The sequence below is a fragment of the Shewanella atlantica genome, assembly GCF_003966265.1.
Classification (GTDB): Bacteria; Pseudomonadota; Gammaproteobacteria; order Enterobacterales; family Shewanellaceae; genus Shewanella; species Shewanella atlantica.
Genome location: NZ_RXNV01000001.1, coordinates 865071 through 922741 on the forward strand (window position 1 = coordinate 865071; position 57671 = coordinate 922741).

The window sequence follows — 57671 nt, forward strand, 5'->3', positions numbered from 1 at the left end:
ATATGAGTAACCTGGCTCGAGACCTCATCTATCTGTGCAACCATGGCGTTGATCGAAGCCAGCGCCTCCTCAGTTTGAGCCACGGCCTGCTGGGCTTTTACTGCACCACTGTCTATCACATCGGAGGCACTGCTGACCTCCATCTGCAGCGAACTAATCAACTGAGTAATATCGTCTGTCGATGTCTGAGTCTTCGACGCTAACGCTCTCACCTCGTCGGCGACTACCGCGAAGCCCCGTCCCTGTTCGCCGGCTCTGGCGGCCTCGATGGCAGCATTGAGGGCGAGCAAGTTTGTCTGATCGGCGATGGAGCGGATAACCTCAACGATTGAGCTGATATTATCACTGCTTGTCGAGACCCTGCCTACCGCTTCTTTAGCCTGTAAAGACTCATCAGACATAGTGGTCACATAGTCCATAGCCGTCATCAGGCTATGCTCACTCTGTTTCACATTCCGGGACATAGCATCGGTTTCCGTCGCCGTCTGCTCCGAGGCTTTAGCCACTTCCAGTGCCGTAGCACTCATCTGGTTAACCGCTGTCACCACACTTTCAATCTCACCGTATTGACCATTAACACTGTCCCGGGTTTGCTGGGCAATGTTAGCCACGGTTAGGCTTTCCTGTTGTGATTGACTTGCCAGCTGTTTGAGCTCGACGATTAACAACCTGAGTTTAGTCAGAAATGCATTAAACCCTTTACCTAAGGCTATCAATTCCGCATGTGACTCGACTTCGATAGATTGGGTCAGATCCCCCTCCGCACTAGCCAGGTTTTCGACTCTGGATTGGATCATCCTTAGCGGTGAGATAATGCTGCGGATCACCAGCCAGATACTGAAAACGGCGATGACCGACACGATTGCACCTAATGTGAGCTGTAGACTACCCAGTGATTGGGCCATCGCCTGCATCTGGTCATTGAGTGCCATGGCAGTCTTAAATGCTTCCTCTCTGGGTACCTCAATCACCAGCGACCAGGTACTGCCAGACAGCGGAATGTCTATGGGATAGGCGACCGCGATCTCAACATCATTTTCGAAATATTTATCTCCCTTATGAAGGTTCTGCAATTTAGCGGCAAGATCGGCTCCCATCGCCTCCTTAACAGGTCTGGCCATCTTGTCATAATGACTCGCCGCAACGATTAACCCCTTGCTACTCAGTAGCGTCACCTTAGCCTTGCCCTGATACAGCTCGCCCGAGAGCTTTTTTATCAATTTTTGAAATATCGGCAGATTAAGATCGACACCCACTAACCCGGTAAATTGACCACTTTTCAGAACCGGTACCGTCAGTGAAGTCATTAAGGCGTTATGGCCCGGTGTCACTTCATACAGATAGGGCTCCATTAAACAGGGGCGCTTGCTGTCCTTGGCACACAGATACCATTCGGCTTCACGAATACCGAACTCATTCACTGTCGTTACATACTTCTCAGCGGCATCATCGACCGCTTCCTGAGAGACACTGCCATCGTCGTTACGCACGAAATACAGCTCTAAACTCCCAGCCCCCACCACACTATGACTCGTTCCCGAAAGGTATTGTTCGTCTTTGCCATCGAAGCCATCGGCTTCAAATTGTGCATACATGGATGACAGCTGACTGTTCTTACTTAACACAGCAGCGACACTGACCTCTAAGCCTTCGCGCGTCATATGCTCCGTACCCGAAGATTGCTCAATCGTTGCCGCAAACGAATAAGGGATGCGGTACGCTTCATTAATAAAACCCGCAATCATCTCACCATATTCACCGGCTCTGGCTTCCAGTTTCGCTCGGGTCTCCTGATGGAGCACCGTCTGTACCTCATCGGCTATCTCAGCGTTCTTGCTACTCAAGGCCCACCACAAGGTGACAGATAAAATAGTCACAATCGCCAAAAAAAGCGCAGAGGTGATCCAGAGTAACTTGGTACTGATGGGCAGGTGTTTCATTTTTTTCTCCAAAAGAGAGTTTTTTCAGACTAATAAACTTACGAATAGAAAGAGGAATGTCTTTGTGCCTGTATTAAAAATAGCAGGCTTGAGAACGAGTGCCATTGCTAATTGAATGAATTAGCAAGCTTTTGATTTATTTGATGGAAGGATTAGCCTCGACAGAAGGTCGAGGCTGATTGATTTTACCAAGTCGGAATATATCAGATCCCCAACTTATCCCTCATGGTGTAGTACCAGGCGCCTATGGCACTGAAGGGGATCTTGAACATATGTCCGCCGGGGAACGGATAATGAGGCAGACCGGCAAAGGCATCGAACCTCGTCGCCTGTCCATGTATCGCCTCGGCCAATATCTTGCCCGCCAGATGGGTATAGGTCACCCCATGTCCGCTGCAGCCCTGTGAATAGTAGACGTTATCGCCAATACGCCCAACCTGAGGCAAGCGTGACAGGGTTAGCAGGAAATTCCCCGTCCAGGTGTAATCTATCTTCACATCTTTTAGCTGAGGGAAGGTCTCCAACATCTTAGGGCGGATGATAGCTTCGATATTGGCTGGATCCCGCGCACCGTATACCACACCACCTCCGTAAATAAGACGCTTATCACCCGAAAGCCTGAAATAATCGAGTAGATAGTTACAATCTTCTACACAGTAGTCTTGAGGTAATAAGCTCGCCGCCAATTCATCACTGAGTGGCTCAGTGGTCACCACCTGTGTGCCACAAGGCATAGACTTAGCCTGCAGCTGTGGCATTAACCCATTGAGGTAGGCATTACCCGCTACCACGACAAACTTAGCCTTAACCGAACCTTTAGCTGTGTGAACGACCGGGCTATCACCCTGCTCGACCTTAATCACCGCCGAGTCTTCAAATATCTTGCCGCCCAATGACTCTACGGCATGAGCTTCACCCAAGGCGAGGTTGAGTGGATGAATATGTCCGCCACTCTTATCGAGCAGCCCACCGACATAACGTTCAGAGTCGACGACGGAACGGATCCCTTTACCATCGAGCAGCTCCAGATGCCCCATATGACCATGCTTCTCCCACAGCGCTTTTTGCGCCTCGAGATGGCCCATCTGTTTAGGGTTTATCGCGGCAAACACACCGCCATTTTTAAGATCGCACTGAATATTATATTTATGGATCAATTCCTTGATAATGCGCGAGCCTTCAAATGCCATCTCGCCAAACAACTTTCCGTTCTCTTTGCCTACGGTTTTTTCAATCGAGTCGATATCACGACTGAAGCTATTCACTATCTGACCGCCGTTACGGCCCGAAGCGCCCCAACCAATACGTGCGGCTTCGAGTACTGTGACACTAAAGCCGAGTTCTAACAGATGTATTGCCGTCGATAGCCCGGTATATCCGGCGCCTATGATGCAAATATCGGCCTCAACATTGTCTGCCAATTGAGAACGTTCAACTTTATCGTTTGCTGAAGCTGCATAATAGGATTCTGCGTGAGGTACACTGCTCATTTCTCTGCCCTACCTTGTTATCTGTTTGGCCATATAGTCTGCCTCTATCTTCTTACCTGAGGCTTTGCTATTGAGACCAAGTTATATGGATAAGTGTGCCGATCATTGACTGTTCATATGACGACACACTTCTTTTAAATCTTACTGAACCTTTCTCGCCTTCTTAACCACTTACATCGCTGGCGGAAGGCTCTTCTTGTCACTTCGACGAGCGAAGTACCAGGAGATAAATGCAATCAAGGAGACTGTTAAAATAATAAGTGTCGCCAAAGCATTAATCTTAGGTGAGACCCCCATACGTACTGAGGAGAACACCACCATAGGTAACGTCGTCGCACCCGGTCCCGATGTAAAACTGGCGATAACCAAGTCATCCAACGAGAGGCTGAACGACAGTAACCAACCCGCCATCAATGAGGGAGATATCATAGGAACCGTGATATAGAAAAAGGTCTTAAACGGGGTTGCACCCAGATCTTGAGCCGCCTCCTCTATGGATTGATCCAGCTCCCGAAGGCGCGCCGATACCACCACGGCCACATAGGCGGCGCAGAACGTCGAATGCGCAAGCCATACCGTAAACATCCCCCGCTCGGCTGGCCAACCGAAGGTGTCGGCCATATGCACAAACAGTAACAGCAGTGACAAACCCGTGATCACCTCAGGCATAACCAGTGGCGCAGTGATCATGCTCGACAGTGTCATCTTTCCCCATGAGCGGGAGAAGCGCGTCATCACAAATGCTGCCATAGTCCCGAGTATCACAGCCATCGATGAGGCAAAAAATGCCACTCGTAAACTGGTCCACACCGCATCTAATATCTGCTGATCACGAAACAGCTCGCCATACCATTTAGCGGAGAACCCGCCCCAGACCGTCACCAGTTTCGACTCGTTAAATGAGTAGAAGATTAAGATAAACATAGGGACGTAGAGGAAGAACATTCCAGCCCAAAGCATTATGGTAGAAAAACTTAACTTATCCTTTAGGCTACTCATGCGTCTTTCTCCATACTTCTGGACTGATAACGGTGAAACAGGGTTATCGGAATAATCAACAGACCCAACATCACGATGGCGAGCGCAGATGCGACGGGCCAGTCTCGGTTATTGAAGAACTCCTGCCACAACACCTTACCTATCATCAGAGAGTCCGGACCACCGAGCAGTTCAGGAATAACAAACTCGCCAACCACAGGAATAAAGACCAACATAGAACCGGCAATCACGCCCCCTTTAGACAGTGGAAGAGTGATCTTCCAAAAGGTATTCATGCTTCTGGAACCTAGATCCGATGCCGCCTCTAACAGGCTGCCATCGAGCTGAGAAAGCGTGGCATACAGGGGCAAGATCATAAACGGAAGATAGCTATAGATGATGCCGATATAGACCGCAAAGTTAGTGTTCAACATCTGAATAGGTTCGGAGATAACCCCAAGCCAGAGGAGTAGATTGTTGATCAAGCCGTTATTACTCAGTATTCCCATCCAGGCGTATACCCGAATAAGAAAAGAGGTCCAGGAGGGCAACATCACCAGCAGAATCAACAAGGTTTGCTGTTGTTTCGGCGCCCTGGCAATCGCATAAGCCATAGGGTAGCCAATCAAGAGGCAACCTAAGGTCGTTACACAGGCCATTTTCAATGAGCCCAGATAAGCATAGATATAGAGACTGTCATCGAAAATGAGCAGGTAATTACCTATGTTCAGCAGGATCTGCAGAGATTCATCGGCGTAATTGAACAGTGACTCATAGGGCGGAATGGAGATAGCGGCCGTAGAAAAACTAATTTTCAGAACGATAGCGAATGGCAGTGCAAAGAAGAGTAATAACCAGAAATAGGGAACTCCTATCGTCCAGCATTGGCCTTTTGGCAATCTAAACTTTAATGGTTTTTTCATGATATGCCCCCCTATGATCTGAGGACCACACCGCTGGTGGCCTCCCAACTGATGAAGACCTTATCTTTCCATGTGGGAGGATCGGAGCGTCTATCCCGGTTAGTCATCACAGACTGGATAACCTGATCGTTAGCGAGGCGAATATAATAGACAGAGATGCCGCCCAGATAGGCTATATCCTCAACCTCACCATGACACCAGTTATATTCATGTTGCGGCTGCTCACGACTGATGCGGGCTTTTTCGGGTCTCACGGCTAGCCAGACCTGCTTATCTTCCACGTTGGTCGATACACCGTGGCCAATATAGAATTTCTGCTCCAGCTTTGGGGACTCGATGATGGCGTGATCCGCTTCATCCTCAACGATCTCACCTTCGAACAAGTTCACCGAACCGATAAACTCGGCCACCATTCTTGATGACGGACTCTCATAGATATCCATCGGAGATCCGGTTTGGGCTATCCACCCCTCATTCATGATAGAGATGCGCTCGGCCATGGTCATCGCCTCCTCTTGATCGTGGGTCACCATTACGCAGGTCACACCCACCTCTTCAAGAATATCGACCACCTCCAGCTGCATCTGAGTTCGCAGCTTCTTATCCAATGCCCCCATCGGCTCATCGAGCAGCAGTAACTTAGGACGCTTCGCCAGTGAACGGGCTAAGGCGACACGTTGACGTTGACCACCGGAGAGCTGAGCAGGCCTACGCTTGGCATACTGCTCCATATGTACCAACTTAAGCATCTCTTTAACGCGGGAGGCGATCTCATCCTTAGGCAATTTATCCTGCTTCAAACCAAATGCGATATTTTGTTCCACCGACATATGGGGAAACAGAGCATAGGATTGAAACATCATGTTGATAGGACGTTCATGGGGAGGCATATCGGTAATATCTTCACCATCGAGATAGATACGGCCCTCTGTGGGCTTTTCAAAGCCAGCCAACATGCGCAGCAGTGTCGACTTACCGGAGCCGGAACCGCCTAATAGCGCGAAAATTTCCCCTTGATTGATGTTTAGTGAAACATCATCGACGGCACGAACTTCATCGAATAACTTACTGACCCGCTCAATCTTCAGCAGGACTTTTGCTTGCGTCTTTGTTGTTGGTTTGTTGGTGACGCCCGAGGTACTAGCCATATAACTTCTCCACAAAAGGCACCTCTCTACAGGTACCTACGGCAATTTAAACGTGTTGAAAGGTGAAACGGGGGCAAGCATGGCTTGCCCCTCGGGGAGTGTTAGTAACCTGACTTGACCTTAGTCCAGACTCGAGTCAGTGCACGCTGTGCCTTCATCGGGCGAACCTCACCCACGTAAAGACGCTTCAGAACCTCTTCAGTCGGATAGATACCCGGGTCGTTACGGATCTCATCATCAACTAAGTCTTGCGCCGCAGCGTTTGGATTGGCATAAGAGACATAGTTCGAGATAGGGGCTATCACCTCAGGACGAAGCAGATAGTTGATAAACGTATGCGCATTGCTCACGTTAGCGGCATCGGCGGGAATAGCCAACATATCGAACCAGAGGTTGGCACCCTCTTTTGGTATCGAGTAACCGATAACATGGCCGTTTTCAGCTTCTTCGGCGCGGGTAGCTGCCTGTAAGATATCGCCTGAATAACCGACCGCGACACAGAGATCGCCATTGGCAAGATCAGTGATGTAACGTGATGAATGGAAGTAGGTGATATGTGGACGAATGGCTTCTAACACTTCACCGGCACGCTTAAAGTCGGCCTTACTGCTGCTGTTCGGATCCAGGCCTAAGTAGATAAGCGCCATAGGCACCATCTCATCGGCCGAATCGAGGAACGACAGACCACACTTAGAGAGCTTCGATGCATACTTAGGGTTAAAGATAAGTTCTAAAGAGTCGACAGGTGCATCTTCGCCCAACACCTCTTTCACTTTCGCCTCGTTATAACCGATACCGTTTGTTCCCCAAAGATAAGGCACGGCATATTGGTTACCCGGATCGGCAGTTTGCAGCTGAGTCATCAGCTCTGTATTCAGGTTCTTATGATTAGGCAGCAGGTTTGAGTCCAGCTTCTGAAATGCGCCGGCTTTAATTTGCTTGGCCAGGAAGCTATTAGAGGGTACGACAATATCGTAGCCGGAACGGCCAGACAGTAACTTAGCTTCAACGACTTCATTACTATCGAACACATCATAAACCACACGAATGCCGGTCTCTTTTTCAAAATTAGCCAAGGTATCTTCGGCAATATAATCGGACCAGTTATAGACCCGAACTTCCTCTTGCGCCATCAGATTACTGCTTGCCAATACACCTGCACCCAGTAGTGCTATTGTCGTCATCTTCTTTAAAAGCTTCATGCTATCTCCTTGATTTAGCGTAGCAGCCGTGAGTCACATCACCGCTGTCTGTCATTGTGTTACCGGTAATATCCGGATTTAGTTTTAGTTTTTAACCAATGCTACACCTTAAAACCGCATCGGCAGTGTGCTACTGCTCTACAGCTAACGTACCCTTGTGCATTCCTGTTAATGGCAACAAGCATCCTGATACGAAATCTTAAATTCCTCCGATTATTTATCTGGCGATCCAACCCCAATTGGATCTTCAGTCACACTCTATTTAGTCACACTCTCTTGAGTCTTTAGCCTTCAATATGAGGGGGCACGACATTCGGGCTCCCTCAAAAAATCAGACGGTGAGTAACAGGAACTCTCGCTCCCACGAGCTGATAACGCGTTTATAGCTGGCAAGGTCGGCCTGCTTCACCGCGATATAACCCATGGTAAATGCTTCCCCCAAATACTCGCGACACGCCATGCTTTCAGACATAACGCCTAACGCTTCTTCTAATGTCAGGGGAAGACTTATGCTTTGGCGTGATTCATTGGCTCGCCCTTGAACGGGTGTCGAAGGTTTTACATCTTCAACCATACCGATATAGCCACATAACAGGCTCGCGGCTATCGACAGATAACTGTTCGAATCGGCACCGGCAATACGGTTTTCGACGCGCAGGTTCTGCGGTGAAGACTCTGGAATTCGCAGACCACAGGTGCGGTTCTCTTCACCCCACTCGAGATTAATCGGTGCAGATGTGCCAGGTAGGAAACGTCTGAAGGAGTTCACATTCGGGGCTAACAGAGGCAAGAGTTCTGGTATGAATTTCTGTAATCCACCGATATAACTGAAGAAAAGCGGGCTCTTAGTGCCATCTTTCATCGAGAAAATATTCAGCCCCGACTTAACATCTACAATACTCTGATGCAGGTGCATGGCACTGCCGGGCTCGTCTGCGACGGGCTTGGCCATAAAGGTGGCGCAGACACCATGCTTAAGTGCCGCTTCTTTGAGAGTGCGCTTAAATACGAAGACCTGATCCGCCATAGACAGAGCATCGCCATGGCTGAAGTTAATCTCCATCTGAGCAGTGCCCTCTTCATGGATAAGGGTATCGATATCCAATCCCTGTAATTCACACCAATCGTACATATCTTCAAACAGCGGATCATACTCATTGGCCGCATCAATCGAGAAAGATTGTCTGCCCGACTCTTGACGACCCGAGCGTCCAACAGGTGGGATAAGAGGCTGATCAGGATCTTCATTACGGCGAGTGAGGTAAAACTCCATCTCAGGTGCGACGACCGGCTTCCAGCCTTTATCATCATAGAGTTTCAGCACTTTCTTCAGCAGATTTCGAGGTGACAACTCGATAGGATTCCCCATCTTATCGTAAGTATCATGGATGACCTGAGCGGTCGCCTCTATGGTCCAGGGCAGCTTAAATACTGCACTCTCATCGGGAACACAGACAAAATCGATGTCTGCATTATCCAGCAGAGCATCATAGGGTTCATCTTCGACATAATCACCGGTCACCGTCTGCAATAGCACGCTTTCCGGCATACGCATCCCTTTCTCATCGATAAACTTGGCCACAGGGGCGATCTTACCCCTGGCAATCCCAGTCATATCGCTGATCACACATTCAACTTCGGTAATTTTTTGTTCGTTTAAATAAGCGGTTAACTTTTTCATTATTTTTATCTCACTCGGGTCTTTGCTCGACGCTCACAGGCATCACTAAACGCATTAAAAATGGAGGTGTAAAAAGGGTTATCGAGCACCTTCCATTCAGGGTGCCACTGCACGCCCAGAGCAAAGTTTTTTGCATCTTTAATAGAGAATGCCTCAACTAAACCGTCTGGTGCGTATGCTTCTGGCCGTAACCCGACTCCGAGACGATCTACGCCTTGAGTATGCACAGAGTTAACCTCTGCAGAGCTACGGCCCCATGCCTCGTGAAGCAGTCCTCCAGGTTCTATCTGTACCTCATGGGAGATCCCATATTGCACATCGACAGCCGCACTCTTATCTTCACGGTGTTCGATAAACCCGCCCACTTGATGCAACTTCTGATGCAAAGTGCCGCCATACACGACGTTCATCTCCTGAAATCCACGGCAGATAGCCAGAACAGGAATACCGGCATCTATTGCCGCCTTTAACAGAGGCAGCGTCGTCGCGTCTCGTTTGGGATCATGGTGAGTGTCAGCTTCGCTTGCCTCACCTTGAAAGTGATGTGGTTCGATATTTGAAGGAGAGCCGGTAAAGAGAATGCCGTCTAAGCGAGGCAAAATAAGCTCACTAGGGCAATGACCCAGCGAAGGAATAACCAAGGGCCAGGCCTTAGTTGCATCAGCAATAGCAAGAAGGTATTTCTCGCCCACAATATTAAAAGGATGTAAGCCTAACTTCTGATTGCACGCCGTCACCCCAATGACAGCAAGCCCTGCATCCGACATAAATCACCTATTTGGTTATATTTTTATAGTTTTTAATAAGAGTTTTTATATAAGTTTTTAATAAGAGTTTTTATATGAGTTCTTATTAGCGAACACCTCTTAACCCTCTGTTCACTTTTTCAAACACTACACTGAAAATTGAGCACAGGCAAGAGGAGATATGAATACAGTTCAAAATGACATCAACAACAAAATAACATCAATAAAATTCAACAAGATAGAGGCTCAAGCAAAATATAGGGATAAGAAGAATTTCAATTTATTCTTGACCAGCAGCGGGAAAGGCCTGAGTTCCACACCATGACAGGCATCACAAAAAACGGTTGATATTGACCAATATTATTTACAACAGAGGTTCCTGAAGTAGATCAAAATGTCGATTTTCTCAGTGAAAAATGAGCAGCTTTTGAGTGGATTCAGCATAAAATACTAAAATGAGGTGAGTAAATTTAAAGCCTGTTCGGGAAACAGCACAATCTAAAAATAATCGTCGGGGAGAATATCAGGAAAATAGATAAGCACAGAGAGAAAACAGTGAAGTGACGACAGGGGATATTCCCATCTACCGCCACTATCAAATTAAGTTTCCAGCTTTAGGCCGAGCTGTATTTTATGCTTTACAAGACTGCTAAATATGAAGGCCGCTCAGGGCTGTTAAAAGTTTGCCGGCGTGGTCGCACTAACGATACGGCAGTTTTCATCGAACGGGTTTCTGAATCTATGGGGCGTCTCGCTGTTGAAGTAATAGCTGTCTCCGGCTTCGAGAATAAACACCTCTTCACCTACGGTAAGTTCAAACTTACCTTCGATAACCATGGCAGCCTCTTCGCCTTCATGTTTGAGCATCTCTTCGCCTGTGTCGGAGCCTGGAGGATAGGTCTCGTTCATCACTGACATCGCCCGATTGGGGTAGTCTCTGCCCACCAGCTTATAATCTAAATTGCCATCACCGATATCGAGAAGTTCATCGCTGCGATACACCACCTTTTGCTCACTGCCACCGCTATCTTCCATAGAAAAAAAGTCCACCAGCGACATAGGCAGTCCCGATAGCACTTTTTTCAAAGAGCTGACAGACGGGCTCACACTGTTCTTCTCAATCATAGAGATAGTGCTATTGGTCACTCCGGCTCTTTTCGCAAGTTCGCGTTGCGAAAGGCCTTTTAGTTTACGGACAGCCTTCAGGCTAGCTCCAATATCCAAATGCATCTCTCCTGTTAACGTACAATATTGATTAAAGTGTTCAAATTATATTACATAGTAATTTGTATCAAACAAAAAAGCATGTTAAATATAATCAACACCCGTGAATTATATATGACTCAGACCAAAAGTATACCGTCTTAAGTCCCTTTAATTCTTAGGAATGAATACTCAATAACAACAATTATAATTTGGAGAGATGATGCAAGCTAAAAGTCCAGTGCACAGTGACATGTATCCGTCATCATACTATTTAAACACGGCAAAAGAGCTCTATGAACATCCGCAACTCAGGGAGCGAATCGATGTCGACGTCTGTGTCGTAGGTGGTGGTTTCAGCGGTATTAACACGGCTATCGAACTGGCGCAGAAAGGTTTTAATGTTGCACTACTGGAAGCGAAGCGTATCGGCTGGGGGGCATCAGGCAGAAATGGCGGCGAGCTTATCCGTGGCATTGGTCATAATATTGAACAGTTCAAAAACGTCATTGGCGATGAAGGTGTCAGCGCCATTAACCAAATGGGCTTCGAGGCGGTGGATATCGTCAGACAACGTGTCGCCGAACATAACATCGACTGTAACCTTCGCATGGGCTATTGCGATCTGGCCATGCGTCCACGGCATATGACCGAGTTAAAACAAGACTTTGAAGATCTTGTCTCTCAGGGGCGAGGTGAAGGCTTCACCCTGTTAGAGAAAAAGGATATGGGAAAGGTCATAGGCTCAAACCGTTATGAGGGGGCACTGGTCGATATGAATAGCGGTCACCTGCACCCGTTAAACTTAGCGTTGGGAGAGGCCCGCGTCGCCAGAGAGTTGGGCGTAAAGATGTTTGAATACAGCGCCGCGCAGAAGATCATCAAGGGTGATAAACCTAAAGTCATCACCGAGCATGGCGAGGTAAACTGTCAGTATCTGGTACTGGCGGGCAACGCCTACATCGGCCATAAGCTCGATGGCTATGTCGGCGGCAAGGTACTCCCGGCCGGCAGCTATCTGCTGGCCACCGAGCCCCTCACCGATGAACAGTGCAAAGATATCATCCCTCAGGATATGGCCTTTGCCGATATGCGTATCGATCTCGACTACTTCCACCTGTCGGAAGATAATCGCCTGCTATTCGGCGGCCTGTGTACCTACTCAGGCAAAGATCCCAAGGATATCGAGGCCGCATTGCGCCCTAACCTCGAGAAGGTCTTCCCGCAACTCAAGGGGGTCAAAATCGATTTCGAATGGGGAGGCATGATAGGCATAGGGGCTAACAGGCTGCCTCAAATCGGACGTCTGCCGGACTGCCCTAACATCATGTATGCCCAGGCCTATTCCGGCCATGGGGTAAACGCCACTCATATGGCAGCGAAACTTATCGCCGAAGCATTATCGGCTCAGGCAGGTCGTTTCGATATCTTCGATAAGATACAGCATATGACCTTCCCCGGAGGGCCAACATTCAGATCGCCCATGCTGGCAGCAGGGATGCTATATCATAGGTTTTTGGATATCTTTTGATATCCAGTTTTGGCCCACTTGTCGGATAACAAGTTTCAAGTATCTTTTATTGGTTCTTTGGGCTGATTGGGTACTTTGTAAATGTGGTATTTGGTAAGTGTGCTAACTACCAAAGCCTCATTGGTATGTATTGCTTGCTGCATGTGCTGTATAGGGATATACGAATGTCGTAATCACATGGATGTGAATGAACGACCTTTAGTACAAGCAATCTCTCGGTACGCTGTGAATATATCCCTATACGCTCTGCGGTTTCAAACAAACTCCCCGTTTAAAAGCCAGTTCGGCATCCATGCCTCTCGCTCGAAGAGTTTCACCTAGTGAAATCTCGCCTTGAAACCGAAGTCCACAGCCGCACCTACACCTGACTCAGGTTTCGAGAAAGTTATCTCTTCGATTTAGGAAGTTCTGTCTGTAGAACGGTTTTGGACAGAAACACGTTAGAGTTTAGCCTCTAACTGAAAGGACTTTGATTAGGGAAAGTATGACTACCCCAAATGTAGTTACGCCCTCGTTAACGGGCTAAATATAGTTGGCTAAAATTGGAACAAAGTGACAAAAGCCAACTGTATTTTATCCTTGTTTAACCGCCTGTTATATATCTTTGGCCAAAAAGTAAGTTGTGTGCCCTTTTGGTATATTTTCTAGTTCACCATAAACACGGTAACCTAACTTTTCGTAAAATGGCTTAGCTTGAAAATCTAGCGTTTCAGTACGAATTTGGTGAAGACCTTTTTCTTTTGCGAAATCTTCTAGTTGATGCATTAGTTTTGAGCCAACACCACTACCTCGCGTTTCTTCTGACAACCAGAGCAACTCAAGGACACAATAACTCCAAACTACACTTGCTTGAATCCCACCAACTATATCGCCACTGTCATTTCGCACAATGAGAGCAAAACGAAACCCCGAATCAAAAGCACTATCATTAGGCAAAAATTGCTCATTGAATGCTGCAATACCGTCACCGATTGCTTTCAACTCTTCTTCTGAAGGTGAAACTGATAATTTTACTTTCAATTGATACTCCATCACTAAAACTAGGGTGAGCTATAACGCTTCAAACAGCGGCGCGCTTTAGCGCGTCCAGCCACGAAGTGGCGCTGCTGTTTGACTTGTTAGAGTTCATTGGCACATAACCTCATCTCTAAATGTAAGTCTTGCATTGGTACACCACGAATTCTCTCGCATAGTTTATCGGGGTCTTCAATAAAGCCCAGTGATTTCCAAAAGGCCTCTGATGAAGTTGGCATACACTGAATTGATATTTTCTCCGCATTCACTTTTTTTGCTTCATCGATCAATGAGGTAGCGAGATGCCTGCCGATCCCTTTGCCTCTATATCGCGGTTCTACAGTTAAAATATCTATTTCGAAACATGAAGAAAACTGCCATTTCACAAGTAATGCAACTGCCCTTGAATCTAACTCAACGATATAGAGCTTATCTTCCGAGACGGAGTTCGCGATAATATTCCAGTTACAGAAGAACCCTTCGCCGGACTCAATTTCTTCATCCTTTAACCATTTATAAAGGTCTCTTAAATGCGCTTCTGTAGGATTTTTTACGATCTTCATTTTAAATCTCTAACAGCTTATTCAATAGCAGCACGATAACGTTCTTGGCTGCTCGACTATTTAGGTAAAACTATCATCTACAACCCTTTGCTGCAAAAGGATTATTTTCCATTTCATGAAGAAAAACATTCAGAACTGTTCGGTAAAAAGATGCGTGGGGGTTTACGAGGTCTGCATAACACTTCACAGGGTTTAGTAATAAGCTGATATTTAAAAGATAAAGTCAAATCGAAGATAGAAAACAACCCGGTGTAGATACGACAGAGGGTATCGAAAACAAGGATGTTTTCGCTAAGCGGCCATGGAAGGCTTCACAGCGTCCCGAAGGCGTATCTACACATTCCCTCGCTGGAAGCGATAAATACCTATGAAGGTACGACCTTCAATCACACCACCCAATACCAAACGAACCAAAGAAAAAAATGTAACCAGCTTCATTCCAAACTAAACTACACCTGATGTGAAACCAGCCTGAAAGCTAGTTCGGATGACTACTCATCTCACAAGTCTGTAACTCGCGATAAGAGCGGGTTTCAAGCTGGGATGAATCCAGCCCCAGAGTTGCTGCCAGCTCTAAAAGCTGCTCTCTGTACCCGGACAACCTATGCTCATCATCGGTCATGATGGCCAGCTCGGCAAAGTCCCCTATCCCTTCGAGGTGATCCACTGTGGCATGAAACTCCCCCAGAAAGTAGATACTGCGGGTCTTCTTCATCTCTAATACCCGTGTAAAGCCCATGGTTTGTAGCATGCTGCAGGCTTTCTCTACATCGGTAATATTCACCGCCTCGCATCGGTCAGCCTCGGGGCCTTTTACAATCCAGAGCTTGATCCCCGAAGGCTGCATATTGCGGATACAAACACTCTTGTTTTGACTCTTTAATTCGCCCCCCGGCAGGTCGAAATAACTATCATGCTCCAGATTATCTTCCAGCATGATCTCAGGGCGCATCGACTTAAGCCGCGACAGAAACTGCACTCTTGATGGTAGGCGATACTTAAACTCCACCTCATACCTGCCTTTAAAGTGCTCTGTCATGATCTGTTCCTACCTAAGTTTTTGGTTGAATAAAGTTGAGTAAATGAGCCGAATATTAACTGTGAGCTGCATTATAAACGCTATGATTCACTAACTTGGCAAACTTGAGTGTTTTTTGTGACACCTGATTGCGGGACATAATTACCTATAGGCTAACCTTAATATGGCTTTAATGACTCTTGTCTCACAAAAATAACAACTAGCGTAGGCGGGAGATTAATCTGTCGTGCTAACCTGCATCTTAGTCAAATGAAGGAGTATGACCATGACACGCCCAATTATTCTCGATTGTGATCCGGGACATGATGACGCAATAGCGCTCATTCTCGCCTTAAGCACCGATGCATTCACCCCACTTGCGGTAACGACCAGTGCCGGTAACCAAACACCGGATAAGACCCTGAATAACGCCTTAAGGGTATTGACGCTATTAGGTCGCAGCGATATTCCGGTCGCTGGCGGAGCCCAAAAGCCCTTAGCCAGAGAGTTGATCATCGCCGATAACGTTCACGGCGAAACCGGACTGGATGGCCCAGAGCTTCCAGATCCCGGCTTCGACCCTGTCTCTATTACCGCCATAGAGCTGATGGCGTTGAAACTCAGAGAGAGTCAGACTCCGGTAACCTTAGTACCGACAGGCCCACTCACCAATATCGCCATCCTGCTCACCAGTCATCCTGAGCTTCACGATAAAATAGAACGTATCGTGTTGATGGGCGGCGCCGCAGGCGTCGGTAACTGGACGCCGGCCGCAGAATTTAATATCTACGTCGATCCCGAAGCGGCAGATATCGTCTTCAAATCAGGCATTCCTATTACCATGTGCGGCCTGGATGTTACCCACGAAGCACAGATCATGGACGAAGACATAGAGCGGATCCGCGCAATCGATAATCCTATCGCAGTGTGTGTGGCAGAGTTGCTGGATTTCTTCATTCTGTACCACAGAGATCCTAAGTGGGGCTTTACCGGAGCACCGCTGCATGACCCTTGTACGATTGCCTGGCTGCTTAAGCCGGAACTGTTTCAGGCTCAGGATTGCTGGGTAGGCATTGAGACAAAAGGCGAGCATACTCAAGGGATGACCGTAGTCGACCGCCATCAACTCACGGGTAATGAAGCCAATGCCAAGGTGTTGTTTAATCTGGACAGACAAGGTTTTGTCGATCTGTTAGTTGAACGCCTGCAGGCATATAATTAATAACCGGACAATAATTAGTTTAGCGTAAACAGGCATACAGTAATTAGACAGACAAGGGTCTGTCTATCTGCCTGGTAGTTGAACGGTTACAAGCTTATAACTGATATTTAGCCAGATATCTGCCAATCGATTTGTAAAGCGATCGGCTGATTGAGTTAGATTGAGTACAGGATTTAGAAAGTAAGGGGAAGACCATGAGCAGACTCGTCATTTTAGGCAGCGCTAACGCCGACCATGTGATGTCATTCGAATATCTGCCAGCCCCCGGACAGACCCTGATGAGCAAGGATTATCGGCTCGAGCACGGCGGCAAAGGGGCAAATCAGGCCGTTGCCTGTGCCAGATTGCGCCAACCGGGAAACAGAGTCGATTTTATCTGCCACCTGGGTGCCGACGGCATTGCCGAACAGATGAGTCAGAGTTGGTGTGATGATGGTATTCACCCCGAAGGGATCACTAAAGTCGATGGACAAAGCACCGGCACGGCGATGATATTTGTTGGGGCTGATGGCGAGAACAGTATCGGGGTTTCACTGGGCGCCAACGCCAGCTTGACCACTGAGGCACTCGCGCAGCACCAGATGCTATTAGTAGATGCCGATTGGCTACTGGTGCAACTGGAAACACCGACAACAACCGTGGCTCAAGCGCTCAAATCGGCGAAAAAACATGGGGCTAATACCCTGCTTAATCCCGCTCCTGCGACCGTGCTCGGCACAGAGATCTACAAATGGGTCGATATTATCACCCCAAACGAGACTGAAGCGGAGACGATAACAGGAATAGAGGTCACCGACGAAAAGACAGCCAAGCTCGCGGCGCAAATGCTTCACCAACTGGGACCCGATACGGTGATCATCACCTTAGGCTCCCGAGGTGCATATTTAAGCTGCCAAGAATTCGAGGGCATAGTCGCTGGCGTCGATGTTAAACCTGTCGATACCGTCGCCGCAGGTGATACATTTAACGGGGCCTTGATGGTGGCGCTGAGTGAAAATCTGCCGATGCGCGATGCGGTAGAGTTTGCCAATCACGCTGCAGCCATAGCAGTAACCCGACGCGGAGCGCAGAGAAGTATCCCCTACCGCCGCGAGCTGTAAACGTCCTAAAAAATTGAGAAGCTGTCAGCTTGATTGCTTCTCAGTCTATCCAACTAATAGTCGTAACTCTCCATCCACCCGACTCAGCCCAAACTCTGAACTTTCCGACCCGCTCTTTTAACCGCTCAGATTAGCAGCAAAGAATAGAGATATCGAAATTCTTGCCACACATAGACGCTCAGAATTAACGATTAAACAAAATTACCGTGCATTTTTTACAGATAAATCAGTCATGACCGACTAATATTAAAGATCAATGTTTTTACCTCCTGGATAAGTGCTGTTTCACAGTGCCTGATACACTTGTGTGATAACTTTACGCCCCCTTCAAAAAAGCTTAACAGATCAGTTCAATAACGGAGCTAGCGTGGCAATTCGAGATAAAAAATTAATGCACAACATAGGTATTCAGGTGGTCATCGCCATGATAATTGGTGCATTAGTGGGCCTTTTCATGGGAGAAGGTGCCGCCATATTCGGGCCTCTGGGTACCATCTTTATTCATCTGATAAAGATGCTGGTCATCCCCTTGGTCGTGGTATCCATTATCGCCGGCGCAGCCAGCTTAGGTGACAGCCCCTCGGCGGGTAAAATAGGTGTCGGCACCTTTGCCTTCTTTATTATCACCTCGGGAGTTGCCGTCACACTCGCACTGGTCATGGGCAATATTTTCAAGCCCGGAGCCGGAGTAGACTTTAGTGCTCACGGTCAATCACTTACCCAGGTCACCGCAGAGCAAGGCGCACTTCCCGGCGCCATGGATACCCTGATTGGCATGATCCCAACCAATGTGTTCGAATCTATGACTTCGGGCAATATCCTGCAGATCTTGGTTTTTTGTATCTTCTTCGGTATCGCACTGAGTAAAGTGAAAGGCGATGGAGCCAAACCGATTATCAATGGTCTCAATACCATAGTTGAAGCCTTCGTATGGATGATCAACTGCGTGATGATCATCGCGCCAATCGGTGTCTTTGGCCTGATGGCAGAGTCTGTGGGGTCATTTGGCTTTCAGGCGCTTGAAGTGGTCTTGAAGTTATTCGTCGTATTTGTAGTTGCAATTCTTATCTATGCCTTCATCTTCTTCCCGCTGGTCGTGAAGTTTTTCTCAAACGTCCCGGCCATGAAGTTTGTCTCGGCGATGAAGAAACCTCAGGCGATGGCGCTTTCTACTGCATCATCTATGGCAACCCTGCCGGTCACCATGGAAACCTGTGAAGAGGAGCTCAATGTTTCAAAGGCGACCGCCGCCTTCGTACTGCCGCTGGGTGCGACCATCAATATGACGGGGAACGCTATCTACTATGGCCTGGTCGCCATGTTCTTCGCCCAGATGTATCACGTCGATCTGACCATGATGGCTTACGCCGCAATCATCTTTACCTCGACTTTAGGTGCTATCGGACAAGCCGGTGTACCGGGCCCATCCTTCCTGGTCGTTGCTGTACTGCTTGCTGCCGGGATCCCGATTGACGGGCTGCCACTGCTGTTCGCCCTGGACCGTATATTTGACATGATCCGTACCTCACTAAACATCACAGGCGACGCCGTCTGCGCCGTGGTGATGGATAGATTCAACCCGGAACATAAATAAACTAAGTTATGAGGTTCGAGGTTGTGAGGTTCTAGGACCTCGAACCTCGAACCTCGATTCTTCAGTCTAGTGCAATCCATGTTGCCTTGATCTCGGTGTACTTATCAAACGCATGCAGTGACTTGTCACGGCCGTTGCCCGACTGTTTATAACCGCCGAACGGTGCCGTCATGTCGCCGCCGTCATAGTGGTTAATCCAGACCATACCGCTACGCAACGCCTTAGCCGTCTTATGGGCCTTGCTGATATCCGATGTCCACACGCCGGCCGCCAGGCCATAGATACTGTCGTTACCTATCTCTATTGCCTGCTCCATGCCATCGAAGGTGATCACAGATAATACCGGACCAAAGATCTCCTCTTTAGCGATCGTCATCTGATTGTTTACTTCTGAGAAGATTGTAGGCTCGACATACACGCCACCACTCTCGGCCATCACCTGACCGCCGCCCTGAATAAGCTCAGCGCCCTCTTCGACACCGGCTCGAATATAGTTCAGTACATTGTCCAGCTGTTGCTTATCGACAACGGCGCCACAGGTCGTCTCTGGATCCAGTGGATGACCCGGTTGCCAGGCAAGCAGCTCTTTGGCAATTAATTCAAGCAGTTCATCTTTGACCCCAGCCTCGACCAGCAGGCGTGAACCAGCGGTACAGACCTCTCCCTGATTAAAGGCGATGGCGGACGCGGCGGCCTGCGCCGCTTTCTGCAGGTTCGGCGCATCGTTAAAGACAATATTAGGACTCTTGCCACCCGCCTCTAACCAAACCCGTTTCATGTTTGACTCGCCGGCGTAGACCATCAGCTGTTTAGCGATTTTAGTTGAGCCGGTAAATACCAGGGTATCCACATCCATATGCAGGGCCAATGCCTTGCCCACGGTATGACCAAAGCCCGGAAGCACGTTCAACACGCCCTTAGGGATCCCAGCCTCAACCGCTATCTGAGCCATGCGAATGGCCGTTAACGGTGACTTCTCAGAGGGTTTTAAGATGACACTGTTACCCGTCGCCAGCGCCGGGCCCAATTTCCAGCATGCCATCAGGATAGGGAAGTTCCACGGCACGATGGCCGCAACCACGCCAACAGGTTCGCGGGTGATCATGCCTATCTCATTGTGTGCCGTCGGGGCTATCTCATCATAAATCTTATCGATAGCCTCACCGGACCAACGAATAGCACGGGCAGCACCTGCCACATCGACACAGCCTGAATAGCGTATGGGTTTCCCCATGTCCAACGTTTCCAACAAGGAGAGCTCATCTTGATTCTGTTCGAGCAGTTCGGCGAAACGTATCATTATCTGCTTGCGCTTAACCGGTGGCAGAGCCGACCAACTCCCCTCATCGAATGCCTGCCTTGCACTTTTTACGGCAATATCGGCATCTTCCATCGAGCAGCTGGCAACGTGACAGAGTACCCGGCCATCTATGGGACTCACACACTCAAAGGTCTCACCCGATACCGATGGAAGGTATTCACCATCGATAAATGCAGAAGAGTTAATGCCCCCTTCGCTGATTAACTTATCGGCTAAGCTTTGCCATTGATTGCGATTTGTAGGTGTACTCATGATGACCTCTTAACGGGTAATTAATAACATTAGCTTCGCGTACGGATCCCTCTGATAGCGCTTTGCAGGTAAAGCATAAAGCCATTCTCGTTCGGAGAAACGCCTCAAACTCATTACCTATAAGTTCAAACTAAGCGCACAGTAAAGATTTGCAGATGACCAGATTACGCCTTTAGCGGGCCATTCTTCAATAGAAATTTCAATATATTTTACAAAATCGCACATTTTGCTATAAATAAATGAACAAAAAGCTTTCATGTTCATTATTTCTAACATAGCATGGAAAATATCAACCGCTCACAATAACAACGAATAATACTGAATCGGGGTATATGCTATGTCAGATAGTCAGACAAATATGCAAGGCGAAGCGCAATCACTTGAACACTACTGGATGCCGTTTACGGCAAACAGGCAGTTCAAATCGAAACCGAGACTGCTCGCCGAAGCACAAGGCATGTATTACAAAGATACCAAGGGCAGATCCGTACTCGATGGCACGGCAGGGCTATGGTGTTGTAATGCGGGTCATGGGCGCAAAGAGATCTCGCAGGCTGTCAGTAAACAGATCCATCAGATGGACTATGCTCCCTCATTTCAGATGGGGCATCCCCTTGCCTTCGAGCTGGCCGAGCGCCTGGCTCAGATAAGTCCTGAAGGGTTGAATAAGGTGTTCTTCACCAACTCCGGATCGGAGTCGGTCGACAGCGCTCTAAAAATTGCCATTAATTATCACAGAGCCAGAGGTGAATCGACCAGAACCCGTTTCATCGGTCGCGAGCTTGGCTATCACGGTGTCGGCTTCGGTGGAATATCTGTCGGCGGCATCGGCGGTAACCGTAAGACCTTCAGCCAGCAACTATTGCCGGGTGTCGACCATCTGCCCCATACATTAGATATGCAAGGCAACGCCTTCAGTCGTGGTATGCCTAAGACCGGAGCCGAAAAAGCGGACGTGTTGGAGCAGTTGGTTGCGCTTCACGGCGCTGAGAATATCGCCGCCGTGATTGTCGAACCTATGTCTGGTTCGGCCGGTGTGATTTTGCCACCGGAAGGCTACCTGCAAAGACTCAGAGAGATCACCAAAAAATATGGAATTTTGCTGATTTTTGATGAGGTGATCACCGGGTTTGGCCGCGTGGGCGATGCATTTGCCAGCCAGCGCTGGGGCGTCACGCCTGACATGATCACCACCGCTAAGGCGCTCAACAACGGGGCTATTCCCATGGGCGCCGTACTCATCGACGACGCCATCTATGATGCCAGCATGCAGGGCCCCGATGGTATCGAGCTGTTTCATGGCTATACCTATTCGGGTCACCCGGTCGCTGCGGCTGCGGCCATAGCAAGCTTAGATATCTACCAAAACGAGCAGCTTTTCGAGCGTAGCAGAGAGCTTGAAGGCTATTTCGAAGAGGCCGTTCATAGTCTCAAGGGACTGCCGAACATCATCGACATCCGCAACATAGGTTTAGTAGGTGGCATTCAATTCTCTCCCAGCGAAGAGGGGGTAGGAAAACGAGGCTTTGGTATTTTCGAACATTGCTTTGCTAATGGCACCTTAGTCAGAGCCACCGCAGATATTATCGCAATCTCCCCGCCATTAATCATCGATAAGCAGCAGATCGATCAGATAGTCAACACCTTAGGTGATGCTATCCGGGCTGTGGGTTAATAGCCAAATAATTTTAACGAACAGATATTTCAGGCGTGTAGAGCGCCTGGAATCGACACAAAATTATCATACCTGCAGTGCAGGAAATAAAGGATTAAGTAAGATGCAGACGATCACTCATTTCATCAACGGCAGCCATACTGAAACAAGCGAGCGCACGGCTCAGGTATTCGAGCCCGCCACCGGAGAGCAGAGCGCGACGGTATCTCTGGCCAGTGCGGTTGAGGTTGCCGGCGCGATTGAGTTGGCTAAGAGCGCACATAAGAGCTGGTCTCAGGTCTCACCGTTAAATCGTGCCAGAGTACTGTTTAAGTTCAAGGCATTGGTTGAAGACAATATCGATGAGTTAGCACAGCTCATCACCCGTGAACACGGCAAGGTATTAGACGATGCCAAGGGCGAGATAATTCGTGGCCTTGAGGTTGTCGAATTTGCCTGCGGCATTCCGCATCTGCTTAAAGGTGAGCACACCGAGCAGGTCGGTACCGGCGTCGATGCATGGCATGTGAATCAATCGCTCGGCGTCGTGGCCGGTATCGCTCCGTTCAACTTCCCGGTCATGGTCCCCATGTGGATGTTCCCTATCGCGATTGCCAGTGGTAACACCTTTATCATGAAGCCATCGGAAAAAGATCCGAGCTCAGTGATGCGCCTGGCCGAACTGCTTAGTGAAGCGGGTCTGCCCGATGGCGTGTTCAATGTCGTCAACGGTGATAAAGAGGCGGTCGATACCCTTCTGACTCATAGAGATATTCAAGCCGTCAGTTTTGTCGGCTCGACCCCCATCGCCGAGTACATCTATGAGACGGCGTCTAAACACGGTAAACGAGTACAGGCACTGGGTGGCGCGAAAAACCATATGTTACTCATGCCCGATGCCGATCTCGATCAAGCCGTCGGCGCTTTGATGGGCGCGGCCTACGGCTCAGCCGGAGAACGCTGTATGGCGATATCAGTGGTACTGGCGGTAGGCGACTCCGGCGATGCACTGGTTGAAAAACTGCTACCACAGATAAAAGCCCTGCGCGTGGGTAACGGAGTAACTCCGGAGATGGATATGGGACCTTTAATTTCCGCGCAGCATCTGGCCAAGGTCACCGACTATGTCGAAGCCGGTGTGGCAGAAGGTGCCACCCTGCTCGCCGATGGCCGGGAATTAACGGTTGCAGATCATGAGCAGGGATATTTCCTCGGTGGCTGCCTGTTCGATAACGTCACCCCCGAGATGACTATCTACAAGGAGGAGATCTTCGGTCCGGTACTCGCTATCGTCCGAGTCGACGATTACGCCGAGGCACTCGAACTCATTAACGAACATGAGTTTGGTAACGGCACCGCCATCTTTACCCAAAGTGGCGAGGCGGCAAGACATTTCTGCCATCACGTTCAGGTGGGTATGGTCGGCGTTAACGTGCCGATCCCCGTTCCTATGGCCTTCCATAGCTTCGGTGGCTGGAAGCGCTCACTGTTTGGTCCGCTACATATGCATGGACCCGATGGCGTTCGTTTCTATACCAAGCGCAAGGCTATTACTGCCCGCTGGCCAAAGCCTAAAAATGCTCAGGCAGAGTTTGTCATGCCAACCATGAAGTGATCATCACCAAGGTGCAGCTTGTCTGCGCCTTTACTATTTCCCCCTACTTGCTAACTCAGATGGAGATGACAGACCTTGAATATTGACTCAATCATTAATTTTTCGACCAGTCAGGCCGACATTGAAAATTTTAAACCGGAGCAGGAGAAGATCTTATCCGGCGAGCCACTACAACAGGTTGAAAACCACTACTCAAGCCCCTGCAAACAGTTTGATGCTGGCGTATGGAGTGGTGACAAAGGTGCCTGGAAGGTCAGTTACACCGAGCACGAATATTGCGAAATACTCGATGGCTCCAGCATCATCACAGATAGCAAGGGTAGCTCTATGCGGGTTAACCAGGGAGACAAGTTTGTTATCCCGGCCGGATTTAACGGCACATGGGAGGTTTTAGACACCTGTAAGAAAATCTATGTGGTCTTCCAACAGAAAAGCTGAAACACCACATAGTCTTAATAAATTGAAGTAGAGCTAGATTGAAACTTAAGTTTCATAACCGACACCATGAGGTACAGCAACTTAGCTGCTGTTTGGTACACATGATATGGACTCTTAGAAGTCATTTATGTCAATAAAGTAAAATGGAGAAACTACCGTGTATAAAAAATTCAATAAAAAACGGATTGCCCAGGTTACCGGCCTAACATTGGCTGCAGCGCTAATCTCACCTATGGTATCGGCAGAAGTATCGGGCGAAATTGGAGTCACCAGTGACTACCGTTTTCGCGGAGTATCACAAACAGCCGGTGACTTTGCCGTTCAGGGTGGCATCGACTACAGCGCCGATAATGGCTTTTTCGTAGGGGCGTGGGCCAGTAACGTTGATGATGAAAGTTATGATGCCGATGTAGAGATAGACATCTACGCCGGTTATTGGGGCGCTTTCGGGGAAGATGAAGAGTTCGAATACGATGTCACCCTGACCTACTACACCTACCCGGGGCAAGATGAGAGCACTAAATATTTAGAGGCAACGGTAGGATTTTACTTTGCGGGTTTCCACCTGGCACAGTGGTACACCAACGATTATGCCAACGCAGATGTAGACCTTCACTATACAGAGCTCAACTACTCCTATGAGTTTGTTGAAAACTGGAGTATCGATGCCCATGTGGGTTATAGCTATGGTGATGGAGCCGATCTTGATTGGGGCGAAGACTATATGGATTACTCCATTGGTGTCTCTACAGAGCTTGCAGGCGTAGGCTTGTCTCTGGCCTGGCTAGATACCAACCTTAGCGACGATAACATGATTGACTCCGGCGCATGGAAAAATGAAGGTACGGTATTAGCCACCGCCAGTTACGCATTCTAAAACGCCTTAATTCACATCATTATTTCAATAAAAAAACCGCCATCTGGCGGTTTTTTTATTGAGTCACAGCACTACTTTATATCATCGACTCGCGGCGTTTCGCCACGTATGACCTGCTGTTCCAGCCTTCGCCAGCACAGACCTAAATCGGTATGATTTTCACGACGTTCCGGGAAGGTTTTTGAGAGGCTTTCAATAAGCTCAGCCTGCCTGTGACATAGTTGAGCCCATTGCTCAGCATTAGATAGATGCATAGCGTTATCCTTAACTCTGATGAGAGAATAAAATAATCCTTATCTTCAATTGAGTCTAACAGAAACTCACCTAAACGTGATCAAATACCAACCATTATAAGAAAGTGATCTACTCAGAGTGACTTTTGGCAAACTAATTCAAGGCGAATGGATGAGACAATGGTGATCCCTTGTGAAATCATTCAACGCAGAAGTAGGCAGCCAAAAACACTCCTGAAAGGCGAGTTTTAGCGCATCCGATGCTGCGTTAACGAACTTAAACGTAGAATAACTATGCTTTTCACTCGTTGCCTTGCCTCAGAAGCGCTAAATTATCGCTGAGCGATCACATCTTTATATTGATTGGTATTATCTACTACCAAAACGTTAACGGCCGGAGTATCTTTAAGAAAACGAGTCTAAAAGGATGACTAAATGACCCCTACTGTATTAAAGATTATTTTTATCGCTATCGGGATTGTCCTCGCCTATAAATTGATATTCAGCGGTAAGAAGGGACTCACGATTTTTGAGATGCATTTTAAGGATGGCAGATTAGCCTCCCATAAAGGAAAGATCCCGGAGAAGTTTCAAAAAGAGTGCCGCGCTATCGCTAAGGCAGAGAAACTCACCTGTTCAGTAAAGTGTGAGAAAGCAGGCACTGTCAGACTACATGTATCGGCCAATGTCAGCGACGCTATCACCCAAAGGATCCGTAACCTGTTTCCATTCGAGTATTACGACAAGAAACAGGTCGACAACAGCCGTCAGGCGGGTTAAATAATAAGTGACTAGGCTCCAGGGTCTAGTCACTTATTAGCTAGTTTCTCTCCAGCCTTCCGTCCTGCCTGGCTTCATCTATGATACGTTCATTATTGCCCGCCATAGGATCCGCTTTAGAATCGAGTACGCCCGTATTATCCGGCTCTACATTGATATCTATAGGTTCAAAATCAAGAGTTGAGCAAGCCGAGATACTCATCAGTATAAGAACCAACAATCCCTTTTTCATATGCGCTTAATCCTCACGACCCATGTCGTTACGTGCGGCAAATTGCTCTAGGCCCCACACCAACAAGATCCCACATAAAAGTGCACCGACAGCCCAGGCAATATGCGCAGGTTGACCCGTTAGCTGTTCAAACTGCATAGGTGACAGATTCTGCTCCAGCAAGGGGACTTGCTCACCTTTGGAGTTACTGCGCCAGCTAAGCACCTCTTTCCATGGCCAAATTTTGCCCAGGGTACCTAACATCAACCCGGTCAGGAAGATAAGCGTCGCATCGTGGTACTTTCTCAGTAATGCCGACAACAGGTGGCTGAAAGTCAACAAGCCAAAGATGCAGCCTGACGCAAAAATAGCTAATATGGTGATATCAAAGTTTTTAGCGGCCGCCAATACCGAAGAATAAAGTCCTAACAGCAACAGGATAAAACTGCCTGATATGCCGGGTAACAACATGGCACAGATGGCTATGCTTCCCCCGATAAACACATTCAGGTAAGTCATCTCCATCGAGATGGGGTTTAGCATAGTTATTCCCCAAGCAAAAGCCACACCAATACCAAACAAGATCAGTCGAACAAACGAAAAGCCTTTTACCTGCTTCAGCATATGCACTACAGAGATAAGGATAAGCCCGAAAAAGAAGGACCATACAGGAATAGGATGAGTCACTAGCAGGTAAGTGATCAGCTTTGATAGGGTGAACACACTGGTTAAAATACCGCCGAAGACACATACCAGAAAAGGGCCATTAATATGCATAAAGGCGCCCTTAATTCCCAGCTTCTTAATCACCTTGATTAACGTCGGGTTGATACGGCGAATACTCTCAAGCAGGGTATCTAAAATACCTGTGATAAATGCAATCGTGCCACCGGAAACTCCGGGAACAACATCGGCGGCGCCCATCGCCATGCCTTTCAGATAAATAAGCAGGTATTTCAAGTTCTGTCCTTAATGTAGATTCGACTAAATGTGTATTCAACTAAATGTGTATTCAACTGAGCAAGAGGATTATACGTACCAAAGTGAGACAAGTGAAAATGAAGTTTGTTTCATTATTGAAAAAATGCCCTGTTTCAACCCATGATTGTTAATCATTTGTTATTCACCGGTTTTTCATTTAGTCTAAACTCATCCGACCAGAATAAGAATAACTCAGGAAGATACCGATGGCGCAACAGAAACCGACCAAAGTGATGAAGCTTTACAATAGAGTCACCCGTTTACCCTACGGCAATAAGATTTTCTCACTTATGGTGTCTCGCATGGCGCCCTACTTTGGCACCATAAGACCTTTGATCACTGAGCTCAGACCTCATTACTGCGAATGTTTAATCAAGAAACGACGCGCCGTACATAACCATATTAAAACCGTACATGTGATCGCCATCTGTAACGGACTCGAGATGGCTATGGGGGTCATGGCTGAAGCCTCTATTCCTAGTCACCTGAGATGGATACCTAAAGGAATGAGCTTAGACTACACCGCCAAGGCAGGCAGCGATATTCGTTGTGTGGCCGAGGTCAAACCGGAGCAGTGGGTCGAGGGCGATCTGCTGGTGCCTGTGACCGCCTATGATGACAATGATATCGTAGTCGTCCGTGGCCACATCAAGCTGTGGATCTCGGCAAAGCCCCCAAGATAGCGTTTCTTATAAATAACCTGATTTAATACTCAACTCTTTTCAAAGTGAGTCACGAGCTTAGCGACGACTTTCAATGTTGTCGCCAACTCCTGTTCGGTAATGCCTTCGAGCGCTGCGTCACTCCAGGCAGGAAGAAGCAAACTTAAGCGTTCAAACAACTGGGCGCCCTTTTCTGTATGTTCAATCAATTTAGCCGTCTTATGATCCGGGTTATCTTCAAATGAGACAATGGCCAATTTTTCCAACTCGTTGGCGATACGCTGCACACTCTGTCTGGTCTGGCCCATGGTTCTCGCAATTTGAGATACCGTTTGTGGTGCATGCTCAATCGCACCCAGCACTTTCCAGCGAGCGCTGGTGAGCCCCAATGGTTGGCTCAAGCTATCCCCTTCGGTGATCAATAATCCATTTAGCCTGAATACACTCAGTACCAGTTGCGTAAAACCTTCATGCTCTGTCATTTCAACTCCAATATTTCTGTGCATTAGTCCTCACCATTAATTGCCGCCATTGATTGTCGCTATTAGTGCTCACCATCAACAGAAGTTCAAGAATAGCTAAGTGACAACAGGCTGTCAAACTTGACAGCCTGTTGTCGCATATCCATAATGAACAACATTGACAGCACGCTGTCGAAACTAATTATTAATGTTAATTGAGTACCAATACCAACTGGCCAGCTAAATTCATGGAGCTAACGATGAAAACTAAAATACACCTGATTGCCGCCATCACGGCCACACTCTGTATCGCCACCTTCTTTAGCTTCAGCCTGTTGGGGGAGCTATTTGGCACACACACCTTTATCGCTCAGATAAAGAGCAACATCGTCTTCCCCGGCCTGTTTATCTTAATTCCGGCCATGGCAATCACGGGGATCACGGGTAAGGTGCTAACGAAGGGAAACAGAAGTAAGTTAATCAGGCAGAAACTGTTGAGAACCAAATTAGCCGCGGCCAACGGCGCCTTTATCTTACTCCCTGCCGCAATCGTCCTGAACAACTGGGCACAAGCCGGGCAGTTCGAACTCTCATTTTATCTTCTACAGGGAGTTGAGTTAATTGCAGGCGCGATGAACCTCTACCTGTTAATGAAGAATGCGACATCGGGCAGGCGGTTAACGGCAAACAAGAGACGCTATGCTTAGAGAGTCTGAACATTAACAATTGAGCACTAGCCGCCCGGGTAACACCCAAAGCAGTGGATGAACAAGCTCCTTTGTATCCGTTTGTATCAAACAGGTCAAAGCGGCTACAATTTGCCAAGGAAGTTAACACCCTTATTACATTAAGGTGATAACACTTCATTTGGTAAAGGGGATCCACCATGAAAAACGTATTGACTGTTTTGAGTCTCTGTATCGCGACGGCATTACCGCATGTAGCCGTTGCCGGGGCTCAGTCCGGGAGTCAGTTCAATGAATGGCAAAAACTTGCCAACAGAGACGATCTTAAACAGATAAATAGCCTGGCGCTTTCCAGTCAACAGCTGAGCACGAATATCGCCGCATTGAACCAGATACTGCTGGCAAGCCGCGACCCCGTTATTGTGACTCTACCTCTGCCCGATGGTAATTTTGCCGACTTTGAGCTGAAACCTTCAGCCATAGTGGAGCGAGGACTGGATGAAAAATATCCTAATATCAAAACTTTCAGCGGTCATGAGTTGGGTAATCCGGATAATCACGGCCGCTTCGATATTACCCCTCAGGGATTTCATGGCCTGTTCAGATACGGCAAGGAAACCGTGTTTATCGACCCTCAATACCGGGACAGTGATGCTCGCTACATCAGCTACTTTCGCAAAGATGCCATCCCGCTGGACCAGGCCAATATGCCCAAGCGATTACCGCCGAAGGTAAGGGACAAGCGCCAACAGGCATTAACCGACCATGCCCACAGAGATACGGCTATGGTTTCCCAGACTATGGCTTCCCAAGCTATGATTTCCCAAGCGATGGCTTCCCGAAATAAGGACGCACAGGCTCAGGCGACGCAACTGAAAACCTACCGGATAGCCATCTCGGCTACCGGGGAGTACACCCAGTTCCATGGCGGGACTAAGGAAAAGGGCCTTGCCGCTGTCATCACTATGCTCAACCGGGTTAACGATGTTTATCAGACCGATCTGGCGGTGAAGTTAGAGCTGGTAGCCAACAATGACTCGCTGATTTTTGTCGACCCTAACTCCGACCCCTTCGAAAACACTGATGCCGATGGCGAAGCCAACACAGGGATCATAGATAATGCGATAGGCAACACCAGTTACGATGTCGGCCATGTTGTCGGCACAGGTGGTGGCGGATTGGCGGCGCTTGGAGTCATCTGCGATGCTACAGCTAAAGGTGACGGTGTAACTGGTAGCCCAAGTCCCACAGGCGATGCATTTAATATCGACTACGTCGCCCATGAGTTAGGTCATCAGTTTGGCGCCGATCATACTTTCAATAGCTTGACCGACTCCTGCGATGGTAACCGAGCCGATACCAGTGCATATGAACCGGGAAGTGGTTCAACGGTCATGAGTTATGCGGGGATCTGTGGTCAACAAAACCTACAGGACAACTCTAATCCCTATTTCCATTCACACTCGATAGATGTCATACAGGCCCATATCACCACGGGCAGTGGCAGCAGCTGTGCACAAGTCAGTACGACGTCGAATACAAATCCAGAGGTCAACGCAGGAACCGACTATACCATCCCCGCACGCACACCGTTTATGTTGACGGGTAGCGCAACCGATGCCGACGGTGACACTCTATCCTATGATTGGCAGCAATATGACTTAGGGCCAGCCAGCGCCAGCGCTGCCGAGCAGGTCGATGACGGTAAACGCCCTCTGTTCAGGGTATGGAACCCGACAAGTCTTCCCAGCCGCACCTTCCCGAGACTCGAGGATGTTCTGCTCAATAAGCTCACCATAGGCGAAAGCTATCCAAAGACAACCCGTGAACTCAACTTTCGTTTGGTAGTGAGAGATGGTAACCAGGGCTTATCGAGAGATTCGATGAAAGTCAGCGTGATCGACACAAATCAAGCCTTCGCCGTTATCGAGCCCGCCGCTGGTACCGGCTGGGCCAATAGCAGTCAGGTAGTCACCTGGAATGTCGCCAATACCGCTTCGGCGCCGATATCATGCGCTAAGGTGAACATCCAGCTTTCAACCAACGGCGGCAACAGCTTCGATACCGACTTAGCGATGGGCGTCGATAACGACGGCAGTCATGAGGTAAGTCTGCCTCAAATCACCTCGAATAGCGCCCGTGTTAAACTCTCCTGTGCTGGTAATATCTTCTTTGCGGTCAATAACGGCAACTTCTCTGTTGCAGCGGGGACAAGCGAGCAGAGCATCAAGATCACCGGTCTTAAGGCTCCCCTCACCATGGAGGAGGATGGCGAGCTGACACTGTCGACCGATATGTACCAATATGAGGGACTCACGGCGACCAGCCTTACCCTGCAAGCCGGCAGTAACTACCAGATAGACGGTACAAGTGTTTCACCGACTGCCGACTTTAATGGTGAGTTATCTGTCCTTGTCATCGCTCACAGTGGCAACATTGCAAGTGAGGCTTTTCCGACACTTATCAGCGTCTCGGCCATTAACGATGCGCCCAAGGCGGTCAATGATACCGCTAGTGTAAACCAGGACTCATCGAACAATATTATCGACCCTTTAAGCAATGACAGTGATATTGATACAGGCGACCAACTCACCCTATTGAGCCTCAACTATACGGGTCAAGGAACGGCGAGCATCGTTAATAACAAGATAAGCTACACACCAGCGACTGGTTTCTCAGGCACAGAAACTATCGCTTACACCCTGCAGGACTCAAAGCAGGCCAGCGCCAGTGCAGTCATCACCATCACAGTCAATGCCACGGACACTGGAGGAGGAACCGGAGGCGGCAGTGGAGGTGAGACAAGTGGTTCATCCGGCGGTGCCTTAGGATTTTGGTTATTTATCTTACTTCCATTGCTTGGCGCAAGAAGCTTAAGGAGCAGAGACCTATGAACAGAGTCAGCGATTACTTACTCATTGCGTTAACCATATTGTTTATGTCGACCATGCTTAGCGGGTGTAACAATACTGACGGCTCTGACTCGAACATAGACCCGACAGAGGCTAAGGTCGCAGAAGCGGTAAAGGAGGCTCAACTCCTTGGCGACTTAAGGCTTTATGCCACCACGGGGCGAAGAGCGACCCTGCCGGGGATAGCTCAAGATGAGAGTGAACAGGCCAAGACCCTATGTGGAGTACAATACATGACAGGTACGGGGGATGCGATATCGACCACAGAGCAGAGAGAAAAACGTAAACATCTCATCGACTTTATGACATCTTATAATCGAGTTATATTTGAGATGTGTAAGAAGCGTGCGGACTAACCTAGACTGAGATGGGCCCCGTAGCGATACGGGGCTCCCCCGGAGAGATTAATGAAAGATAAATTATCCGTGCTACTTATCGATGATGATATCGAGTTATGTGAGCTTATCCGTGACTATCTGATCCAAAACGATTACCGGGTCAGTGTGCTTAACGATGGTCTCAACGCCGCGAAGGAGATCCTCAGTCAGGAGCCACACATAGTCATTCTCGATCTTATGCTCCCCCACGTCGATGGGCTCACCATATGCAAACAGGTCAGAGAGGAGTTCCACGGTTCGATAATCATGTTGACGGCACTCGATGATGATATCGATGAGGTCACCGGCCTCGAGGTCGGCGCCGATGACTATCTGGCAAAACCCGTTAAACCCAGAGTGTTACTCGCTCATATCAGGGCGCAACTCAGACACCTTGAGAAGCACAAGAAACGTCAGGAGCTGGAAAGCATACAATTTGGCAATCAATGCTTCGTGCTCAATCCGGCAAACAGAACGGTCAGCATCGACCACCAGCCAATCGAACTCACCGGCGCCGAGTACGATGTGCTGTTGCAATTAGCCATACACTGCGGTGAGATAGTCAGCCGGGACGCACTACATAAAACCATCTTCAATTTTGAATATGATGGTATTGAGCGCTCGATAGACCTGCGCATATCCAGGCTAAGAAATAAATTAAACCAACATGCCGAATCGGGGAATATTATCCAGACGGTCAGAAACAAAGGATACCTGCTTGCGAGATGATAATGACTAAACCGATTCGTGCGGCGCTGGCGTTATCAATCAGCTTCAGTATTGCAGCCTTGCTGAGTCAGGCTATCTTCTATGACACCATAGACAGACTCGCCATGAGTACCTTCAATGACAACCTGCTTGAGTACCAAACTCAAATCAAAGACCGCATTGAAAACTCCAAGCCAAATCTATGGCAACAACAGGCAGCGCGGCTCTCCGATGAGTTAAACACCCCCGTCTATCTCGATAAACGCGATCAGGACAACTTCACTCAGGATATCCTGGAACAGCTTGACTCAGAGATAGGTGTTAACGGTATCATCGACCCCGATATGGGACTCATCTACTACCCGATATCCCGAGAGTACGCGTTAACCGTCGGCCCGTTCGATGACGTGACCTTGGCCTATGCGGCAGAAATATTCACCTGGTTATTTGCCCTACTCACCGCAATCGCAACCTTTACCCTGTTAGATTATCAGGATCGAAAAGCGCTCAAGCGCCTCAGTGACTCGCTATCTATCGGAGATAAATCTTCTGCCACGCAACTAAGTATCTCCTCACTGCAGGCCCAGGCAGAGCTGATGTCGGACACGAATCGGCAAAAATCGACCGCGCTCGATCAATTACTCATCACACAGAGAGATCTTCTCCACGGGGTCGCTCATGAGTTCAGGAGTCCTCTGGCTCGTATGGAGTTCGCCATAGAGCTGCTCGAAGAGGCCGATGATGATAAGCGCTCACAGCTTAAGGGGCAGCTCGAGCGCTCGATTAAGGAGCTCGATGAACTGGTTAAACAGGTGTTGCGTTACTCTCGCCTTCAACACGATGGCGCGGAGCTGGAGTTGAGTTCAATAGCTACCCGAGAACTTATCGAACGCTCGGTTGAGAAAGTGCAACATTTCTATCCTAACATCCAATTTAACATCGATGATGAGACTCAGAGTCAGTTAAGATGCGACATTAAATTGATGGTGATAGCCCTGTCGAACATTTTAAGAAATGCGGGGCGCTTCGCTTACTCCAGATGCTTGATCTCGGTAGAAAACCACAATAACGCATTAACCATCAGCATTCAGGATGATGGATCCGGGCTCGCCCCCGGCAAGAAGAAGCAGATATTTGAGCCGTTTACCCGTCTCGATCCCAGTCGCTCCCGTGACTCCGGTGGCTATGGATTAGGCCTCGCGATAGTGCAGTCGATTGTCCATAAGCATGATGGCAGCATCACAGTAGAAGATGCACCGATAGGTGGGGCAAACTTTATCATCACACTTGGAAGCTCTATTTCACAATAACCAGACCCACAATACCTCTTCTAATCTTGATATAATCACAGCGCAGATGAGTGGCGACACTAACGAATACAGATAACAAAGAGAGCCGATGAAGAGATGAGCACAAAATTTTCCAAGCCACCAAGACACAGAGGCTCTCTTGGCTTGCTACTTATTTTAGCTTTCTCGATGCTTGTCGGCATCGGCCTGTTTCAAAAAATGTTGCCCTATCAGATAGCCCCCTTCTACCTTATCGTCAGCGGCTTCACCTTTATCGCTTATGGCCTGGATAAGTCCGCAGCACGCAAGGGAAACTGGCGCACCAAAGAGAGCACACTTCAGCTGATGGCGCTTATTGGTGGTTGGCCCGGAGCGCTGCTGGCTCAGAGATGGCTGAGGCATAAATCTCAGAAGGTGAGTTTTCGAATCACCCTCTGGCTAATGATAGCGATAAACATCTCAATATTAATGTGGATAGTTTCACCCGGCGGACAGGCGCTTATAAATAAACTCAATACCCTATGATATTTGAGAGCATAAAAGAAATGCCTAAAAGGACATAACAGCTTCCCTGATAGTTTATGGTTAAACCGAGTGTTAACTCATTAAACTATAATCGATTTAATATAAGAGTAAGATTTATTCTCCAAACAGCCTTAATTATTAATCGCAGCTAAGTGCCAATTTACCTCTCACAATGGATTGGTTATGATGTTGACTGAAATCTGACTAACCGAAAATTATAATGAAAATTCTACTCGCTATTGTCGTCATCGCCGGGGTTATTTTTTACTACTTCACCTCGATGAATAATCAAAAAGTCGCACAGGAAAATATCAAGATAGGTAATGCTTTCCTCAATGAGAACAAGCTCAAAGAGGGAGTGACTACAACCGATTCAGGACTTCAGTATCAGGTATTAGCGAAAGGAGATGGCAGCAACCATCCAAAAGCGACCGATACAGTAACTGTGCATTACCATGGCACCTTGATCGATGGCACCATCTTTGACAGTTCAGTAGAGCGAGGCGAGCCCATTGCCTTCCCGCTTAACCGAGTCATTAAGGGGTGGACCGAGGGCGTTCAGTTAATGGTTATAGGTGAGAAAACCCGCTTCTTCATTCCGAGCGAGCTGGCCTACGGAAACCGCAGTACAGGTAAAATTACCGGCGGCTCGGTACTTATCTTCGATGTCGAGTTAATCAGCATAGATTAATTCGCAGCTGAATGAATAAAGCCCCTGACAGATAACTGCCCGGGGCTTTTTTATACCTTAAGCTTCATACCCGAATGGGTCATCGATAGAGTGTGCCGGCTTGGTGAACCACACAGGGCCTTGCTCAGTCATATAGAAGTGATCTTCATGACGCACACCAAACTCACCCGGGACACAGAGCATAGGCTCATTGCTGAAACACATACCGGCAGCCAGCGGCGTCTCATCGCCTCGCACAAGATAGGGCCATTCATGAATATCCAGGCCAATGCCATGACCGGTACGATGCGGCAGACCCGGCACATTATAATCGGGGCCAAACCCCGCCGCTACAAGCACATCCCTCGCGGCCTTATCGACACTAGAACAAGGGGCACCTATTCTGGCGGCTTCGAATCCGGCGATCTGCGCATCTTGCTCATACTGCCAAAGCTGACGCTGACGAGCACTCGGCGTACCGAACACAAAGGTACGGGTAATATCCGAGTTATAACCCTGTAGCTGACACCCGGTATCGATAAGAACCGTGTCATTCAGCTCCAGAGCTTTAGGAGACTTCACACCATGAGGGTACGCGCTGTCTTCACCGAACAGAACGATACAGAAATAGGAGCCCGCAGGTATGCCTACCGCCTTATGGGCCTCATTAATAAAGGTCTCAACTTCTGCAACCGTGATCCCCTCACATAAAATACGCGCCGCCGCCTTATGCACCTCCAGCGTCATATCTTTCGCACGCTGAAGCAGGCTCAGTTCGGTGTCTGATTTGATCATACGGCAGGTCGCGGTAACGCTTTTAGCATTAACGTATTCGAAATTCGAGTTCGCCTGACGTACGCCGTCAAAGATAAAAAATGCAGCCGATTCATCGATACCGACGTTACCCGCCGTGATCCCCATCTTGTTCAAGACAGAGCCAAATAACTCATAAGGACTTTCATCCTCTTGCCAGGTGTTAACCTTACCCTCGATAACCATGAAGCCTTCGAGTGTATCGACCTCAAACGCCGGGGCGATATACTCAACCGCACCGCTGGCCGGGATAATGGCGCCGACCATACGCTCACTCGCGTACCAACGTGTGCCGGTAAAATAGTATAAGTTGGTACCGGCATTGACATAGATAGCCTCAATGCCTTGAGACTTCATCAGCTCCTGAGCCTTCTTAATACGAGCTTGATATTCGCCATGACTGATAGGCTGAGTGCCTTGTGTCATATCGGTCAGTTTCGCCAACTCTTGTTCGACGGTTGAACCGCCTACACCTAAGGTCATTTGATTACCCTTTCATTTTTGTACCTGGAAAGCCCCGGGCGGCTCCAGGCTCACACCTATTTTACTCAAGAGCGGATCCGCTTATGGAGCCGCTCATGAAATCAGAACTACTTTCTAGCATAAAATATACAAAGTATCAGTAGAAAAATATTCAAACGGATAGAGGATGGGTAATTTTAGGCCAGATAGGGAGTAAATGAGTCATTGGTTAATTCTGCTGTACCGGATATTGGTGCTCGGTAGCCAATAAAGAGAAAGGCTTAACGTCTTAGCTAGAAATGTGGAATATTATTGATATCGACTCCCGATATTAGGAGTCGATGATAGGTAGAAAAGATCAATCCCTGGTTTGTGAAAGTAGCTTATTCAGGCCTCGGCACACTAAAGTTTCCATATCATGAACACGGGATACCTTTGCATGAGATAAGGGCGCGGTGAGTGACATATCATTGAGTGCGCTGATACAACCTTTGTAATAGTCGTCGCTATTCATCATGCTACCGGCAAGCCATATGCGATTAGGATTAAGCAGGTTCACGGACCAGGCAATTCCCATCCCCAGATAACTTCCGGCGCGAAACAGCTCTTTGGGTGATTTAATTCCGCGCGTCCTAACCGAACCGCCACTGGCCAGTTGCTCGAGGCTAAACTCACCTGATTCAGTCATCACCCGGCAATGCCCCAACTCACCCGCCACCCCGGATGCCCCGGTAAAAGGCTTACCATTCATGGCAATTGACATCCCTATGCCACTGCCACTCATGATTAGCAGCTCACATTGATGTTTAGGGTCACATATCGCCTGCATTCCGGCATCGATATCATTAGAGATTAATATCTGTTTAGCCCGACTCTTAAGATCGAGCTGAGATAAGCCATTCAGGCTCGGCAGAGATTTACTCGAAAGCAAGCGGTTATCTTGAACCAGTCCGGGTAGGGCAATCGCCAGCCCATACTCGCTAAACCCATAATCTGACTCAAGCTCCCTTAGCTGCCTGTTCAGACTCTCAACATTAAACCCTTCGCCCGTTGCAATTTTATACTGCTCGACTCGACCATCAAGATGCATCTCAAATAATGCTGTGGTACCACCGATATCGACCGTTATTGTTTGCATTAACTGCTCCACAGCTCTCTTCATATTTTAAAGAGAAAAGCACACTAAATTGAAACAAAAATTCTAACATGAATTCACATTGGAAAGAGGGTCTTATTTGCTAACATCTGCTTCCAAGCGATTGCTTTGACTAAATTTCCACCAAGTCATCAACAAAAGCTGGAAGGCAATAAATGGAAGACAGATAATCAGTAATAACTCCCAGCCCAATTGATGAATGACCCATCCGGCACTCAATGAGGCGAGCGCTTGAGAACCAAAGACTAAACTGTCATTCAACGCCTGTACCTTAAATTCTTCTCCGTGAGCATAACAACGGGGTAGAAGCACGGTTCCTCCAACGAACAACAAGTTCCACCCCAAACCTAACAAGACTAATGCCAACCAATAGTTAAGAAGCTCGTTGCCCATCAAGGCAATAACTATGGTCACCAGATAGGCCATTAAACCCAGCAACATCATTTTAGATACGCCCCATCTTGCCACCAGCAACCCGGTGAACAGAGAGGGAAGGTACATGGCAATAATATGGCTCTGAATCACCCATTTAGTGTCGGCCAGAGAGTGATGTTCGATATGATGCATATGCAGAGGAGTGGCGGTCATCACGAAGCTCATCATGGCAAAACCTATGATGGCACCGGCAATCGCAACCCAGATTTGAGTGTGACTCAAAATGACCTTCAACGACCTTGGAGCGGCGTTAACCTCTTGTGTATGTATGGGGTTTAAGGTGGCGGACTCACGGTAAAACATCAGTGTAACTGCCGCCAGCAGGCAAACTAAGGTGAGAAACAGAAATGCGCCCACATAGGGTGTGGTCACCAACTCACTACCAAGCAGCGCCAGCTCCGGCCCGAGGAAAGCAGCGACCAAACCGCCGAGCAGGACTCGCGATGCCGCCTTGGCAGCTAAAGCGGGGGCTACCGCTTCCATGGCAGCGAAACGATACTGCTGCACGATAGCTCCGGCGGTGCCAAGCAACGCGCCGCTGATACAGAAGATAATAAAGTCACGCTCGCCTATCCCATAGGCCCCAATGAGGCCTGCCATTGCAGCCAAGAGCGAACCACCGATAAATACTTTTTTACGCCCGAAACGCTTCATCAGTTGAGTCACAGGTAATATGGATATCGCGACCCCCAACACCATGGAAGTGATAGGCAAAGTGGCTAAGGCCGGGCTAGGTGCCAGCTCGACTCCGATGATCCCGCCCAATAACATCATCATAGGCGCGGCGCTCATAGCAAACGCTTGTGCCAGTGTCAGCACCCAAACATTAAATGGCATTAATTAACTCCTGAAGTAAAAAATGATGCACACCTTAGCTATGAGGTAGATGACCTTAGCTAAGCGATGGATGCTTTTTCTATTACGTTAATCTAAGCGATCTGCACAGGAATGTAACAAGTTAAATGCTTCAAAGTTTACAGCTCGTCCCCTGTTCAGCTTCCCTCTCCTCCATTGAGCTGCGATAATCGGGCACATTTATCGCTCTCGACAATAACCATTACAATAAACACTGACAATGCATTCCTGAATAAATGGTCAGTGATAACCGGAGTATGTATGACACAAACTATTGCCGCTCGTCTGGACGCCGTTCGCATCGAAATGACCAAAGCCAATCTCGATGCGTTTATCATTCCCCGTGCAGACGAATACCTGGGAGAGTATGTTCCCGAGCGCAACGAGCGCATGCTCTGGATCAGTAATTTCACCGGCTCTGCGGGTATGGTTATCGTACTTAAAGAGAGCGCGGTTATTTTTGTCGATGGTCGATATACAGTCCAGGTTAAGCAACAGGTCGATGGCACACTATTTGAGTATCTTAGCCTGACAGACACACCACAAATTGAGTGGCTGACAGAAACCTTAAAGCGCGATGCCCGTGTAGGTTACGACTCTCGTCTCCATCCTCTTAGCTGGCAAAAGAGTGCTGAAAACAAATTGGCAAAGGCGCAGATAAGCTTAATCTCTGTCGATGAAAATCCTATCGATCTTCATTGGCAAAACAGACCTGCAGCCTCAACATCACCCGTCGTGCTCTTTGACGATAAGAGCGCGGGTAAGACCAGCTTGCAGAAGCGTAAGGAGATAGGCCTTGCCGTAGCCAAAGCCGGCGCAGATACCGCGCTCATCACTTCGCTCGACTCCTTCTGCTGGCTGCTGAACATTCGAGGCAGCGATGTTCCCTGCCTGCCCATCGTATTAGGCACGGCGCTACTCCATGCCAATGGTGACATGGTTCTGTTCACTGACATTAAAAAATTACCCGCTGGCATCAATGAGCATGTAGGACAAGGCGTCACCTTCTGCGACGAAGCGATGCTTAAATCAGCCCTCAATGAGTTAACGGGAACCAAACTCCTGGCAGACCCTAACTCCGCGAACGCCTGGTCACAGCTGACAGCCGAGCAGGCAGGCGCTAAATTAATTGCCGGCTTCGATCCGGTTTCACTGCCCAAGGCACAGAAAAATGAGTCAGAACTTGCCGGGATCCGAGCATGCCATATTCGCGATGGCGTCGCGGTCAGTCGCTTTCTGGCCTGGTTAGATAAGGAGGTCTTGGCCGGCAATTTCTATGATGAGGGCGTCCTGTCGGATAAGTTAGAAACCTTCCGTCTAGAAGACGAGCTCTATCGTGAGCCGAGTTTCGACACTATATCTGCGGTGGGCGGTAACGCCGCCATGTGTCACTACAACCACAATAATGGCACCCCTGCGACCATGACCAACAACAGTATCTATCTGGTCGATTCCGGCGCTCAATACCTCGATGGCACGACCGATGTCACCCGCACATTAGCCATAGGTCAGGTGAGTGATGAGCAGAAGAAGATGGTCACCTTAGTCCTTAAGGGTCATATCGCCTTAGATCAGGCGCGCTTTCCAAGGGGCACCACCGGGCAGCAACTCGATGCTTTCGCCAGACAATACCTTTGGCAACATGGCTTCGACTACGACCATGGCACCGGACACGGAGTCGGTCACTTCCTGAGTGTCCATGAAGGGCCACAGCGTGTGGCAAAAAACAGCAATGATGTCGCCCTGCTTCCCGGCATGGTTATCTCTAATGAGCCCGGCTACTATCGCGCCGATGAATTCGGCATACGCCTCGAGAACTTAGTGACGGTACGTCCCTGTGAAGCACTCGCTAACGCCGAACGTGAAATATTCGAGTTCGAGGCACTCACTATGATCCCCATGGATTCCCGACTCATAGATAAAGCATTGTTGAATGATGCAGAGATCAATTGGTTTAATGACTATCATAGCTTGGTATTCGATACCCTATCGCCATTAATGAAGGGTGAAGAGCTAGCCTGGCTGACAAACGCAACTAAAGCGATTTAATAGCAGAAAGCTATTTCGTAACAAAGGCTATTTCTTAACAGAAAGCAGTCTGGTAGCAGAAGCTACCAAAGTAAAAGCAAGACGATGGGCAGTGACGACGCCCTTCGTCCTGTCGCTTTTTGCAGTTCGACATCTCGTAAGCAAGGCTAAGAAACATACATCAAAACCAATCAAGATATTCCCGTATAGCTAAACCAGCCCGCAACCCACCTTTTCGTGCGCCTTCAACCAACGCATGATCTCGCTAAAAGGTTTTGGACGACAGATTAAGTATCCTTGCAGGCGCAGATCATCGATCTTCTCCAGATAATTGAGATCTCGTATATCTTCGACGCCCTCGGCGACCAGATCCACTCCCAATCCCTGACTGATATCCTGCAGAGATTTCAAAATGGTTTGTGCCAGCGGATCTAAGTGGATCCCCTTGACCAGACTCATATCGAGTTTGACCTCACTGATCGGCAACTTACACAACTGAGACAGGTTGGTATAACCAGTGCCGAAATCATCGATAGCAACACCAAAGTTATGCAACCGGAGTCGACTGATACTCGAGTGCTGACTCTGCTTATCAAGCACCTGATTCTCTGTGATCTCTATGGTCACCTTTGAAGGTTCGAGCTGTTTGTCTTCACAGTAGCGCATCAAGCGGTTGGGCCAGCTTCGCTGTGCTAACTGGTTGGGGGTGAGGTTTATCGAGATACTGCTACCCAAACAGGCACTCACCCGGCTTATCTCTCTCCACTCATCCATAGCCCTGGTGATGAGTTTATCGGTTAAGGTATTGAGCAAGTTATTTTCTTCGGCCAGATCGATAAAGCGGCTCGGTGAGATCAGTTGTAATTGGTCTCCCTGTTGAATGCGGCATAACACCTCGAAGCCCTTTATCTCACCGGTTTTAACATCCATCTGAGCCTGATAATAGGGAATAACCTTGTCGCAGTTAATCGCTTCCTGCAACTCCTTCACCTCCATCATCGGCTTATTAGGCACCAGCTGAACATCCATCATATACAAGCGCTCGATACATATTTTAAGCTGGGAGGCGCAGACGGGCTTCATCAGGGCACCTAACAGCCTTAATCTGGAGTTCACGACAACCTGAGAGGCGGCTTCGATTATCCGGCTTTCCATGCCCGACGCTATGATAACCCCGCCCTTGAAACCAATCTTACTCAGCCTGATTAACAGCTCTATGCCATCCATTTTAGGCATATGAAGATCGACCACGATCACCTGATAATCACCTTTATATTTGGTCAATGTCCGTAACGCCGTCTGGCCATCGCTACAGTACTCGATGCGATCCACGTTTAACTGCATAAAGTGTTTACTCAACACACGGCAAGAGCTAAGGGAATCGTCGATGATCAAGACATTAATTGTCATAACACACCCTCAACTGAGGGAAAAAAGGAAGTGAGCTAGAGTAAAAGCCATCGAGAAAATCAGGCGCTTCCGTTTGAAAACACAATAACTGTGTCATATTGCCTCCATGCAATCCAAGCTGTAAGAGTTATAAAGCCTAGACTACGAACCAAAACTGTCAAACAACTTGCACCTATAAACAACCATATCGCGAGGTTCTTAGGTTAATAAGAGCAGAATTAAACAATACCAGGATATACCTGATAGTATTTGCTGTTAAAATCGACGCAAATTTGCTATATTCCGCCGCCGTCATTTTTTGACGGCTATTGTTTATGGTAACACTGGCCTGCATGTTCGCAGGGCATTTGAATTGGTTAATACAGGAAACCCAAGATGAGATTTGAATCTTTTAGTTTTGCTCCCGAGATTTTACGTGCTATCTCAGAATGTGGTTATCAGAAAATGACGCCAGTTCAACAAGAAGCCATACCTGCGATCCGCAGAGGCATGGATGTATTAGCCAGTGCGCAAACGGGCACAGGTAAAACCGCCGCCTTCGCACTGCCTATCCTGCAGAAGATGTACGACAACCCGGCTGAGACTCAGAGATCGAATACCCGCGCCCTGATCCTGACACCGACCCGTGAACTGGCCAGCCAAATAGCCGACAATATCAATGATTACAGCAAGTACATGGAGGTTTCTGTATTAACCATCTATGGTGGTGTAAAGCTGGAGAGTCAGGCACAGAAGCTCAAACGTGGTGCAGACATCATAGTCGCCACTCCAGGCCGTTTACTCGAGCACCTTCAGGCCTGTAACTTAAACCTGTCGAATGTCGACTTTATGGTATTAGACGAAGCGGACCGTATGCTGGATATGGGCTTTGTCTCTGATATCCAGAAGATACTTCAGGCGGTAAATAAGAACCGTCAAAACTTACTCTTCTCTGCCACTTTCTCAAGCGCAGTGAAAAACCTTGCCAACGATATGTTGGTCAAGCCAAAACTTATCAGTGTCGATAGCCAAAACAGCACCGCCGACACAGTGAGTCAAGTGGTCTACCCGGTCGAGCAGCGCCGTAAGCGTGAGCTACTGTCTGAACTTATCGGCAAGAAAAACTGGCAACAAGTTCTGGTCTTTACCGCGACACGCGATGCTGCAGATAAGCTGGTAAAAGAGTTAAATCTCGACGGTATCACATCGGCAGTTGTACATGGCGAGAAGGCTCAGGGTAACCGCCGCCGAGCTCTGCGTGAATTTAAAGAGGGTAAAGTCCGCGCCTTGGTGGCCACCGAAGTTGCCGCTCGCGGCCTGGATATCCAAAATCTTGAGTATGTGGTTAACTACGACCTACCTTTCCTTGCAGAAGATTACGTTCACCGCATCGGCCGTACAGGACGTGCCGGAAAGTCAGGCGTTGCGATCTCATTAGTAAGCCGTGAGGAAGAGCGTACCCTGCACGATATCGAAAAGCTGATCGGAAGAAAAATCAACCGTATCACCATCCCGGGTTATGAAGTCGGTAGCCGTGAACTGCTCATCAAGCAACTTCAAAAACGCCGCAGCTTTGCCAAGAAACAACAAAGAGAAGATAACACCGGCGCACAGATGATCGCAGAGAAGAATCTGGGCAGCCGTAGAGTTAAAGTTAAAAACTCATCGAACAAGGCGCCTGGCAAGGTCAAGAAGATCAGATAACCTTGCTTTCATTGGTGACACCTTTTTATCTGAAAATCACCGCTTGACGGTGATTTTTTCTTAATGATACCGAGAACAAATAATGACTAGCTATAATCAGGCCATCGTTGAATTTGCTCAAGCAGGCCTGGCCGCCCTTGAAGAACGCGCATCAAAAGCGAACGTCATAAAAACTGCCGCAGCCGAGAGTCACTTTCTCTGCAGCTGGATGGCGAGCGCCTTGAAAGTGAGACAGTTTTCCAAGTTGATAGCCAAAGACTTAACTCAATGGATCCGGGATGGCAGAAGTTTAGGTGCAGGCGCACAACTTCCCTCTCTGCTGGAACGTATCGATGATCAGTATCGCGCAGCCATGAGCAACCGGCAGCTTGGACAGTCTCTCGAACTATTCCTAAGTGAATTAGAGGAAAATGACTGGATCGTGATCCTCGATGAAGAGGTCACCACTAAGTTAAAGCTCGACAGTGAAGGGGAAAATAGTCTGGTTATATCCCACGAGCAGTATGAGAGCCATATCAAGGACAAAAATGTCATTAAGCCTATCACTATGTTTGTAAGGGCTAATGAGCAGGAGCTAGCCAGAGTGGCCGCCAAACATCAGCTTCTTCTCAGTCAGGGAGATAAGAAGGCCAGCTTAATCAAACACCATAAGGCCTATCGGGTTTTTCCGAATAATGAGCAACCAGCACTGGCCCTGCTTCTTGATTAAGCAGTGCAGCTACCTGAGATATCTTCATCCATAAAAAAAGCGCCTGAGGCGCTTTTTCTATTTGAGTCTGTATCAATTCAGGCCTTGCTCCTGCTGTTCTTCCTGTCCCCCACCATTAAGCTTGCTCTTAGGGGTATCTGGTACAGATATCAGATCCGATGCCAGCGGATGGTGACCGGTTAGCAGATCGTTTAATCCCCCCTTGTCAGCATCGACCAAGCCCAACTCACGCAACATGGCATCGACAACCGGCGCATTAGCCCGATAATTGAGCGCCGCACTGGTCACTTGTTCGGCTATCCCCACCTGACCCGCTTGAACCAAAGCACCATCAGGATAACCCGAGGTAGCTGCTGCGCCGTATCCCTGCAATATCTTGATCCCTTCGATATTCTCAAGAGGTTTAACCGACTGCTTAACCACTTCGGGCAAAGCGTCTAACACGGCTAATGACTTCTGCAGTTCAATCTGTTCATCACTCAACACGTTTTCGGCTTCATGTAAGGCTTGCTTACCCGTAGCCTCGACGGCATAGACCTTCTCATCGGCTTCCGCCTGCAACATTTTAGCATCCGCCGCGGCTTTAGCTTCGATAAGAATGGCACTGGACTTATCTTCGGCCGCACGCTTCTCAGCTTCAGCCTGAACGGTGATCCCAACGGCCTCACGCTCGGCTTCTTTACGGGCGTCGATCACTTCGATCTCCTTGCTACGGTTAGCCTCAGCGACTTGACGAGTTGTGATAACCGCTTCCTCTTTCTCAACTTTCAACTTCTCGGCTTCTGCCGCCTTAGCGCGAGCAGCAGATTCCTCCTCAGATTTTTGAGCGACGGCGATCTGCTTATCTTGTTCGGCGACCTCAATATCTCTTTGTTGCTGAATGCGTGACTGCTCGATAGCTTTACGCTTCTCAATTTCGCGGGTCTCGATATCTTTAGTCTTTTCGATCTCCGCAGACTCGATAGCGCGTTCTTTAGCAATCTCAGCTTCACGCTCCTCTCGGGTTTTCTGTTCCTGCTGCTTTAAGATCTCCGCTTTTTGCTCCGCACGCTTAAAGTCCAACGCTTGTTGCTGAATCAATCGCGCTTCCTGTTCGGCCTGCTCGATAGCTAAGGACTCTTTCTCAGCATCCAGGTTTCGCATCTCAATTTTTATGCGGTTGTCTTGCTCGATATCATTGGTTTCTTTGCGCTTCTCTTCAATAATTTTCGCAAGTCGGGCACGACCTTCGGCATCGAATGCGTTATTTTCATTGAAAAACTGTAGATCTGTCTGATCGAAGCCTGTCAGTGAAACAGACTCCAGCTCCAAGCCATTTTTTTCCAGATCGTTAGCAACATTATTCTGTACCCGCTGCACAAAATCGGCCCTTTGCTCATGCATCTCAGTCATGGTCATCTCGGCGGCAACGGCGCGCAGTACATCGACAAACTTCGACTCCATCAACTTCTTCACTTCTTCGACACGTGTGGTGCGTGACCCCAAGGTCTGCGCCGCCATCGAGATCCCATCGGCACTGGGAGCGACTCTCAGGTAAAAATCGGCCCTGACATCAACACGCATCCTGTCCTTGGTGATAAGTGCATCTTTCTGCATCTTCTCGACTTCGATACGTAACGTGTTCATGTTAACTGCGATAGTTTCATGCAGCACTGGCAACACAATAGCCCCGCCATCTTTGACTATCTTCTCACCACCGAAACCAGTTCTGACAAACGCCGTCTCTTTTGAGGCGCGTCGATATAGTTTGGCGAAGATAAGCCCGATAACTAACATCCCCAGTAACACACTACCGGCTACGACAAATACGAAACTACCACCTAACGTCGATCCTATCCCCTGTATCTGATCCATTCTTCCTCCTTAAAAAATTACGTTTATTTATTTGTCATCAAAAATGATTGGTTTCTCTTTAAACCTTGGTATTCAGACCTGCGAGCTTAAAGAATCGAATGTTGAAGCTGTCCAGACACTTCCTTCCCGCCTGAGCAGTACTACCTGAGTACCTTTAGGAAACTCATGCCCCGGCATATCAGGTTCGACTAAGACGTAGTGTTTCTGTAGATGTTGATCTTTCACTAAGGCTTCGCTCGGATTGCCCTTGACCGCACACCCTAAGGTCACTGTGCCGACGCAGCCTGACAAACTGTCTATCGATATTGCGCTGGTTTCATTTTTCGGTAATATTCTGGCGAGGCCAGCCCCCAAGTAGCGACAGGAAAAGAGGGTCAAAATCAGAGCTATGGGTAAACTGATGGCCTGATGTAAAACCTGATCGGTAAATACCATAGCGAGAAAGTTACTTGTGTAACCGGCCAGCGCAAAACTCACCAAAACAAGGACAAACCAGATAAGGAGGGGGAGTCGATTCAGGCACAACCAACCGGCAACGCCGGTGAAGCCACTTACCTCAGGGTCAACATCGACGGAAAGCCAATCATCCAGCCCCCCGAGCAGACCTAAACCTAAGATTAAGGAAAAGCCTTCTAGCAGGCCTAATAAGAAAACGAGAGAGAGTGAGATTAAAAAAGGTAAATTAGCCTGAGCAAACAAGAATTCCACTATACCAGCCTCCATGCACATTACAAAAATCCATTCCACTGAAAATAAAGCATAAAATTAACATTCAGCCTTAAATTCGTTTCTTGACTATAGCAAAATACATAAGATATAGAAATCCAAATTCTCGCCGATAAGGGATGTGCCCATTCAAGTTGGCTGTTACATTAAAAGTCAGTACCATAACCTGCAAATGACCCCATAATTGAGTTGATATGACCCAGCCCAACCCAAGCCCCCATTACGACAAGCTCACAAAACATTTTCAGACAATCTCTCATTTCGAGCACCTCAGTGCTCTGGGTGACTGGGATCAGGCGACTATGATGCCGGTCGGCGGAAGCACCGCCCGGGGCGCCGCGATGGCTGAGTTAGCCAAACATATTCACGAGCTAAAAACGGCCCCATTTCTGGCTGATACACTGCAACTTGCCCGGGATGAATCCCTTAATAAGGAGCAAACCGCGAACCTGAAAGAGATGAATTATCAGTTCTTTCAGGCCAATGTGATCCCAGCGTCACTGGTTCAGGCTAAGACAGAACTCGCGTACCGATGCGAACATGCCTGGCGGGATCAGCGCAAGAACAACGACTGGCAGGGGTTCAGACCTAACCTTGAAGCCTTGATGGACCTGGTAAAAGAGGAAGCGAATATCCGCGCTGAGGCACAAGGCTTATCACCCTACGATGCCCTGTTGAATAAGTTTGAACCGGGAATGACAACAGATCGTCTCGAGTCGGTCTTTGGTCACCTTAAAAGTTGGTTACCCTCGCTGATTCAGCGAGTTCAACATGAGCAAGCCAAGGAGCACAGATTTAATATCGAATCCAGCTCAAGTCAGGCTCAGGAAGCATTGGGACGCGAGGTGATGGACTTTCTCGGGTTTGACTTTAATCAGGGTCGACTAGATGTGAGTAGCCATCCGTTTTGTGGCGGGGTACCCGGTGATGTTCGCCTGACGACCCGCTACGATGAGTCCGATTTCACCAGCGCCCTAATGGGCGTAATCCATGAAACGGGTCATGCCAGATATGAGCAGGGTCTGCCGGTTAACTGGCGAGGACAGCCAGCAGGACATGCTCGTTCGATGGCTATCCATGAGAGCCAGAGCCTGTTTTGTGAAATGCAGCTGGGTCGTGGCAACGGATTCCTCTCCCGCTTACAACCTAAAATAGCCAACCACCTGGGTAGCCAGCTCTCGACAGAGCAACTGACCAATATTTACACCCGGGTGAATCCGGGTCTGATCAGGGTCGATGCCGATGAGATCACCTACCCATGTCATATCCTGCTCAGATTCGAAGCCGAGAAGGGCTTAATCGACGGCAGTCTCAGCGTCGCCGATCTGCCTGAATTCTGGTCCGGACAGATGAACTCGCTATTAGGCATTAACACCCTAGGCAACTTTAAAGATGGCTGTATGCAGGATATTCACTGGGCAGTGGGCGAGCTTGGGTACTTCCCGAGTTACACCCTGGGAGCCATGTATGCGGCTCAGTTTCGCTTTGCCATGGAGGCGAGCTTAGGTCCGGTGGATACTCTGGTCGAACAGGGCAATATCGCTCGAATATTTGAGTGGCTGGAACAGAAAATTTGGTCAAGGGGAAGCCTGCTAAGCACAGATGAGCTGGTAAAACAGGCCACTGGCGAAACGCTGAATCCGGAATATTTCAAGCGACACCTGGAGCAAAGATATTTAAAGTAGAGTAGCTGAAATATGCTACCTGAAATAAGGTATCTGAAAGAAAGCAAAGGCCGATGAAATAACGTATTATAGCGCCATCACAACAGCTGGCGATTTTGGAAACAAGATGCATCTTCGAAGTATAACCTCTACGGATTGGAACGAGATCTTACTCATCCAGGAGGAGTGCTACCCGCAAATTGAACCGGAATCGCTCGAAGTATTGCAGAGTAAGTGGCTGGTTTCGCCTAAAACTTGCTTCGTTATAGAGTCGGATAAGCGGGTCGTCGGATATTGCCTGGCACACCCCTGGGTTGCTGGCTCTCCGCCTTCCCTGGAGCAAACTCTGGTCGCGGCACAGACATCGGATACCCTGTATCTGCATGACATAGCCCTGTCATCGAAGGCTCAGGGAAAAGGAGCCGGAAATCTGGCCTTCAGTGCCTTAGTCGAACATGCCAGAGCCCTTGCCCTCCCCTGTATATCACTGGTGGCGGTACAAGGTGCAGACAGTTACTGGCGCAAGCAGGGCTTTATCGCTCATCCGATAGCGAAGAGCCTAGAGAGCTACACCCCGGATGCCTGCTATATGGTATTGCCGCTAAGCTCTTAAACCCGAACTTAAAATTTAGCTGTTAAGGTTAATCTCACCCTTAATCGATACAATACACACATCAGAGAGTTCATTTTGAACACTCAATTAAAGAACTCATATTAGAGAACTAGTATTAGAAATACTCATATCAGAGAACTAGTATTAAACAATTTATTTAGAGAATATATTATGGCTCGTAGAATCACCTACAAATTTAAGAAACAAGCGAAAGAGATCAACTTCGCCTATGACAAATTCAATAATATCCATGAGGCTGTCGCTGCAGCGGAAGGGATAGATCTCACCAACTATCATATGATGGAACAGCAGGTGATGATGACCTCTAAAGGAAAGTCTGCAATGAGAGACTTCAGGGATAACGAGTTTGCCAAAATGGGATTTAGCGATATCTACTACATTAAAGACGATCCTAAAGAAAAGTCATAGATCGACCTTCTAGCCCATAGTTCTAGTCCATTATATTAGATAGCCATTTATATCTGTCATTTTAATAACTGGATTAACAACCCAAGATCTCAATTGAAGTTAAGAGAGTACAATGAAAGAAAGCTCAATGCCCAATAGCGAACACGCTAATTTTCCCCGTGCGAGTTTCTTCCGTCGTTTCGGCACCATCGTCTACGATCTCCTGCTCGCCGTCGCCGTTTACATGATAGCCGGAGCCATAGGCTTTGGGGTGTTTACCGCCCTCACCTCGGCAGGTCTGATTGAAATGGGAAACTTTGAACATGTTTCAGACCTACTTAATGGTACACCTCTATATAAAGGCATCTATCAATTCTGGATAGCACTGTGCGTGGGTTTGTTCTACATCGCCTTTTGGAGTTATGGTGGCCAAACCTTAGGCATGCGCGCCTGGAGACTTAAGGTCCAGCATCCTAACGGCCAGAGTCTGAGCGTTATCACCGCCGCTGCCAGGTTGGTATGGTCACTACTTGGTATAGGTAATCTGTGGATCTTAATCAACGGCGATAAGCTCGCCCTTCAGGATATGATGACGCGCTCAGAAGTGGTGGTACTGTCGAAGGAAGCCAACCAGATGCGTAACTGGCACGGGGTTTAATAGCAGCTGCGAGCTCAAGACAAGGCTAAGAAAGTTTCGAGTTCCGAGTTAAAAACTTTCGAGTTAAAAACAAAGCAGATAAGACGGTCTTCGGCCTATCACTTCGTGGACGGCTACGCCTATTCGACGAGCTGCGCTCTATTGGATAAAGACAAGCTGCTAGAATCTCCTAGGAAAACAACTCGAAAAACATTCAGCTATGCCTCTTTCCAGGAGGCATGCAACGCTGGTGTCAATTAACTCACGAAGTGAGTGTCGTCTTAGATTAAATACCAATCGGTATAAGAAAGTGGTCAACTCAGAGTTATTTTTGGCTGCATAATTCAAGGCGAAAGAGTGAGGGAATGGTGATCCCTTTTGAACTCATTCAACACAGAAGTAGGCTGCCAAAAACACTCCTAAAAGGCGAGTTTTAGCGCTTCCGATACGGCGTTAACGAGCTTAAACGTAGAATAAAGCTTTGCTGGCGCCTATTAGCTCATGCAATGAGCGTCCCAGGAAGTAAGTAACTCGTATCCTATTTCCTAATAAAGTAGACGGCTCCGGCACTGAATATCACCGCGGGCATTCCGGCACCGATAAATGCAGGCAGACCGTAGACTAAGGTTAGCGGGCCAAATATCTCACTACTGATATAGAAGCTGAATCCCGCGATAACCCCTAACAGCACCCGGGCTCCCATGGTCACGGTTCTCAGTGGACCGAAGACGAAAGAGAGGGCAACTAACATCATCACCGCGACGGTTACCGGCTGCAGCATTTTACGCCACAGTGCCAATTCGTAACGGGCAGAATCCTGATTATTAACCTTGAGGTAATCCAGATAGTCCATCAGCCCTTGGATAGAGAGCGCTTCAGGCTTAACCGAAACCACACTCAATTTATCCGGAGTCAGGGTCGACTCCCAACGGTAGAGGGTTAGGTCGGTGAGTGTCACCTTATCTTCGGTAAGATCGGTCTGCCTCACGTCAACTAAGCGCCAATGGTCTTTAGAGTAGACACCATGTTCGGCATGAATAGTACGCACTAAAGAGAGCGTCTCATCGAACTCATACAAGGTGATGTTATTTAGATTATTGATATCTTCGACTTCGCCGATATTTACAAACAGGTCGCCATCTTTCGCCCAGATCCCACGACTGGATTTAATCAGGCTGCCGCCGGAAATCTTCGTTGCCTGCAACTCGTTGGCTTTTTGCTCAGCAACCGGAGCTCCCCACTCACCCAACGCCATAATTAACAGCATCAGAGGTACTGCGGTCTTCATCGCCGACAAGGTAATTTGCCAACGAGATAAACCCGAAGATTGCATCACGACCAACTCAGAGTTGGATGCCAGCATTCCCATGCCAATCAAGGCACCCAGCAGCACTCCCAGAGGGAAAAACATCTCCAGATCTCTGGGAATAAGGAACAATACATAAATACCGGCATCGAGCATGGTGTAGCTCCCGCGCCCGACCACACGTAGCTGGTCCACCCATTTAATGATGCCCGAAAGCCCGGTAAGAATAAGCAAACACAGGGCTGAGGTGCTGACTATGGTTCTGGCAATATAGAGATCTAAAATCCTCACGCTGCCACCTTCTTACGCTTAAACATGCCCGATATTTTCGCTCCCGATGGCCGCTCCTTGCCCAAGAGCAATATCCCCAGGAACAGGGCCGAGGCATGTATCCACCACATACCGAGATATGCTGGCACCACGCCATCCTCTAAGGCTTTTCGACCGGCTATCATTAACCCGAAATACCCAAGGTAGAGTAAGATTGCCGGGAACATCTTGGCAAATTTGCCCTGGCGAACATTAACTCGCGCCATAGGTACTGCAATCAGTGTCATTAAGGGGATAGCCAGTGGTATAGCTAATCGCCAATGAAACTCGGCCGTCGCCTCAGGGCCATCTATGGCCATCAGATCTTTAATCGGCAGTGCTGAGAGCTTACGTCGACGCTCGTCAACTTCTTGCTCCTTAATCTGCATCTGGTAGCCACCGAACTCAACTACCTGAAAATCGACCTTCTTAGGCGTGCCCTGGTACTGCACACCATCATTAAGTTGTAAGCGTTGTCCACCTGAGCTGTCTTCGACAACACTGCCCCCTTTAGCCATCACGATATTACTCTGTCCCGATTCATCTTCAGGATCGGGAAGTTGAGCAACGAAGACCTTATCGAGTTGATTATCTCTGTCTATTCGCTCGACGAACAATACGGCTCTGCCATTAGGGCTGGTCTGGAATCGACCTTGGGTAATTGCTGCAAGTCCGGCTTCAGACTGAGCCGATTCCAGCACCTGATTCTGTTTCTCTTCGGCCCAAGGCGTCACAAAAACGGACAGGTAACCGGTGAAGAGCATATTGATCACGGCCAGCAAGAGAGTGACTCGGGTAATGTACCATTCACTAACGCCCACACCGTGAAGTACCACCATCTCACTTTCGGCGTACATTCGCCCATGAGCCATTAATATTCCTAAAAATAAGCTCAAAGGCAGGACTAAGACTGCAAGGTAGGGAAGATTGAGTCCCAACAGGGTCATGACGAGAGAGGCTGGAAATTCGCCATCTGAAGCATTTGCGAGCACTCGAACAAAGTGTTGGCTAATAAAAATAGCCAGAAGCACGAAAAGCACCGCTATTTGTGCCTTAAAAACTTCTCTAATCAAATATCTAAATACAATCACAGGCTGGATCCGGTCTCTAAACTTATAATTATGCTGGTGTCAGTCAAACTTTCATGTAGACTGTCTACTTTTGGTAGTTTTGTGACCAGCCATGAACTAAAAATGGCGAAAAAACACCTAAAAAACAGACTTTGGTGTACCAATTTTAGGCCCGTTTTGGGCGCAAGCAGACATTATCTAATAAATATTAAAATTTGTCTTTAAGAATCTAGGAGAGCTCATGGAGTTTAGCGTTAAGAGCGGTAGTCCAGAAAAACAACGTTCGGCCTGTATTGTGGTTGGCGTGTATGAACCTCGACGTCTGTCTGGTATTGCTGAGCAGCTTGATAAAATAAGTGACGGCTATATCAGTAATTTACTTCGTCGTGGTGATCTGGAAGGAAAGCCTGGGCAGATGCTACTTTTGCATCATGTACCAAACGTACTAAGTGAGCGAGTATTACTTGTTGGCTGCGGAAAAGAGCGAGAGTTGGATGAGCGCCAATACAAGCAGATCATCACTAAAACTATCAAGACTCTGAACGAAACCGGCTCGATGGAAGCCGTTTGTTTTCTGACAGAGTTGCATGTAAAAGGCCGTGACACTTATTGGAAGGTGCGTGAGGCAGTAGAAACGACTCAAAACAGTCTCTACAGCTTCGATGCCCTTAAAAGTACCAAAGGTGAGACTCGCCGTCCGCTGCGTAAACTGGTATTTAATGTACCGACACGTCGTGAACTGACCGTTGGCGAACGTGCTATCGAACATGGAATGGCTGTTTCTGCCGGTATGCGTCTGTGCCGCGATGTGGCCAACATGCCACCAAACATCTGTAACCCGGCTTACCTCGCTTCTCAGGCTCGTCAAATAGGCGAAACCAGTGAAGAGCTTACCGTAACCACGGTTGGCGAAGAGCAGATGGCAAAACTAGGTATGAACTCTTACCTGGCAGTTGGCCGTGGCAGTGATAACGAATCTGTTATGACTGTTATGGAGTACAAGGGTGCCATCGACAATACCGAGAAGCCGATCGTCTTGGTAGGTAAAGGTTTAACCTTCGACTCGGGTGGTATTTCACTTAAGCCAGGCGAAGGCATGGACGAAATGAAATATGACATGGGTGGCGCTGCCGGCGTTATCGGTGCGATGAAAGCCCTGTGTGAGATGAAGTTGCCGATTAATGTTGTGGGTATTCTTGCCGGCTGTGAAAACATGCCATCGAGCAACGCATACCGCCCCGGTGATATCCTCACTACTATGTCAGGCCAGACTGTCGAAGTGCTAAACACAGATGCCGAAGGTCGCTTAGTCTTATGTGACGTCTTAACTTATGTTGAGCGTTTCGATCCAGAATTAGTGGTCGATACCGCAACCTTAACCGGTGCTTGTGTCATTGCTCTGGGTAAGCACGCATCGGGTCTGTTCTCAGGACATAACCCACTTGCACACGAGCTGTTAAATGCCGGTGAGCAAAGCGGTGACCGCGCATGGCGCATGCCATTGTGGGATGAGTACCAGGAGCATTTAGAGAGCCCGTTTGCCGATATGACCAACCTTGGCGGTCGTCCCGCAGGTTCTATCACGGCGGCTTGCTTCCTGTCTCGCTTCACTAAGAAGTACAACTGGGCACATATCGATGTCGCTGGTACGGCATGGAACAGTGGTGCCAATAAAGGCTCTACCGGACGTCCGGTACCTTTGTTAACTCAGTTCCTGATCAACCGAGCGGGTGTTGAGCAAGGCGACTAAACGATTGCAGAGTCCGGCACCGTTATTCGGTAAAACCAGGCTCTAAGCAGACAATCAGTTTAATTTAATAAAAAGGTGAAGCACAAACGCTTCACCTTTTTTGTTTACCTAGGTTTCCCGCTGGGCATCAAGAACAATAAGCCCTATGAGTTGCAGCTCTAGTCGTTCTCATAAACGTCCTTCACGCTTAAGCCGTTTGTGCACGGACTTATGGTACCAGGAAGACAACACAGGACGTATCAGACTGAGCCCCATAAGCCAGGCCAAGGGTTTCAACACGGGCACTTTTTGCATCAGTACGATATATGCATCCAGCTCGGATAATACTCTTGGCTGGTCCGGTAAGGCTAAACCTGAGTCAGGCTCTGTGCCACCCGTTCCCCAGCTCTCCTTCGGCTTCCCCATGCTCTCATCCGCGCCAATAATCAGATGCAACTCAGTCAACGCCTTATGGGGGTCTATCCCCCAACGCTTTAGTTGCTCATCCTCGCCTGTGATATCGAACCAGCTCACCCCTTCGGCCTGGCCTCTTGCCAGACGTAGATAGCTATCCCGGTCTTTAATACAGCGGGGACAGGCACCATCATAAAGCACACAAATTTTAGCCGGACTCGTCTTCATAATTAAATTTTAGATGAAACCAGCTTATTTGCAGCATGTCATAAAAGGCCCCAGCTACCGACAGAAGTCACATACACTGGTCGCTAGCCGCGATTAAGACTCTTGAATTATCCTGTATGTGTTTATTTCGCTTACTCTGACTGCGCCCTTGCGCGTACCTATCGGCGATAGTGACCCAGTTGTTCTACCCTACGCCCTTTCGATATCGAAAGAGATCACCTGCTTAATGGAGTCACAACCCAATGCCAACATGATTAATCTGTCTATCCCGAGCGCAACACCAGAACAGGGTTCCAACCCATGTTCCAGAGCTGAGATCAAATGAGAATCTATGCTGACCGATGGTAAGCCCATCGACTGACGCTTTAGATTATCCTGCTTAAATCTATGCGCTTGTTCTGCGGCATCGGTTAGTTCATTAAACCCGTTTGCTAACTCCATATTTTGGTAGTACAGCTCAAATCTCTCTGCTACCCGGCTGTCGCTGGAGCAAATATTGGCAAGCGAAGCTTGGGAGGCTGGAAAATCATATACAAAACAGGGGGCTTTCTGGCCTATATTCGGTTCCACCTGAGTGCAGAATAATAGCTGCAACAGGGTGTCCTTATCGGTTTCGGTTTCGCTGATGTTAGCAAATCCATGTTTGCTGCATACCGCCTTAAGCTCCTCCAGTGATGCAACCAAAGGATCCACTCCCAAATGTAATTCAAATACCTCTTGATAAGTGAACTTTTCGGCGGGTAGACAAACTAATATATGCTGCATTAGGCGGTCAATTTCATCCATTAACTGAAAATGATCGAAGCCCGGACGATACCATTCAAGCATGGTGAATTCCGGGTTATGGTGCCGACCCGATTCCTCATTACGAAACGCTTTGCTGATTTGAAATATTGCCCCACTCCCTGCAGCCAGTAGTCGTTTCATGGCGTATTCAGGTGATGTCTGTAGATACAGAGGAACACCATTGGCAAACCCCGGGCCGACAAATTGAGTTGCAAAGCTCGCCAAATGGACGTCTGTAACACTGGCTTGAGATAAGCTGGGAGTTTCCACCTCGAGTACATCAGCCTGATGAAAAAAAGCTCTGATCGCAGTTAGTATTTCGGCTCTTTTACGTAGATTTGCGATGCTAGCACTCGGCTGCCACATAGGTT

General features: G+C 48.3%; 52 protein-coding genes (2 of these 52 cut by a window edge). 25 read left to right on the forward strand and 27 right to left on the reverse strand.

Features of this window, described 5'->3' with window-relative positions; all coding sequences use genetic code 11:
* The 9 genes from EKG39_RS03725 to EKG39_RS03765 all read right to left on the reverse strand — a co-directional run.
* Nucleotides 1-1940, reverse strand: partial view of a methyl-accepting chemotaxis protein gene (locus tag EKG39_RS03725; RefSeq protein ID WP_126504320.1) — the 5' portion only. It extends 178 nt beyond the left edge of the window; 1940 of the gene's 2118 nt are visible here — the first part of the coding sequence; it begins with the start codon at nucleotides 1938-1940; its stop codon lies beyond the left edge, outside the window.
* Between the two features lie 203 nt (nucleotides 1941-2143).
* Nucleotides 2144-3430, reverse strand: coding sequence for an NAD(P)/FAD-dependent oxidoreductase (locus EKG39_RS03730; protein ID WP_126504322.1), 1287 nt, complete (start codon nucleotides 3428-3430; stop codon nucleotides 2144-2146).
* A gap of 171 nt (nucleotides 3431-3601) precedes the next feature.
* Nucleotides 3602-4429, reverse strand: a complete 828-nt coding sequence (locus tag EKG39_RS03735) for an ABC transporter permease subunit (protein WP_126504324.1) — start codon at nucleotides 4427-4429, stop codon at nucleotides 3602-3604.
* The gene (locus tag EKG39_RS03740) at nucleotides 4426-5331 is read right to left on the reverse strand and encodes an ABC transporter permease subunit (protein WP_126504326.1); all 906 of its coding nucleotides are present in this window, start codon (nucleotides 5329-5331) and stop codon (nucleotides 4426-4428) included. Before EKG39_RS03740 ends, EKG39_RS03735 begins: the two co-directional genes overlap by 4 nt.
* 11 nt (nucleotides 5332-5342) lie before the next feature.
* On the reverse strand, nucleotides 5343-6479 hold the full coding sequence (gene potA, locus EKG39_RS03745; protein WP_126504328.1) for a polyamine ABC transporter ATP-binding protein: 1137 nt from the start codon (nucleotides 6477-6479) through the stop codon (nucleotides 5343-5345).
* A 101-nt stretch (nucleotides 6480-6580) separates the two neighbouring features.
* The gene (locus tag EKG39_RS03750; protein ID WP_126504330.1) at nucleotides 6581-7681 is read right to left on the reverse strand and encodes a polyamine ABC transporter substrate-binding protein; all 1101 of its coding nucleotides are present in this window, start codon (nucleotides 7679-7681) and stop codon (nucleotides 6581-6583) included.
* A 331-nt stretch (nucleotides 7682-8012) separates the two neighbouring features.
* Nucleotides 8013-9362, reverse strand: a complete 1350-nt coding sequence (locus EKG39_RS03755; protein WP_126504332.1) for a glutamine synthetase family protein — start codon at nucleotides 9360-9362, stop codon at nucleotides 8013-8015.
* Nucleotides 9363-9367: 5 nt separating this feature from the next.
* A complete protein-coding gene (locus tag EKG39_RS03760) occupies nucleotides 9368-10129 on the reverse strand; it encodes a gamma-glutamyl-gamma-aminobutyrate hydrolase family protein (protein WP_126504334.1) in 762 nt (253 codons plus the stop codon).
* 654 nt (nucleotides 10130-10783) lie between these two features.
* On the reverse strand, nucleotides 10784-11332 hold the full coding sequence (locus tag EKG39_RS03765) for a cupin domain-containing protein (protein ID WP_126504336.1): 549 nt from the start codon (nucleotides 11330-11332) through the stop codon (nucleotides 10784-10786).
* A gap of 202 nt (nucleotides 11333-11534) precedes the next feature.
* Between EKG39_RS03765 and EKG39_RS03770 the strand changes: the two genes are divergently transcribed.
* Nucleotides 11535-12842, forward strand: coding sequence for an NAD(P)/FAD-dependent oxidoreductase (locus EKG39_RS03770; protein ID WP_126504338.1), 1308 nt, complete (start codon nucleotides 11535-11537; stop codon nucleotides 12840-12842).
* A gap of 594 nt (nucleotides 12843-13436) precedes the next feature.
* Here the strand turns inward: EKG39_RS03770 and EKG39_RS03775 are convergent.
* The 3 genes from EKG39_RS03775 to cyaB form a co-directional block, all read right to left on the reverse strand.
* Nucleotides 13437-13862, reverse strand: a complete 426-nt coding sequence (locus EKG39_RS03775; protein ID WP_126504340.1) for a GNAT family N-acetyltransferase — start codon at nucleotides 13860-13862, stop codon at nucleotides 13437-13439.
* A gap of 98 nt (nucleotides 13863-13960) precedes the next feature.
* On the reverse strand, nucleotides 13961-14419 hold the full coding sequence (locus EKG39_RS03780; RefSeq protein ID WP_126504342.1) for a GNAT family N-acetyltransferase: 459 nt from the start codon (nucleotides 14417-14419) through the stop codon (nucleotides 13961-13963).
* Nucleotides 14420-14897: 478 nt separating this feature from the next.
* The gene (gene cyaB / locus EKG39_RS03785) at nucleotides 14898-15458 is read right to left on the reverse strand and encodes a class IV adenylate cyclase (protein WP_126504344.1); all 561 of its coding nucleotides are present in this window, start codon (nucleotides 15456-15458) and stop codon (nucleotides 14898-14900) included.
* 265 nt (nucleotides 15459-15723) lie between these two features.
* Here cyaB and rihA point away from each other — a divergent pair, with 265 nt between their 5' ends.
* The 3 genes from rihA (at nucleotide 15724) to EKG39_RS03800 (ending at nucleotide 19353) form a co-directional block, all read left to right on the forward strand.
* Nucleotides 15724-16659, forward strand: coding sequence for a pyrimidine-specific ribonucleoside hydrolase RihA (rihA, locus tag EKG39_RS03790; RefSeq protein WP_126504346.1), 936 nt, complete (start codon nucleotides 15724-15726; stop codon nucleotides 16657-16659).
* 194 nt (nucleotides 16660-16853) lie between these two features.
* Nucleotides 16854-17759: a ribokinase gene (gene rbsK / locus EKG39_RS03795; RefSeq protein WP_126504348.1), complete on the forward strand. Its 906-nt coding sequence runs from the start codon at nucleotides 16854-16856 to the stop codon at nucleotides 17757-17759.
* Nucleotides 17760-18150: 391 nt separating this feature from the next.
* A complete protein-coding gene (locus EKG39_RS03800) occupies nucleotides 18151-19353 on the forward strand; it encodes a dicarboxylate/amino acid:cation symporter (protein WP_425470132.1) in 1203 nt (400 codons plus the stop codon).
* Nucleotides 19354-19414: 61 nt separating this feature from the next.
* On the opposite strand, the gene EKG39_RS03805 is transcribed toward EKG39_RS03800, so the two are convergent.
* Nucleotides 19415-20926 (reverse strand): aldehyde dehydrogenase, encoded by a 1512-nt coding sequence (locus EKG39_RS03805; RefSeq protein ID WP_126504350.1) that lies wholly within the window; start codon nucleotides 20924-20926, stop codon nucleotides 19415-19417.
* Nucleotides 20927-21263: 337 nt separating this feature from the next.
* Here EKG39_RS03805 and aptA point away from each other — a divergent pair, with 337 nt between their 5' ends.
* The 4 genes from aptA (at nucleotide 21264) to EKG39_RS03825 (ending at nucleotide 25510) form a co-directional block, all read left to right on the forward strand.
* Complete coding sequence (gene aptA, locus EKG39_RS03810) at nucleotides 21264-22601, forward strand: omega-aminotransferase AptA (protein WP_126504352.1); 1338 nt, start codon at nucleotides 21264-21266, stop codon at nucleotides 22599-22601.
* 103 nt (nucleotides 22602-22704) lie between these two features.
* The gene (locus tag EKG39_RS03815; RefSeq protein ID WP_126504353.1) at nucleotides 22705-24195 is read left to right on the forward strand and encodes a CoA-acylating methylmalonate-semialdehyde dehydrogenase; all 1491 of its coding nucleotides are present in this window, start codon (nucleotides 22705-22707) and stop codon (nucleotides 24193-24195) included.
* 75 nt (nucleotides 24196-24270) lie between these two features.
* Nucleotides 24271-24633 carry a cupin domain-containing protein gene (locus EKG39_RS03820; RefSeq protein ID WP_126504355.1) on the forward strand — a complete coding sequence of 121 codons (363 nt, stop codon included), beginning with the start codon at nucleotides 24271-24273 and terminating at the stop codon, nucleotides 24631-24633.
* Between the two features lie 157 nt (nucleotides 24634-24790).
* Nucleotides 24791-25510: a TorF family putative porin gene (locus tag EKG39_RS03825; RefSeq protein WP_126504357.1), complete on the forward strand. Its 720-nt coding sequence runs from the start codon at nucleotides 24791-24793 to the stop codon at nucleotides 25508-25510.
* Between the two features lie 71 nt (nucleotides 25511-25581).
* Here the strand turns inward: EKG39_RS03825 and EKG39_RS03830 are convergent, their stop codons facing one another.
* Entirely contained in the window at nucleotides 25582-25764 is a 183-nt protein-coding gene (locus tag EKG39_RS03830; RefSeq protein ID WP_126504359.1) for a hypothetical protein, read from the reverse strand.
* Nucleotides 25765-26178: 414 nt separating this feature from the next.
* On the opposite strand from EKG39_RS03830, the gene EKG39_RS03840 reads away from it, so the two are divergent.
* Nucleotides 26179-26523 carry a DUF3634 family protein gene (locus EKG39_RS03840; protein WP_126504361.1) on the forward strand — a complete coding sequence of 115 codons (345 nt, stop codon included), beginning with the start codon at nucleotides 26179-26181 and terminating at the stop codon, nucleotides 26521-26523.
* Between the two features lie 40 nt (nucleotides 26524-26563).
* Here EKG39_RS03840 and EKG39_RS03845 read toward each other — a convergent pair whose 3' ends face one another.
* The gene (locus EKG39_RS03845; RefSeq protein ID WP_126504363.1) at nucleotides 26564-26755 is read right to left on the reverse strand and encodes a hypothetical protein; all 192 of its coding nucleotides are present in this window, start codon (nucleotides 26753-26755) and stop codon (nucleotides 26564-26566) included.
* A 6-nt stretch (nucleotides 26756-26761) separates the two neighbouring features.
* Nucleotides 26762-27694, reverse strand: a complete 933-nt coding sequence (locus tag EKG39_RS03850) for a polyprenyl-phosphate transporter (RefSeq protein ID WP_126504365.1) — start codon at nucleotides 27692-27694, stop codon at nucleotides 26762-26764.
* Nucleotides 27695-27921: 227 nt separating this feature from the next.
* On the opposite strand from EKG39_RS03850, the gene EKG39_RS03855 reads away from it, so the two are divergent.
* Nucleotides 27922-28398, forward strand: coding sequence for a hotdog fold domain-containing protein (locus EKG39_RS03855; protein WP_126504367.1), 477 nt, complete (start codon nucleotides 27922-27924; stop codon nucleotides 28396-28398).
* A gap of 29 nt (nucleotides 28399-28427) precedes the next feature.
* On the opposite strand, the gene EKG39_RS03860 is transcribed toward EKG39_RS03855, so the two are convergent.
* Nucleotides 28428-28883, reverse strand: a complete 456-nt coding sequence (locus tag EKG39_RS03860) for a MarR family winged helix-turn-helix transcriptional regulator (RefSeq protein WP_246028400.1) — start codon at nucleotides 28881-28883, stop codon at nucleotides 28428-28430.
* A 215-nt stretch (nucleotides 28884-29098) separates the two neighbouring features.
* Between EKG39_RS03860 and EKG39_RS03865 the strand changes: the two genes are divergently transcribed.
* The 7 genes from EKG39_RS03865 to bamJ all read left to right on the forward strand — a co-directional run bounded on the left by EKG39_RS03865 (nucleotide 29099) and on the right by bamJ (nucleotide 36026).
* A complete protein-coding gene (locus tag EKG39_RS03865) occupies nucleotides 29099-29545 on the forward strand; it encodes a hypothetical protein (protein ID WP_126504369.1) in 447 nt (148 codons plus the stop codon).
* 179 nt (nucleotides 29546-29724) lie between these two features.
* Complete coding sequence (locus tag EKG39_RS03870; protein WP_126504371.1) at nucleotides 29725-32418, forward strand: reprolysin-like metallopeptidase; 2694 nt, start codon at nucleotides 29725-29727, stop codon at nucleotides 32416-32418.
* Complete coding sequence (locus EKG39_RS03875) at nucleotides 32415-32792, forward strand: hypothetical protein (RefSeq protein ID WP_126504373.1); 378 nt, start codon at nucleotides 32415-32417, stop codon at nucleotides 32790-32792. The genes EKG39_RS03870 and EKG39_RS03875 overlap by 4 nt, the downstream gene beginning before the upstream one ends.
* A gap of 51 nt (nucleotides 32793-32843) precedes the next feature.
* Nucleotides 32844-33542 (forward strand): response regulator, encoded by a 699-nt coding sequence (locus tag EKG39_RS03880; protein ID WP_126504375.1) that lies wholly within the window; start codon nucleotides 32844-32846, stop codon nucleotides 33540-33542.
* A 2-nt stretch (nucleotides 33543-33544) separates the two neighbouring features.
* Nucleotides 33545-34831 (forward strand): sensor histidine kinase, encoded by a 1287-nt coding sequence (locus EKG39_RS03885; RefSeq protein ID WP_185817512.1) that lies wholly within the window; start codon nucleotides 33545-33547, stop codon nucleotides 34829-34831.
* A gap of 96 nt (nucleotides 34832-34927) precedes the next feature.
* Nucleotides 34928-35335, forward strand: coding sequence for a DUF1294 domain-containing protein (locus EKG39_RS03890; protein ID WP_246028401.1), 408 nt, complete (start codon nucleotides 34928-34930; stop codon nucleotides 35333-35335).
* Nucleotides 35336-35555: 220 nt separating this feature from the next.
* Nucleotides 35556-36026, forward strand: coding sequence for a BamJ family beta-barrel-assembly machinery protein (bamJ, locus tag EKG39_RS03895; RefSeq protein WP_126504379.1), 471 nt, complete (start codon nucleotides 35556-35558; stop codon nucleotides 36024-36026).
* 57 nt (nucleotides 36027-36083) lie between these two features.
* Here bamJ and EKG39_RS03900 read toward each other — a convergent pair whose 3' ends face one another.
* The 3 genes from EKG39_RS03900 to EKG39_RS03910 all read right to left on the reverse strand — a co-directional run bounded on the left by EKG39_RS03900 (nucleotide 36084) and on the right by EKG39_RS03910 (nucleotide 39708).
* Complete coding sequence (locus EKG39_RS03900) at nucleotides 36084-37301, reverse strand: M24 family metallopeptidase (protein ID WP_126504381.1); 1218 nt, start codon at nucleotides 37299-37301, stop codon at nucleotides 36084-36086.
* A 337-nt stretch (nucleotides 37302-37638) separates the two neighbouring features.
* Nucleotides 37639-38418 carry an ROK family protein gene (locus EKG39_RS03905; RefSeq protein WP_126504383.1) on the reverse strand — a complete coding sequence of 260 codons (780 nt, stop codon included), beginning with the start codon at nucleotides 38416-38418 and terminating at the stop codon, nucleotides 37639-37641.
* Nucleotides 38419-38511: 93 nt separating this feature from the next.
* Nucleotides 38512-39708 carry an MFS transporter gene (locus EKG39_RS03910; protein ID WP_126504385.1) on the reverse strand — a complete coding sequence of 399 codons (1197 nt, stop codon included), beginning with the start codon at nucleotides 39706-39708 and terminating at the stop codon, nucleotides 38512-38514.
* A 279-nt stretch (nucleotides 39709-39987) separates the two neighbouring features.
* Here EKG39_RS03910 and EKG39_RS03915 point away from each other — a divergent pair, with 279 nt between their 5' ends.
* The gene (locus tag EKG39_RS03915; RefSeq protein ID WP_126504387.1) at nucleotides 39988-41775 is read left to right on the forward strand and encodes an aminopeptidase P family protein; all 1788 of its coding nucleotides are present in this window, start codon (nucleotides 39988-39990) and stop codon (nucleotides 41773-41775) included.
* A 189-nt stretch (nucleotides 41776-41964) separates the two neighbouring features.
* Here EKG39_RS03915 and EKG39_RS03920 read toward each other — a convergent pair whose 3' ends face one another.
* Nucleotides 41965-43164 carry an EAL domain-containing response regulator gene (locus EKG39_RS03920; protein WP_126504389.1) on the reverse strand — a complete coding sequence of 400 codons (1200 nt, stop codon included), beginning with the start codon at nucleotides 43162-43164 and terminating at the stop codon, nucleotides 41965-41967.
* Nucleotides 43165-43539: 375 nt separating this feature from the next.
* Here EKG39_RS03920 and EKG39_RS03925 point away from each other — a divergent pair, with 375 nt between their 5' ends.
* Nucleotides 43540-44847 (forward strand): DEAD/DEAH box helicase, encoded by a 1308-nt coding sequence (locus tag EKG39_RS03925; RefSeq protein WP_126504391.1) that lies wholly within the window; start codon nucleotides 43540-43542, stop codon nucleotides 44845-44847.
* 82 nt (nucleotides 44848-44929) lie between these two features.
* Nucleotides 44930-45556 carry a DUF2913 family protein gene (locus tag EKG39_RS03930; RefSeq protein ID WP_126504393.1) on the forward strand — a complete coding sequence of 209 codons (627 nt, stop codon included), beginning with the start codon at nucleotides 44930-44932 and terminating at the stop codon, nucleotides 45554-45556.
* A 72-nt stretch (nucleotides 45557-45628) separates the two neighbouring features.
* Here EKG39_RS03930 and EKG39_RS03935 read toward each other — a convergent pair whose 3' ends face one another.
* A complete protein-coding gene (locus EKG39_RS03935; protein WP_126504395.1) occupies nucleotides 45629-47410 on the reverse strand; it encodes a flotillin family protein in 1782 nt (593 codons plus the stop codon).
* Nucleotides 47411-47482: 72 nt separating this feature from the next.
* Entirely contained in the window at nucleotides 47483-48121 is a 639-nt protein-coding gene (locus EKG39_RS03940) for an OB-fold-containig protein (RefSeq protein WP_126504715.1), read from the reverse strand.
* A 209-nt stretch (nucleotides 48122-48330) separates the two neighbouring features.
* Between EKG39_RS03940 and EKG39_RS03945 the strand changes: the two genes are divergently transcribed.
* The 4 genes from EKG39_RS03945 (at nucleotide 48331) to EKG39_RS03960 (ending at nucleotide 51479) form a co-directional block, all read left to right on the forward strand.
* Nucleotides 48331-49821: a carboxypeptidase M32 gene (locus EKG39_RS03945; RefSeq protein WP_126504397.1), complete on the forward strand. Its 1491-nt coding sequence runs from the start codon at nucleotides 48331-48333 to the stop codon at nucleotides 49819-49821.
* 106 nt (nucleotides 49822-49927) lie between these two features.
* Complete coding sequence (locus EKG39_RS03950; protein ID WP_126504399.1) at nucleotides 49928-50413, forward strand: GNAT family N-acetyltransferase; 486 nt, start codon at nucleotides 49928-49930, stop codon at nucleotides 50411-50413.
* Between the two features lie 171 nt (nucleotides 50414-50584).
* Nucleotides 50585-50842: a DUF2960 domain-containing protein gene (locus EKG39_RS03955; protein ID WP_126504401.1), complete on the forward strand. Its 258-nt coding sequence runs from the start codon at nucleotides 50585-50587 to the stop codon at nucleotides 50840-50842.
* Nucleotides 50843-50969: 127 nt separating this feature from the next.
* Nucleotides 50970-51479: an RDD family protein gene (locus EKG39_RS03960; protein ID WP_126504716.1), complete on the forward strand. Its 510-nt coding sequence runs from the start codon at nucleotides 50970-50972 to the stop codon at nucleotides 51477-51479.
* Nucleotides 51480-51996: 517 nt separating this feature from the next.
* On the opposite strand, the gene lptG is transcribed toward EKG39_RS03960, so the two are convergent.
* Both lptG and lptF read right to left on the reverse strand, forming a co-directional pair.
* A complete protein-coding gene (gene lptG, locus EKG39_RS03965; protein ID WP_126504403.1) occupies nucleotides 51997-53055 on the reverse strand; it encodes an LPS export ABC transporter permease LptG in 1059 nt (352 codons plus the stop codon).
* Nucleotides 53052-54164: an LPS export ABC transporter permease LptF gene (lptF, locus tag EKG39_RS03970; RefSeq protein ID WP_126504405.1), complete on the reverse strand. Its 1113-nt coding sequence runs from the start codon at nucleotides 54162-54164 to the stop codon at nucleotides 53052-53054. Before lptF ends, lptG begins: the two co-directional genes overlap by 4 nt.
* Before the next feature lie 220 nt (nucleotides 54165-54384).
* Here lptF and pepA point away from each other — a divergent pair, with 220 nt between their 5' ends.
* Complete coding sequence (gene pepA, locus EKG39_RS03975) at nucleotides 54385-55893, forward strand: leucyl aminopeptidase (RefSeq protein WP_126504407.1); 1509 nt, start codon at nucleotides 54385-54387, stop codon at nucleotides 55891-55893.
* A gap of 168 nt (nucleotides 55894-56061) precedes the next feature.
* On the opposite strand, the gene EKG39_RS03980 is transcribed toward pepA, so the two are convergent.
* Both EKG39_RS03980 and epmA read right to left on the reverse strand, forming a co-directional pair.
* Nucleotides 56062-56514, reverse strand: coding sequence for a DCC1-like thiol-disulfide oxidoreductase family protein (locus EKG39_RS03980; RefSeq protein ID WP_126504409.1), 453 nt, complete (start codon nucleotides 56512-56514; stop codon nucleotides 56062-56064).
* A 189-nt stretch (nucleotides 56515-56703) separates the two neighbouring features.
* On the reverse strand, nucleotides 56704-57671 hold the 3' portion of the coding sequence (gene epmA, locus EKG39_RS03985) for an elongation factor P--(R)-beta-lysine ligase (protein WP_126504410.1). The gene runs 7 nt beyond the window's last position; the window shows 968 of its 975 coding nt (coding positions 8-975); the start codon falls outside the window, past its right edge; the stop codon is at nucleotides 56704-56706.

Excerpts from the sequence above, each read along its gene's own strand:
- EKG39_RS03910 (WP_126504385.1), bottom strand. The coding sequence starts at position 39,708 with ATGCCATTTAATGTTTGGGTGCTGACACTGGCACAAGCGTTTGCTATG.
- rihA (WP_126504346.1), top strand. The coding sequence starts at position 15,724 with ATGACACGCCCAATTATTCTCGATTGTGATCCGGGACATGATGACGCA.
- EKG39_RS03735 (WP_126504324.1), bottom strand. The coding sequence starts at position 4,429 with ATGAGTAGCCTAAAGGATAAGTTAAGTTTTTCTACCATAATGCTTTGG.
- pepA (WP_126504407.1), top strand. The coding sequence starts at position 54,385 with ATGGAGTTTAGCGTTAAGAGCGGTAGTCCAGAAAAACAACGTTCGGCC.
- EKG39_RS03760 (WP_126504334.1), bottom strand. The coding sequence starts at position 10,129 with ATGTCGGATGCAGGGCTTGCTGTCATTGGGGTGACGGCGTGCAATCAG.
- cyaB (WP_126504344.1), bottom strand. The coding sequence starts at position 15,458 with ATGACAGAGCACTTTAAAGGCAGGTATGAGGTGGAGTTTAAGTATCGC.
- EKG39_RS03730 (WP_126504322.1), bottom strand. The coding sequence starts at position 3,430 with ATGAGCAGTGTACCTCACGCAGAATCCTATTATGCAGCTTCAGCAAAC.
- EKG39_RS03865 (WP_126504369.1), top strand. The coding sequence starts at position 29,099 with ATGAAAACTAAAATACACCTGATTGCCGCCATCACGGCCACACTCTGT.
- EKG39_RS03945 (WP_126504397.1), top strand. The coding sequence starts at position 48,331 with ATGACCCAGCCCAACCCAAGCCCCCATTACGACAAGCTCACAAAACAT.
- EKG39_RS03815 (WP_126504353.1), top strand. The coding sequence starts at position 22,705 with ATGCAGACGATCACTCATTTCATCAACGGCAGCCATACTGAAACAAGC.
- aptA (WP_126504352.1), top strand. The coding sequence starts at position 21,264 with ATGTCAGATAGTCAGACAAATATGCAAGGCGAAGCGCAATCACTTGAA.
- EKG39_RS03780 (WP_126504342.1), bottom strand. The coding sequence starts at position 14,419 with ATGAAGATCGTAAAAAATCCTACAGAAGCGCATTTAAGAGACCTTTAT.
- EKG39_RS03875 (WP_126504373.1), top strand. The coding sequence starts at position 32,415 with ATGAACAGAGTCAGCGATTACTTACTCATTGCGTTAACCATATTGTTT.
- EKG39_RS03915 (WP_126504387.1), top strand. The coding sequence starts at position 39,988 with ATGACACAAACTATTGCCGCTCGTCTGGACGCCGTTCGCATCGAAATG.
- EKG39_RS03920 (WP_126504389.1), bottom strand. The coding sequence starts at position 43,164 with ATGACAATTAATGTCTTGATCATCGACGATTCCCTTAGCTCTTGCCGT.
- EKG39_RS03950 (WP_126504399.1), top strand. The coding sequence starts at position 49,928 with ATGCATCTTCGAAGTATAACCTCTACGGATTGGAACGAGATCTTACTC.
- EKG39_RS03845 (WP_126504363.1), bottom strand. The coding sequence starts at position 26,755 with ATGAAAAAGGGATTGTTGGTTCTTATACTGATGAGTATCTCGGCTTGC.
- EKG39_RS03860 (WP_246028400.1), bottom strand. The coding sequence starts at position 28,883 with ATGCACAGAAATATTGGAGTTGAAATGACAGAGCATGAAGGTTTTACG.
- potA (WP_126504328.1), bottom strand. The coding sequence starts at position 6,479 with ATGGCTAGTACCTCGGGCGTCACCAACAAACCAACAACAAAGACGCAA.
- EKG39_RS03935 (WP_126504395.1), bottom strand. The coding sequence starts at position 47,410 with ATGGATCAGATACAGGGGATAGGATCGACGTTAGGTGGTAGTTTCGTA.
- EKG39_RS03770 (WP_126504338.1), top strand. The coding sequence starts at position 11,535 with ATGCAAGCTAAAAGTCCAGTGCACAGTGACATGTATCCGTCATCATAC.
- EKG39_RS03755 (WP_126504332.1), bottom strand. The coding sequence starts at position 9,362 with ATGAAAAAGTTAACCGCTTATTTAAACGAACAAAAAATTACCGAAGTT.
- EKG39_RS03980 (WP_126504409.1), bottom strand. The coding sequence starts at position 56,514 with ATGAAGACGAGTCCGGCTAAAATTTGTGTGCTTTATGATGGTGCCTGT.
- EKG39_RS03960 (WP_126504716.1), top strand. The coding sequence starts at position 50,970 with ATGCCCAATAGCGAACACGCTAATTTTCCCCGTGCGAGTTTCTTCCGT.
- EKG39_RS03905 (WP_126504383.1), bottom strand. The coding sequence starts at position 38,418 with ATGCAAACAATAACGGTCGATATCGGTGGTACCACAGCATTATTTGAG.
- EKG39_RS03830 (WP_126504359.1), bottom strand. The coding sequence starts at position 25,764 with ATGCATCTATCTAATGCTGAGCAATGGGCTCAACTATGTCACAGGCAG.
- EKG39_RS03740 (WP_126504326.1), bottom strand. The coding sequence starts at position 5,331 with ATGAAAAAACCATTAAAGTTTAGATTGCCAAAAGGCCAATGCTGGACG.
- EKG39_RS03750 (WP_126504330.1), bottom strand. The coding sequence starts at position 7,681 with ATGAAGCTTTTAAAGAAGATGACGACAATAGCACTACTGGGTGCAGGT.
- rbsK (WP_126504348.1), top strand. The coding sequence starts at position 16,854 with ATGAGCAGACTCGTCATTTTAGGCAGCGCTAACGCCGACCATGTGATG.
- EKG39_RS03890 (WP_246028401.1), top strand. The coding sequence starts at position 34,928 with ATGAGCACAAAATTTTCCAAGCCACCAAGACACAGAGGCTCTCTTGGC.
- bamJ (WP_126504379.1), top strand. The coding sequence starts at position 35,556 with ATGAAAATTCTACTCGCTATTGTCGTCATCGCCGGGGTTATTTTTTAC.
- EKG39_RS03880 (WP_126504375.1), top strand. The coding sequence starts at position 32,844 with ATGAAAGATAAATTATCCGTGCTACTTATCGATGATGATATCGAGTTA.
- EKG39_RS03900 (WP_126504381.1), bottom strand. The coding sequence starts at position 37,301 with ATGACCTTAGGTGTAGGCGGTTCAACCGTCGAACAAGAGTTGGCGAAA.
- EKG39_RS03855 (WP_126504367.1), top strand. The coding sequence starts at position 27,922 with ATGGCGCAACAGAAACCGACCAAAGTGATGAAGCTTTACAATAGAGTC.
- EKG39_RS03805 (WP_126504350.1), bottom strand. The coding sequence starts at position 20,926 with ATGAGTACACCTACAAATCGCAATCAATGGCAAAGCTTAGCCGATAAG.
- EKG39_RS03925 (WP_126504391.1), top strand. The coding sequence starts at position 43,540 with ATGAGATTTGAATCTTTTAGTTTTGCTCCCGAGATTTTACGTGCTATC.
- EKG39_RS03955 (WP_126504401.1), top strand. The coding sequence starts at position 50,585 with ATGGCTCGTAGAATCACCTACAAATTTAAGAAACAAGCGAAAGAGATC.
- EKG39_RS03840 (WP_126504361.1), top strand. The coding sequence starts at position 26,179 with ATGACCCCTACTGTATTAAAGATTATTTTTATCGCTATCGGGATTGTC.
- EKG39_RS03930 (WP_126504393.1), top strand. The coding sequence starts at position 44,930 with ATGACTAGCTATAATCAGGCCATCGTTGAATTTGCTCAAGCAGGCCTG.
- EKG39_RS03885 (WP_185817512.1), top strand. The coding sequence starts at position 33,545 with ATGACTAAACCGATTCGTGCGGCGCTGGCGTTATCAATCAGCTTCAGT.
- EKG39_RS03800 (WP_425470132.1), top strand. The coding sequence starts at position 18,151 with ATGCACAACATAGGTATTCAGGTGGTCATCGCCATGATAATTGGTGCA.
- EKG39_RS03870 (WP_126504371.1), top strand. The coding sequence starts at position 29,725 with ATGAAAAACGTATTGACTGTTTTGAGTCTCTGTATCGCGACGGCATTA.